Source organism: Natronobacterium haloterrestre, from assembly GCF_900112205.1.
Lineage (GTDB): Archaea > Halobacteriota > Halobacteria > Halobacteriales > Natrialbaceae > Natronobacterium > Natronobacterium haloterrestre.
Genome location: NZ_FOKW01000001.1, coordinates 731,673 through 787,547, shown reverse-complemented (window position 1 = coordinate 787,547; position 55,875 = coordinate 731,673). Strand labels below are relative to the sequence as shown.

56 protein-coding genes and 1 tRNA gene (2 of these 57 running past the window's edge) are annotated in these 55,875 nt (G+C 67.0%); 20 read left to right on the top strand and 37 right to left on the bottom strand.

Going from position 1 to position 55,875, the window contains the following annotated elements; all coding sequences use genetic code 11:
- Window positions 1–837, top strand: partial view of an acetyl-CoA carboxylase biotin carboxylase subunit gene (locus BM113_RS03750; protein WP_089785441.1) — the final stretch only. It extends 1,002 nt beyond the left edge of the window; the window shows 837 of its 1,839 coding nt (coding positions 1,003–1,839); its start codon lies beyond the left edge, outside the window; it ends in the stop codon at window positions 835–837.
- Between the two features lie 651 nt (window positions 838–1,488).
- On the opposite strand, the gene BM113_RS03745 is transcribed toward BM113_RS03750, so the two are convergent.
- From BM113_RS03745 to BM113_RS03735, 3 genes are all read right to left on the bottom strand, one after another.
- On the bottom strand, window positions 1,489–2,658 hold the full coding sequence (locus tag BM113_RS03745; RefSeq protein WP_089785439.1) for a TIGR04053 family radical SAM/SPASM domain-containing protein: 1,170 nt from the start codon (window positions 2,656–2,658) through the stop codon (window positions 1,489–1,491).
- A 104-nt stretch (window positions 2,659–2,762) separates the two neighbouring features.
- Window positions 2,763–3,104, bottom strand: coding sequence for a CGCGG family putative rSAM-modified RiPP protein (locus tag BM113_RS03740; protein WP_089785437.1), 342 nt, complete (start codon window positions 3,102–3,104; stop codon window positions 2,763–2,765).
- A gap of 52 nt (window positions 3,105–3,156) precedes the next feature.
- Window positions 3,157–3,582, bottom strand: coding sequence for a ubiquitin family protein (locus BM113_RS03735; RefSeq protein WP_089785435.1), 426 nt, complete (start codon window positions 3,580–3,582; stop codon window positions 3,157–3,159).
- Between the two features lie 88 nt (window positions 3,583–3,670).
- On the opposite strand from BM113_RS03735, the gene BM113_RS03730 reads away from it, so the two are divergent.
- Window positions 3,671–5,077, top strand: coding sequence for a hypothetical protein (locus BM113_RS03730; protein ID WP_089785433.1), 1,407 nt, complete (start codon window positions 3,671–3,673; stop codon window positions 5,075–5,077).
- Between the two features lie 2 nt (window positions 5,078–5,079).
- On the opposite strand, the gene BM113_RS03725 is transcribed toward BM113_RS03730, so the two are convergent.
- The 4 genes from BM113_RS03725 to BM113_RS03710 all read right to left on the bottom strand — a co-directional run bounded on the left by BM113_RS03725 (window position 5,080) and on the right by BM113_RS03710 (window position 8,153).
- The gene (locus tag BM113_RS03725) at window positions 5,080–6,318 is read right to left on the bottom strand and encodes a hypothetical protein (RefSeq protein WP_089785431.1); all 1,239 of its coding nucleotides are present in this window, start codon (window positions 6,316–6,318) and stop codon (window positions 5,080–5,082) included.
- A 1-nt stretch (window position 6,319) separates the two neighbouring features.
- On the bottom strand, window positions 6,320–6,922 hold the full coding sequence (locus BM113_RS03720; protein ID WP_089785429.1) for a DUF7998 family protein: 603 nt from the start codon (window positions 6,920–6,922) through the stop codon (window positions 6,320–6,322).
- A 61-nt stretch (window positions 6,923–6,983) separates the two neighbouring features.
- The gene (locus BM113_RS03715) at window positions 6,984–7,610 is read right to left on the bottom strand and encodes a universal stress protein (RefSeq protein ID WP_089785427.1); all 627 of its coding nucleotides are present in this window, start codon (window positions 7,608–7,610) and stop codon (window positions 6,984–6,986) included.
- Window positions 7,611–7,694: 84 nt separating this feature from the next.
- Window positions 7,695–8,153, bottom strand: coding sequence for a universal stress protein (locus BM113_RS03710; protein WP_089785425.1), 459 nt, complete (start codon window positions 8,151–8,153; stop codon window positions 7,695–7,697).
- Window positions 8,154–8,309: 156 nt separating this feature from the next.
- On the opposite strand from BM113_RS03710, the gene BM113_RS03705 reads away from it, so the two are divergent.
- On the top strand, window positions 8,310–9,056 hold the full coding sequence (locus BM113_RS03705) for an SDR family NAD(P)-dependent oxidoreductase (RefSeq protein WP_089785424.1): 747 nt from the start codon (window positions 8,310–8,312) through the stop codon (window positions 9,054–9,056).
- A gap of 52 nt (window positions 9,057–9,108) precedes the next feature.
- On the opposite strand, the gene BM113_RS03700 is transcribed toward BM113_RS03705, so the two are convergent.
- The 3 genes from BM113_RS03700 to BM113_RS03690 form a co-directional block, all read right to left on the bottom strand.
- Window positions 9,109–9,387 carry a DUF7123 family protein gene (locus BM113_RS03700; protein WP_089785422.1) on the bottom strand — a complete coding sequence of 93 codons (279 nt, stop codon included), beginning with the start codon at window positions 9,385–9,387 and terminating at the stop codon, window positions 9,109–9,111.
- 7 nt (window positions 9,388–9,394) lie between these two features.
- Window positions 9,395–9,577 carry a DUF8028 family protein gene (locus BM113_RS03695; RefSeq protein WP_238593324.1) on the bottom strand — a complete coding sequence of 61 codons (183 nt, stop codon included), beginning with the start codon at window positions 9,575–9,577 and terminating at the stop codon, window positions 9,395–9,397.
- A 440-nt stretch (window positions 9,578–10,017) separates the two neighbouring features.
- Window positions 10,018–11,262: a digeranylgeranylglycerophospholipid reductase gene (locus tag BM113_RS03690; RefSeq protein WP_089785420.1), complete on the bottom strand. Its 1,245-nt coding sequence runs from the start codon at window positions 11,260–11,262 to the stop codon at window positions 10,018–10,020.
- Window positions 11,263–11,468: 206 nt separating this feature from the next.
- Between BM113_RS03690 and BM113_RS03685 the strand changes: the two genes are divergently transcribed.
- On the top strand, window positions 11,469–12,248 hold the full coding sequence (locus BM113_RS03685; protein WP_089785418.1) for a DUF7839 domain-containing protein: 780 nt from the start codon (window positions 11,469–11,471) through the stop codon (window positions 12,246–12,248).
- A 78-nt stretch (window positions 12,249–12,326) separates the two neighbouring features.
- On the opposite strand, the gene BM113_RS03680 is transcribed toward BM113_RS03685, so the two are convergent.
- The 5 genes from BM113_RS03680 to BM113_RS03660 are packed head-to-tail and all read right to left on the bottom strand — an operon-like array spanning window position 12,327 to window position 14,557.
- Entirely contained in the window at window positions 12,327–13,094 is a 768-nt protein-coding gene (locus tag BM113_RS03680; protein ID WP_089785416.1) for a proteasome assembly chaperone family protein, read from the bottom strand.
- A 7-nt stretch (window positions 13,095–13,101) separates the two neighbouring features.
- On the bottom strand, window positions 13,102–13,281 hold the full coding sequence (locus BM113_RS03675) for an RNA-protein complex protein Nop10 (RefSeq protein WP_089785415.1): 180 nt from the start codon (window positions 13,279–13,281) through the stop codon (window positions 13,102–13,104).
- Between the two features lie 18 nt (window positions 13,282–13,299).
- Window positions 13,300–14,100, bottom strand: a complete 801-nt coding sequence (locus BM113_RS03670) for a translation initiation factor IF-2 subunit alpha (RefSeq protein WP_089785413.1) — start codon at window positions 14,098–14,100, stop codon at window positions 13,300–13,302.
- Window positions 14,097–14,270, bottom strand: coding sequence for a 30S ribosomal protein S27e (locus tag BM113_RS03665; protein WP_007140536.1), 174 nt, complete (start codon window positions 14,268–14,270; stop codon window positions 14,097–14,099). Before BM113_RS03665 ends, BM113_RS03670 begins: the two co-directional genes overlap by 4 nt.
- 5 nt (window positions 14,271–14,275) lie before the next feature.
- Entirely contained in the window at window positions 14,276–14,557 is a 282-nt protein-coding gene (locus BM113_RS03660; RefSeq protein WP_007140535.1) for a 50S ribosomal protein L44e, read from the bottom strand.
- A gap of 185 nt (window positions 14,558–14,742) precedes the next feature.
- On the opposite strand from BM113_RS03660, the gene BM113_RS03655 reads away from it, so the two are divergent.
- The 5 genes from BM113_RS03655 to BM113_RS03635 all read left to right on the top strand — a co-directional run bounded on the left by BM113_RS03655 (window position 14,743) and on the right by BM113_RS03635 (window position 17,891).
- Window positions 14,743–15,009, top strand: a complete 267-nt coding sequence (locus BM113_RS03655) for an HAH_0734 family protein (RefSeq protein WP_089785411.1) — start codon at window positions 14,743–14,745, stop codon at window positions 15,007–15,009.
- Between the two features lie 183 nt (window positions 15,010–15,192).
- The gene (locus BM113_RS03650) at window positions 15,193–16,059 is read left to right on the top strand and encodes a glycosyltransferase (RefSeq protein WP_089785409.1); all 867 of its coding nucleotides are present in this window, start codon (window positions 15,193–15,195) and stop codon (window positions 16,057–16,059) included.
- On the top strand, window positions 16,052–16,498 hold the full coding sequence (locus BM113_RS03645) for a GtrA family protein (protein WP_007140532.1): 447 nt from the start codon (window positions 16,052–16,054) through the stop codon (window positions 16,496–16,498). Before BM113_RS03650 ends, BM113_RS03645 begins: the two co-directional genes overlap by 8 nt.
- A gap of 66 nt (window positions 16,499–16,564) precedes the next feature.
- Window positions 16,565–16,639: transfer RNA gene (locus tag BM113_RS03640), tRNA-Met, on the top strand.
- A gap of 271 nt (window positions 16,640–16,910) precedes the next feature.
- Window positions 16,911–17,891: a DUF8054 domain-containing protein gene (locus tag BM113_RS03635; protein WP_089785408.1), complete on the top strand. Its 981-nt coding sequence runs from the start codon at window positions 16,911–16,913 to the stop codon at window positions 17,889–17,891.
- Between the two features lie 7 nt (window positions 17,892–17,898).
- Here the strand turns inward: BM113_RS03635 and BM113_RS03630 are convergent, their stop codons facing one another.
- Entirely contained in the window at window positions 17,899–18,888 is a 990-nt protein-coding gene (locus BM113_RS03630; RefSeq protein WP_089785406.1) for an ABC transporter permease, read from the bottom strand.
- 307 nt (window positions 18,889–19,195) lie between these two features.
- On the opposite strand from BM113_RS03630, the gene BM113_RS03625 reads away from it, so the two are divergent.
- Genes BM113_RS03625 through BM113_RS03615 form a run of 3 tightly spaced genes read left to right on the top strand, consistent with a single transcriptional unit; the run spans window position 19,196 to window position 22,798 of the window.
- A complete protein-coding gene (locus BM113_RS03625) occupies window positions 19,196–20,389 on the top strand; it encodes an ABC transporter permease (protein ID WP_089785404.1) in 1,194 nt (397 codons plus the stop codon).
- Window positions 20,386–21,480: an ABC transporter ATP-binding protein gene (locus tag BM113_RS03620; RefSeq protein WP_089785398.1), complete on the top strand. Its 1,095-nt coding sequence runs from the start codon at window positions 20,386–20,388 to the stop codon at window positions 21,478–21,480. Before BM113_RS03625 ends, BM113_RS03620 begins: the two co-directional genes overlap by 4 nt.
- Window positions 21,473–22,798 carry an ABC transporter ATP-binding protein gene (locus BM113_RS03615; protein WP_089785397.1) on the top strand — a complete coding sequence of 442 codons (1,326 nt, stop codon included), beginning with the start codon at window positions 21,473–21,475 and terminating at the stop codon, window positions 22,796–22,798. Before BM113_RS03620 ends, BM113_RS03615 begins: the two co-directional genes overlap by 8 nt.
- Before the next feature lie 115 nt (window positions 22,799–22,913).
- Here BM113_RS03615 and BM113_RS03610 read toward each other — a convergent pair whose 3' ends face one another.
- From BM113_RS03610 to BM113_RS03560, 11 genes are all read right to left on the bottom strand, one after another.
- A complete protein-coding gene (locus BM113_RS03610; RefSeq protein WP_089785395.1) occupies window positions 22,914–23,480 on the bottom strand; it encodes a DUF7974 family protein in 567 nt (188 codons plus the stop codon).
- A gap of 138 nt (window positions 23,481–23,618) precedes the next feature.
- Window positions 23,619–25,115, bottom strand: coding sequence for an ABC transporter ATP-binding protein (locus tag BM113_RS03605; protein ID WP_089785393.1), 1,497 nt, complete (start codon window positions 25,113–25,115; stop codon window positions 23,619–23,621).
- Window positions 25,108–26,247: an ABC transporter ATP-binding protein gene (locus BM113_RS03600; protein WP_089785391.1), complete on the bottom strand. Its 1,140-nt coding sequence runs from the start codon at window positions 26,245–26,247 to the stop codon at window positions 25,108–25,110. The genes BM113_RS03605 and BM113_RS03600 overlap by 8 nt, the downstream gene beginning before the upstream one ends.
- Window positions 26,247–27,293, bottom strand: a complete 1,047-nt coding sequence (locus BM113_RS03595; protein ID WP_089785390.1) for an ABC transporter permease — start codon at window positions 27,291–27,293, stop codon at window positions 26,247–26,249. Before BM113_RS03595 ends, BM113_RS03600 begins: the two co-directional genes overlap by 1 nt.
- Window positions 27,286–28,242, bottom strand: a complete 957-nt coding sequence (locus BM113_RS03590; protein WP_089785388.1) for an ABC transporter permease — start codon at window positions 28,240–28,242, stop codon at window positions 27,286–27,288. Before BM113_RS03590 ends, BM113_RS03595 begins: the two co-directional genes overlap by 8 nt.
- 47 nt (window positions 28,243–28,289) lie before the next feature.
- Window positions 28,290–30,230 (bottom strand): ABC transporter substrate-binding protein, encoded by a 1,941-nt coding sequence (locus BM113_RS03585; RefSeq protein ID WP_218149957.1) that lies wholly within the window; start codon window positions 30,228–30,230, stop codon window positions 28,290–28,292.
- Window positions 30,231–30,667: 437 nt separating this feature from the next.
- The gene (gene hpt / locus BM113_RS03580; RefSeq protein ID WP_089785385.1) at window positions 30,668–31,234 is read right to left on the bottom strand and encodes a hypoxanthine/guanine phosphoribosyltransferase; all 567 of its coding nucleotides are present in this window, start codon (window positions 31,232–31,234) and stop codon (window positions 30,668–30,670) included.
- A 150-nt stretch (window positions 31,235–31,384) separates the two neighbouring features.
- Window positions 31,385–31,933 (bottom strand): DUF7344 domain-containing protein, encoded by a 549-nt coding sequence (locus BM113_RS03575; protein WP_245757969.1) that lies wholly within the window; start codon window positions 31,931–31,933, stop codon window positions 31,385–31,387.
- A gap of 230 nt (window positions 31,934–32,163) precedes the next feature.
- The gene (gene coaBC / locus BM113_RS03570) at window positions 32,164–33,405 is read right to left on the bottom strand and encodes a bifunctional phosphopantothenoylcysteine decarboxylase/phosphopantothenate--cysteine ligase CoaBC (protein WP_089785382.1); all 1,242 of its coding nucleotides are present in this window, start codon (window positions 33,403–33,405) and stop codon (window positions 32,164–32,166) included.
- Window positions 33,406–33,465: 60 nt separating this feature from the next.
- A complete protein-coding gene (locus tag BM113_RS03565) occupies window positions 33,466–35,655 on the bottom strand; it encodes an IucA/IucC family protein (RefSeq protein WP_089785380.1) in 2,190 nt (729 codons plus the stop codon).
- A gap of 102 nt (window positions 35,656–35,757) precedes the next feature.
- Window positions 35,758–36,540, bottom strand: coding sequence for an NAD(P)/FAD-dependent oxidoreductase (locus tag BM113_RS03560; RefSeq protein ID WP_089785379.1), 783 nt, complete (start codon window positions 36,538–36,540; stop codon window positions 35,758–35,760).
- 183 nt (window positions 36,541–36,723) lie between these two features.
- Here BM113_RS03560 and BM113_RS03555 point away from each other — a divergent pair, with 183 nt between their 5' ends.
- Complete coding sequence (locus BM113_RS03555) at window positions 36,724–37,296, top strand: SRPBCC family protein (protein ID WP_089785378.1); 573 nt, start codon at window positions 36,724–36,726, stop codon at window positions 37,294–37,296.
- Window positions 37,297–37,416: 120 nt separating this feature from the next.
- Here BM113_RS03555 and BM113_RS03550 read toward each other — a convergent pair whose 3' ends face one another.
- A complete protein-coding gene (locus BM113_RS03550) occupies window positions 37,417–38,580 on the bottom strand; it encodes a cupredoxin domain-containing protein (protein WP_089785376.1) in 1,164 nt (387 codons plus the stop codon).
- A 69-nt stretch (window positions 38,581–38,649) separates the two neighbouring features.
- Window positions 38,650–39,729, bottom strand: coding sequence for a M42 family metallopeptidase (locus tag BM113_RS03545; RefSeq protein ID WP_089785374.1), 1,080 nt, complete (start codon window positions 39,727–39,729; stop codon window positions 38,650–38,652).
- Window positions 39,730–39,973: 244 nt separating this feature from the next.
- Between BM113_RS03545 and BM113_RS03540 the strand changes: the two genes are divergently transcribed.
- On the top strand, window positions 39,974–41,143 hold the full coding sequence (locus tag BM113_RS03540) for a thiolase domain-containing protein (protein WP_089785372.1): 1,170 nt from the start codon (window positions 39,974–39,976) through the stop codon (window positions 41,141–41,143).
- Window positions 41,140–41,538: a Zn-ribbon domain-containing OB-fold protein gene (locus tag BM113_RS03535; protein WP_089785370.1), complete on the top strand. Its 399-nt coding sequence runs from the start codon at window positions 41,140–41,142 to the stop codon at window positions 41,536–41,538. Before BM113_RS03540 ends, BM113_RS03535 begins: the two co-directional genes overlap by 4 nt.
- 23 nt (window positions 41,539–41,561) lie before the next feature.
- On the opposite strand, the gene BM113_RS03530 is transcribed toward BM113_RS03535, so the two are convergent.
- The 3 genes from BM113_RS03530 to BM113_RS03520 all read right to left on the bottom strand — a co-directional run bounded on the left by BM113_RS03530 (window position 41,562) and on the right by BM113_RS03520 (window position 44,116).
- Window positions 41,562–42,530 carry an alpha/beta fold hydrolase gene (locus BM113_RS03530; protein ID WP_089785368.1) on the bottom strand — a complete coding sequence of 323 codons (969 nt, stop codon included), beginning with the start codon at window positions 42,528–42,530 and terminating at the stop codon, window positions 41,562–41,564.
- A gap of 63 nt (window positions 42,531–42,593) precedes the next feature.
- Window positions 42,594–43,703: a methylmalonyl Co-A mutase-associated GTPase MeaB gene (gene meaB, locus BM113_RS03525; RefSeq protein WP_089785366.1), complete on the bottom strand. Its 1,110-nt coding sequence runs from the start codon at window positions 43,701–43,703 to the stop codon at window positions 42,594–42,596.
- Entirely contained in the window at window positions 43,700–44,116 is a 417-nt protein-coding gene (locus tag BM113_RS03520) for a cobalamin B12-binding domain-containing protein (protein WP_007140509.1), read from the bottom strand. Before BM113_RS03520 ends, meaB begins: the two co-directional genes overlap by 4 nt.
- 221 nt (window positions 44,117–44,337) lie before the next feature.
- On the opposite strand from BM113_RS03520, the gene BM113_RS03515 reads away from it, so the two are divergent.
- Both BM113_RS03515 and BM113_RS03510 read left to right on the top strand, forming a co-directional pair.
- Entirely contained in the window at window positions 44,338–45,012 is a 675-nt protein-coding gene (locus tag BM113_RS03515) for an HD domain-containing protein (protein WP_089785364.1), read from the top strand.
- A gap of 181 nt (window positions 45,013–45,193) precedes the next feature.
- Window positions 45,194–45,766, top strand: a complete 573-nt coding sequence (locus BM113_RS03510; protein ID WP_089785362.1) for a DUF7332 family protein — start codon at window positions 45,194–45,196, stop codon at window positions 45,764–45,766.
- 21 nt (window positions 45,767–45,787) lie between these two features.
- Here BM113_RS03510 and BM113_RS03505 read toward each other — a convergent pair whose 3' ends face one another.
- Window positions 45,788–46,462, bottom strand: coding sequence for a LysE family translocator (locus BM113_RS03505; RefSeq protein WP_089785360.1), 675 nt, complete (start codon window positions 46,460–46,462; stop codon window positions 45,788–45,790).
- 155 nt (window positions 46,463–46,617) lie between these two features.
- Here BM113_RS03505 and BM113_RS03500 point away from each other — a divergent pair, with 155 nt between their 5' ends.
- On the top strand, window positions 46,618–47,223 hold the full coding sequence (locus BM113_RS03500) for a TlpA family protein disulfide reductase (RefSeq protein ID WP_089785358.1): 606 nt from the start codon (window positions 46,618–46,620) through the stop codon (window positions 47,221–47,223).
- Window positions 47,224–47,351: 128 nt separating this feature from the next.
- Here the strand turns inward: BM113_RS03500 and BM113_RS03495 are convergent, their stop codons facing one another.
- A complete protein-coding gene (locus tag BM113_RS03495; RefSeq protein ID WP_177209084.1) occupies window positions 47,352–47,969 on the bottom strand; it encodes a class I SAM-dependent methyltransferase in 618 nt (205 codons plus the stop codon).
- Window positions 47,970–48,200: 231 nt separating this feature from the next.
- On the opposite strand from BM113_RS03495, the gene BM113_RS03490 reads away from it, so the two are divergent.
- Window positions 48,201–48,857 (top strand): TlpA family protein disulfide reductase, encoded by a 657-nt coding sequence (locus tag BM113_RS03490; RefSeq protein WP_089785354.1) that lies wholly within the window; start codon window positions 48,201–48,203, stop codon window positions 48,855–48,857.
- 279 nt (window positions 48,858–49,136) lie between these two features.
- Window positions 49,137–49,898: a TlpA family protein disulfide reductase gene (locus tag BM113_RS03485; protein WP_089785352.1), complete on the top strand. Its 762-nt coding sequence runs from the start codon at window positions 49,137–49,139 to the stop codon at window positions 49,896–49,898.
- A gap of 36 nt (window positions 49,899–49,934) precedes the next feature.
- On the opposite strand, the gene BM113_RS03480 is transcribed toward BM113_RS03485, so the two are convergent.
- The 3 genes from BM113_RS03480 to BM113_RS03470 form a co-directional block, all read right to left on the bottom strand.
- A complete protein-coding gene (locus tag BM113_RS03480) occupies window positions 49,935–52,421 on the bottom strand; it encodes a DNA topoisomerase I (RefSeq protein WP_089785350.1) in 2,487 nt (828 codons plus the stop codon).
- A 243-nt stretch (window positions 52,422–52,664) separates the two neighbouring features.
- Window positions 52,665–55,490: a PAS domain S-box protein gene (locus tag BM113_RS03475; RefSeq protein WP_245757963.1), complete on the bottom strand. Its 2,826-nt coding sequence runs from the start codon at window positions 55,488–55,490 to the stop codon at window positions 52,665–52,667.
- Between the two features lie 100 nt (window positions 55,491–55,590).
- Window positions 55,591–55,875, bottom strand: the end of a protein-coding gene (locus tag BM113_RS03470; protein ID WP_089785345.1) for a serine hydrolase. Its footprint extends 1,137 nt past the window's final position; 285 of the gene's 1,422 nt are visible here — the last part of the coding sequence; its start codon lies off the right edge, out of view; it ends in the stop codon at window positions 55,591–55,593.

The following is a 55,875-nucleotide window of genomic DNA, read 5'->3' as shown; positions in this document are numbered from 1 at the left end:
GACCAGGACGACGTCGAGTTCGACGGCCACGCGATCGAGTTCCGGATCAACGCCGAGAACGCGGCCAACGACTTCGCGCCCGCGACCGGCGGCACGCTCGAAACGTACGACCCGCCGGGCGGGATCGGCGTCCGCCTGGACGACGCCCTGCGCCAGGGCGACGACCTCGTCACCGACTACGACTCGATGATCGCCAAACTCGTAGTCTGGGGCGAGGACCGCGACGAGTGTATCGAGCGCTCGCTTCGCGCGTTGCGGGAGTACGACATCGAGGGCATCCCGACGATCATCCCGTTCCACCGGCTGATGCTCACCGACGAGGAGTTCGTCGCGAGCACGCACACGACGAAGTACCTCGACGAGGAGATGGACCAGAGCCGGATCGAGGAGGCCCAAAAGCAGTGGGGCGGCGACACCGGCGACGGGAGCGGCGGCGACGAGGACACCGTCGAACGCGAGTTCACCGTCGAGGTCAACGGCAAGCGCTTCGAGGTCGAACTCGAGGAACACGGCGCGCCGGCGATCCCGGCCGGAGAGGTCGAGACAAGCGGCGGTGGAGGAGCGAGCCCGCCCCAGCCGGCCGGCGGCGATAGCAGCGGCGGCGGCGCGGACCTCGCCGGCGAGGGCGAGACCGTCGACGCCGAAATGCAGGGGACGATCCTCGACATCGAGGTCGAGGAAGGCGACGAGGTCGCCGCGGGCGACGTGCTGGTCGTCCTCGAGGCCATGAAGATGGAAAACGACATCGTCGCCTCCCAGGGCGGCACCGTCACCGAGATCCCGGTCGAAGAGGACCAGAGCGTCGACATGGGCGACACGCTGGTCGTCCTCGAGTAACGGACGCGTTTTCGCTCGTTTTCAGGCGTTCGGCTGGCGAGCCGCATCGCGACCGCCAGACGGCGTCGACCGGTCGCCGAGAACGGCAGCTATCCGTATCTACCACCTCCCGTCCGCTCGAGCCGAACGTCTTCGCCCGAACGTCGAAACGGCTCCGGTCGAAAGGACCGGATGCACGCGGGGCCGGTCCACGCAACCAACCGGCAACAGTGAGCGTCTCAGTACACGGTAGCAGTCCCGGCTCCTGCGTGCAAGTGTCCGATCAAACGTCGGACCGAATCGGTCGACACCGGTCTCACCGAGCCATCGTCACCGGTGATCGGGTCGTGGGTCTCGTCTCGCCCACCTGCGGTGGTCGTTCGGTCAGTCAGTCGACCCGATCGCCGACCCTCTCTCTGCGAATCCGTCTTACGGCCGTTCGCTCCGCGGAGCCACACGTTCTCGGTAGCTCGAGCAGGAACCGCCGTTCGCTCGAGCGAGTAGTGAGTAGTGAGTAGTGAGTAGTGAATAGCGAATAGTGGGTAGTGAGTAGCGAGTAGAAGAAGATCGAACGGTCGGCGGAAACGGCTCATACGGTTTACTGTCCGTCAGTTCCGGCGCAACCGCGATCAGGGCGGCGGTTGCGTCGGTACATCGGGACAGGGATCCGTATCAGTCCCCGACCGACGGCATCACGTCGGGGTCGGGCGCGGCATCCTCGTCGTCCCACGGCAGCGGGCCGTCGTACCCCTCCGGGACGTGCGGGCAGAGCGGATCGCTCCCGAGCGGGTTCCCGGTGTGGGCGTACGCACGCGAACGGCTCCCGCCGCAGACGTGGCGGAACTCGCAGGCGCCGCACTTCCCCTCGAGTCGGTCGCGGTCCCGGAGCGACTCGAACAGCGGCGCGTTCCGGTAAATGTCGTGTACCGGGCGTTCGCGCACGTTGCCGGCCGACTCCGGGAGGAAGCCGGACGGGTAGACCTCGCCGGTGTGGCTCACGAACGCGAAGCCGTCGCCGGCGATGATCCCGGTGCGGCGCTGGATGCCGTCGTCGGCGTTGCTCTCGCGACTCGAGCGGCCGGGTTCCCGGTCACTCTCCGCATCGCGCCCTCGCTCCCGTTCCCGCTGGAGCGCCACGCGGCGGTAGTGGGGCGCTTCGGTCGTCTTGATTCCGAACGGCTCCTCGCGGTTGACCTCGTCGAGCCAGGCCATCACCGCGTCGGCCTCGTCGGGATCGATCGGCTCGAGGATCCGTCCGCGGCCGACGGGGACCAGGAAGAAGACGCTCCACAGCACCGCGCCGATCTCCGTGAGCAGGTCGCGGATCTCGGGAAGGTCGCCGACGGTCTGGCGACAGACGGTCGTGTTCACCTGGACGGGAAGTCCCGCCTCGCGGGCCTGTTCGACCGCCCGGATCGTTTCCTCGAAACTGCCGTCCTCGCCGCGGAAGTCGTCGTGGCTCTCGGGGGTCGCGCCGTCGAGGCTGACCGCCATCCGCCTGAGGCCGGCGTCGGCCAGCGCCTCGATGCGCTCGGCGGTCAGCGAGTGGGTCCCGCTCGGGGTAATCGTCATCCGGAGCCCGAGGTCGTCGCCGTAGGCGACGAGTTCCTCGACGTCGTCCCGGACGAGCGGGTCGCCGCCCGAGAGGACGACCAACTGCCCCTCGCCGAACTCGGCCGCGTCCTCGAGCAGCCGCTTGCCCTCCTCGGTCGTGAGTTCGTCGGGGTGGCGCTGGGACTGGGCGTCGGCCCGGCAGTGGTCACAGGCCAGCTCACAGGCCTGGCTGAGTTCCCAGATGAGCACGAACGGTCGGTCGGAAGTGTCGAGATTGCCGGGTCGCATTACTCGAGGGTTACGAGGACGCGAAGGAAAGGGGCTCTCTCGTTCCCAGGGGTCGGGAAGACCGTGACATGTTCGTCGGCGGGCTGAAGGGGTGACACGGTCGATTACTCCACCACGTGGACGCGGGTGACGTGGCCGCCGCAGCCACACTGGTCGACGTACTCGAGGCGGATTCGGGACTCGGAGCCGTCCTCGTCCGCGTCGCCGTCGACCACCGTGAACGCCGCCTCGAGTTCCGGCCAGAGGTACGACTCGGGGTGGCCGTGGTCGCCGTGGGTCACCAGGTTGACGTGGTAGCCGTCGGCGGTCGCCTCGACTGCGTCCTTGGCCTGTTCGACGACCAGGTCCGGGTCGTCGGCGTGGACGGGCTTCTCGAGGTTCGCCGACCACGAGCACTCGTGGACGCGACGCGTCACTGGTTCGGCGCCGCTTACGTCTTCGCTCATGCGGCTATCTGCGGCCTCGAGCGGGGTAAGGGCTGAGACGAACGCGTTCGCCCTAACAACAGAACATGAAGGGGTAGATGAGCGCGACGCGGTCGCCGTCCTCGAGTTCGGTTTCGAACCCCTCGTAGTGTTCGTTGAACCGGCCGTTGATACAGACTCGAGCGTAGGGGCGGGTCTGCTCGCCTTCGGGGTTCTTGCGCCACGTCCCCGGGAGTTCCTCCGGCGGCTCCGCCCAGCCGTGTGCGGTCGCCTCGTCCTCGGTTTCCGCGATGAGCATCTCCTCGACGTCGTACTCCGCGAAGAAGGCCTCGAGGAAGTCCCGGAGGCGGTCGCCCTCGAACGCGAACTCGAGGTCGTGGGTACCCACGGCCTCGCGGACGTGGCCGGTACAGCGGACCTCGACGGTGGTCGTGGCCTCGGTCGAACGCTCCCTATCGCTTTCGGATCCCGGCTCCTGGCTCGTTGCGTCGGCTGACATGCCAGTACGTACGCCGCCGAGTTGCGAAACGTCCGTCCCGAACACGTTCGGACACAACGGCACGGCGTTCCGACGCCAACGGACGAGTATGAATCAGATACCCGGCGGACTACGGACCGACCAGCAGCCGCCGATGGCGATCCCGCTTCGCCACTTCGTCCTCTCGCTTGCCTTTCTCGTCGTCGGGGTCGTCGGCGGCACCGCGATGACGGTCGAATCGCTCCCCGGGCTGGCCGACCTCGCCTACGTCCACGCGCTCCTGCTTGGTTGGGTCGGGGTGACGATCATGGGCGCGATGACGCAGTTCGTCCCCGTCTGGTCCGGCGTCACGATCCACTCGCGGCGGCTCGCCGTCGCACAGCTGTGGCTCGTCGTCGGCGGCCTGGTCGCGTTCGTCCCGATCCTGCTCGTCGGCGACCTCGCCTGGCTCCCCCTGGCTGCTGCGGCGCTGCTCGCTGGCATCTGGCTGTTCGTCTACAACGTCGGCCGCACGCTCCTCCGGGCCCGACCGCTCGAGTTCACGGAACGTCACTTCGCCGTCGCCCTCGCCTGCTTCGCCGCGGTCGCGCCGCTCGGGTTCCTGCTCGCCGTCGACTTCACGACGCCGCTGCTCGAGGGCGTCCCGTTCGCCAGGGGCGAGGTCGTGCTCGCCCACGCGACGCTCGCACTGTACGGAGCCGTAATCGGGACGATCATCGGCGCACTGGTCCAGCTCGGCCAGATGTTCGCCCAGTACGACCTCACGGCCCTCGACGACCGCCTGCTGGCCGTCGAACAGCCGCTCTTTCCGGCAGCGATCCTCGCGCTCGCGGCCGGGCGCGGGCTCGGCATCGAACCCCTCGCCCGTGTCGGCGGGGTCGCCCTTCTCGCCGCGCTGCTCACCGTCGCGGTCGTCGTCGCCCGGATCCTTGGCGGGTCGACCGCGGACCGCTCGCCGATGACAGACCGCTACTGGGTGGTCGTCGTCTCGCTGGTCGCCTGGAGCGTCCTCGCGCTTCCCGCGTGGTGGTCCGACCCGCTCGGCTACGCCGGCCTCTTCGGCCACCCCGACGCGACGAACCTGCTCGTGTTCGGCGTCTTCGCCTTCGTCGTCGTCGGCTCGCTGTACCACATCGTTCCGTTCATCATCTGGCTCGAGGAGTACAGCGATCGGCTCGGCTTCGAACAGGTCCCGATGATCGACGACCTCTACGACGACCGTCTCGAGCGGGCCGACCTCGCCCTGACGGTCGTCGGCGTCGCCGCGATGGTCGCGACCCCGCTGGCGGCCCTGCCCGGAATCGCCGTCACCGCCGGCGGGGCGGTGGCGACCGTCGGCTTCTGTCTGTTCGTCGCGAACATGCTGCTGACGATCCGCCGGCACGGGCCGGACGGGCTCGTCGGCGTGTTCACGACGCTCGAGGACGGGGAGTCAGGGGAGGAAAGCGAGCCGGGGCCGGACGTCGATATCGGGGTCGATGGTTCGGGCGGGTCCGAACCCGAAGCCGGCCCCTGACTCTAGGTCAATCCCCGCTCGAGGAAGACGGTCCCGACGACGGTCGCGTACAGGACCGCCCCGACCGTCGAGAGCGTGCGCCCGAGGGAGACCGCCAGTGCCGTTCCAGACCCGCCGGCACCCGAGAGTAACCCACCCGCCTCGAGGGTGAGGCCGACGGCGAGCGCGACCACGGCGGTCCCGGCGGTCCGATCGTCGACGAACCGGGTGGTGGCGATACCCGGCGGGTAGAAGTAGTAGGTGACGCCGACGACTGTCAGCCCGAGGAAGCCACCGACGGCGAGCCGGTAGTGGGCGTCGAACGCGGCCGCGCCCGCGCCGAGATCCGGCCCGAGGGCGAACGAGAGCCCGAGCAACGCCGCGAGGACCGCGAAGGCGGCCGCGACGAGAACGGTCCGACCGCCCACCCGGGGTCGATCGCTCCGACGATACATGTCGCCGTACGCGGCCGCGAAGCCGACGAGCGCGGTCGCTAGGAGCGTGGCCCCGGCGCGAAAGAGCCAGCCGCCGTGGAGGTCGGCCGCGAGCAGTGCCGGTCCCACCACTCCGGTCGCGAGCACCGTGACGACGAGCGGCCGCGAGGGCGAGACGACCAGCAGCCGCGGGAGGAGACGAAACCCGACCGCGAACACGAGCAGTGCCGCAGTTCCCGCCGCGAGCAAGTGCGTAACCCCCGGGCCGGCCGGGACGAACGCTGGGAACCCGCCCTCGAGGCCGAGGGCACCGACGAGCGCGAGCGACGAACCCGCAAGCAGGTACGCGAGCACGAACGGAACGGCGCCGTTCGCGATACGGTCGACGGGCCGCCGGTGGGCGTTCGCGCTGCCGGTGCCCGTCTCGCTCCCAGTGAGGTTATCACTGATCGTCCAGCCGAGCGCGCCGACGAAGACCAGACAGCCGCCGAGCCAGAGGGCGAGTCCGGTGACCTCGAGGATGGGTGGTCCGACGCCAGCGGCCCCGAGAAACGCCCCGACCGTTCCGAGTGCGGCAAGCGGCAGGTGGATCACGACCGCCGTCGGGACGGCGAGTTCGCGCGCGAAGTACGACGGGATCAGGGCGTAGGCTTTCCCGAAAACGACGTGGAGGACGAAGCCGTTGACGCCGAGCACGACCGTCGCCGACCGAGGATACCCGGCCAGCGCGGCCAGTTGCCAGGCAACGAAGAAGCCGACGCCGGTCGCGACGAAGAGACGCGACCAGCGGGTGACGGTCGCCGTCGCGGTGCCCGCTGGCGCACCCATCCTAGAACGGCGACCGCGTCCGCCGATCGTTCTCGTCGTCCCCGTCGGCAGACCGGTCCTTTCCGGGGATCTCGCCAGTCTCGAGGTACTCGGTCTCGAGTCGCTCGAGGGCCTCGTTGAGCCCCTCGGCCTGGTGGTGGGTCGGATCGACGCGCACCCGGACGAGGTCGTACTCGTGGCGGTCCGAGAGGCCGTTCCAGGCCCGGAACGATCCCTTCGTCAGCGCGTCGGCCTGCGGACAGAACTCCGTCGTCGGGGAGAACTCGGCCCGCAGCACCGACGGGTCGTCGGCGTCGACGGCGTAGCGGTAGCCCGCCTCGGGGTGGCGGTGATCGAGGTTGAGCCGGGCGAGGTTGTAGCCGAACGTCGCATCGTAGACGCCCCGCTCCTCGAACAGTTCCTCGGTCAGTTCGTGAAAGGCGACGTGGTCCTCCTCGACGAGCACGTCGTGGCCCGCGAGGAACGGACCGGGGTCCGGGAGGTGCTCGGGAACGAACTCGGACACGTCGTCGAAGCCGTCGCCGTCCGCGTCGGCCCCTCTCGAGAACGGATTCATCTCGGATCGAGATACGGTATCGATGGCCCAGTAACTCGTCCCGAACATGTACCCTAACTCTTGTGTCCTCGCTTCTGCGCCGACACGTCGACACGTGTCCCGTTCCCGGCTACGCGTCCGCGCCCGGCCGATCGAACGTCACGTCGCCGGTGACGCCGTCGACGTGTGCCTCGAGCGGTTCGTCGGCCGACGTTTCGAACGGCACCCGCCAGGTCCCGCTGATCCGGTAGATTTGACCAGAAAGCGGCGTTTCCGGATCGTCACCGCGGTCCTCGAGCGCGTCGCGGGCGAGTCGCTCGGCCTCGTCTTCCCCCTCGATCCGGAGGTCCTCGGCAAGTCGGACCGTGACGACGGGGATGTCGGCCATCCGAACGATGCGTTCCGTGACGCTCCCGACCAGCACGCGATCGAGCCCTGTCCGTCCCTGGGTCCCCATGACGATCGCGTCGATCCCCTCCTCGTCCGCGTAGTTCAGGATCTCCTCGTGGGGAACCCCCTGGCGGACCGCAGTCGCGGCGTCGATGCCGCGACGGTCGGCTTCGAAGGCCACGTGATCGACCGCCCGACGGGCCGCCGGCGCTGCGTCCTCGCTCTCGAACGTGCCCAGCGGTCCCTCCGGAACGATCGAGAGGGCGTGAACCGTCGCGTCGAACCGCTCGGCGATCGTCAATCCGTGTTCGATCGATCGCCGCGTGTCGTCGCTCCCGTCCGTCGGAATGAGGACGTCGTCATACATCGGTCGACAGTTGGGAAGGCGACCATAAATAGCCTCGACCCACGCTCGGCGGCTGACGGGTCGAGCGAGGAGGAGACTACTCGGCTACTCCGCCCCCCGAACGAACGTGACCGGGCACGGCGAGGACAGCAACACTTCCTGGGCCGTCGACCCGAAAACCGCCTTCCCTGCCGGCGAGCGCCGACGGCCGCCAACCAGCACGCGGTCCGCGTCGACGTCGAGCGCGAGGTCGACGATCGACGGGCCGTGATCCCCGACGGTACCCCGGACCTCGTATTCGACGCCGTGTTCTTCGAGCGCCGTCCTGAGTTCGCGGATCGTCGAGTGGCGGGCCGCGACCTCGTCGGGGTCGACGTCGGCGCCAGTCTCGAACTCGAGGCGCTCGAGTACCTCGTCGTACTCGTCGCTCGTGAAGACGTGTGCGAGCACGACGGTCGCGTCCGCGGGGGCCGCGACCTCGAGGAGCGCGTCGCTGAGTTCGTCGGTTCGATTCGCGTCGCCGGGTCCGACGGCGAGAAGTACCGTCTCGAGTGCTACGGTCATACCCCCAGTAAAACGTGCGGGTAACGTAAAACCACGCGTGTGATACGCGCCGTGGGACGATCGGATCGAACTCCGGCAGACCATGCAGGACTCCGATATACCGTCGCCGACTTCCGCTTCCGGGCGACTTTTCCACGCGCTCGCCAACCACCCGGCATGGACGGACCGGATCTCTCGGACCACACCGTACTCGTCACGGGAAGCGCGAAAGGCGTCGGCCGCGAACTCCTGCTTTCGACGGCCGACTGCGGGGCCAGGACGGCCGTTCACTACCACACGAGCGCCGACGCCGCCCGCGAGGTCGTCGACGAGGCGCTCGAGCGCGGGGCCGAAGACGCGACGACAGTTCAGGCCGACGTGACCGATCCCGGAAGCGTCGACGGGCTCTTCTCTACCGTCGAAGCCGAACTCGGGACCGTCGACGTCCTCGTGAACAACGTCGGCGACTTCGCCCCGACACACTGGGAGGACCTCGAGTTCGAGACGTGGAAACGAGTCTTCGCGACCAACGTAGACGGTACCTACCTCTGTTCGAAGCGGGCGCTACCGGCGATGCGCGAAAGCGAGGACGACTACGGACGGATCGTCAACGTCGGCTACGCCTCCTCGGAGAAGGGGCTCGTCAGCCCGCGAAACTTCCCGTACTTCGCCGCGAAGGCGAGCGTGTTGATGTTCACGCGCATGCTCGCGGCGGACACCCAGGACGACGGGATCACGGTCAACGCCATCTCGCCGTACGTCGTCGAGAACTCCGACGTGTTTCCGGACGAACTCCCGCGGGACCGCCCCGCGACCTACGAGGATCTGGTCCAGCCGCTTTACTTCTTCCTCGATCCCGAGACCGACTACGTCAGCGGCGAGAACGTCGAAGTCGACGGTGGCTGGTTGCCAGAATCCGTCTGATCGTGGTCGGTTCGAGTCAGAAGGGGGAGACGTGGAGGGTGCTCGACCCGTCTTACGATCCGTCGGAGACGCGCCAGGTCGTCGCGGACGTGTAGGACCACTTCTCGATTTCGATGTCCTCGACCGCATCCTGTAGCTGGACCATCAGCGCGCCGATTTCCTTCGGCGAGAGGTCCACGTCGTCCGCGATGAACTTGCCTTTGACGTAGAGGTCGCCGGACTGGCGCTCGAGTTCTTCCTTGAAGTAGTCGACGAGCCGCTGTGCCTTGGAGGAGTGCTGTGCGGACTGTGACTGTGACTGGGTCTGGGTCTGGGTTGCGCTCGTACTCATAGTTTTGTTAGTGGGGACTGTGATCGTGACCGATGATTGCACACGCGCTGTACGCCGCGAGGAACCCGACGACGGTCGGCGGGGAGACCGACGTGGCTCCCATCGAAAGCGCGACGAGAGCCACCGCCGGCAACAGGATCGTCAGCCAGAACGCGATCGCTCGCACCGGAGGGAGGACGGATTCGCTCACGGCAGACGCCACTCGCCGGGCGGCGGGGCGAGCGTGAGGATCCGTGTTCGGGGTCCGCAACATGGTTCGACTCACTCTCCCCTTTCCCCTCCGACCCCATATAAAGGACATATCATTAGCTGTGATTCACTTTGTTTCACGAATTACGGCACTCGTCGGCCGTTTCGAGTCGTTTTATAGGGCTCATAAACCGATTCAGAAGCCCGTAGACGTTTTAGAACCGTCGCTAATTCTTTCATTTCCGTTCGACGAATCCCGGTGAATTCACGACTCCGGTTCGGATTTACTCGCGACCTCGGGTCGAATTCGTCGGTAATCCCCGCTGGAATCGTCGGTCGGAACGGGCACGCGCGACATCGCGTCCACCGACGCCGCGGTCGACCTTCCCGTACTTCGCCGCGAAGGCGATCGATCCTGGAGGATGGCTTCGAGACGTGACCCTAGAAGGGGAGATCGAGATCCAATTCGCGTTTCGCGAACGTCGCGAGCATGGGCAGGTCGCCGGGCTCGAGCAGTCGCATGATCGCCCGGACGTTCCCCTTGTTGGCTTTCGCCAGCGTCTCGTCGTCCAGCCGGTTCAGGTCCGCCATCAGCTGATCGTACCGTTCGTTCCCCGCGAGATAGAGGAGCTTCGTCATCAGGAGGCGGCTGCGCATGTTCGGCGCGACCTCCCGGTGCCACAGCGTCTCGTAGACCTCGAGGTTCTCCGCGGACGGCTCGAGGTCGCCGTGTTTGAGACAGCTGTCAGCCGCGGCGGCGGCCATCCGCCCGGACTGCATGCACTTGTTGATGCCCTCGCCCCAGAGCGGGTCGACCGTCGGGACGGTGTCGCCGATCGCCATGAACCGGTCGGCGTGCATCTTCCCGGGCATCTGGATGTGGGCCGAACCGCGGTGTTGCTTGCCCTCGATGCGCTCGGCGTCCGCGAACCGCGGGTCCGTCTCGAGCCAGTGCTCGAGGTAGTCGTCGATGGTGTAGCTGTCCTTGGCGTAGCGCTGGTGGTAGCCGTTCTGGATGTAGCAGAGCCCGACCTTCGCCGTGTCCTCGCCCGTGTGGAAGATCCAGGAGTAGCCCCCCGGCGCGATGTCGTGGTCGAGTCGCAGCATCATCGCGTCGTGGAGGTCGGCGAATCCGGGGCGGTCGATGTCGATTCCCTCGAGTTCGTACTCGATCCCGATCGCGTGGTTCTCGCGCTGGAGGTCGCTGACGCCGAGTTCCTTCGCGATCGGTGCGCTCGGGCCGGTCGCGTCGATCACGATGTCGCCGTAGACCTCCTCGTCGCCGTTGTACCGGACGCCGACGATTTCCCCGTCGTCCATAATCGGACCCGTGACGCGCGCGCCGAACCGGTACTCCGCGCCGTCCTCGCGGCTGTCCTCGACGAGGAACCGCTTGAAATCGGCAAACTCGAGGACGGCACCGGGCTGTTCCCGAACGTAGTGGTCGGTCGGCGACTCGAGGACGACGCTGTCGGTGTACTGCATCACGACGTCGTCGGGGATCCCGAACGAGGCCATCATCGACGGGAACGTTCCGGCGGTCGATTTGTTGCTCTGGCGGGGGAACTCGTCTTCCGGCTCGGTTTCCAGGACGACGACGTCGTATCCTCTCGTCGCGAGATCGCGGGCGCACTGTCCGCCGGCGGGTCCGGCGCCGGCGATCACTACGTCGTAGCGCTCGTTCATGAACTCGGAACTGTCTCGGAGCCTAATTAGTCTGTCCGGTCTCTCCGCGGTATCAGTATCCGGACAGATATTTCACCTGATCATTGCGGGCAGATCACGTCCCCGGTGACGTCGCGCTGTTCGTTTTCCACGTACGATGGGCAACGCCTTGTGTCTGCCGTCGGCGACCGCGTACCTTTTTGCTCCGCTCTCGAAAACCAAGGGATATGGTCGACGTCCTCGACAACAAGCGGGCCGCGACGCGGTTCCGGATTCTCGTCCAGATCGCCGAGCGCCAGCCCGCCGTGAGCCAGGGGGAGATCGCCGAGGAAGTCGGCGTCACGAGCCAGGCGGTCAGCGAGTACATCCGTGAACTGGTCGACGACGGACTCGTCGAGAAGGAAGGACGATCGCGGTACCGCGTCACCAAGGAAGGCGTCGACTGGCTGTTCAGGGCCGCCGACGACGTCCGACGGTTCGCGGACCACGTCACGGGCGACGTCCTGGGTGCGATGAGCGAGGATGCCTACATCGCCCTCGAGGACATCGAGGAAGGCGAAACGGTTTCGCTGTTCATAGAGGACGGACTGCTCCACGCCGAACCGGGCAGCGAAGGCCCCGCGACCGGAATCGCGACCACCGACGCCGAGGCCGGCACCGAGGTCGGCGTCACGAGCTTCGAGGGCGTCATGGATCTCGAACCCGGCTCCGTCACGGTGTTGCAGGTCCCCAGCATTCGGACCGGCGGCAGTCGTGCGATCGACGACGACACCGTCCGCGACGCCTGTGCGGGCGCCGATCGAGTCGCCGCGACCGGCATCGAGGCCATCGTGGCCTGCCGGCAGACCGATGTCGAGCCGTCCGTCACGTTCGCCGTCGGCGAATTCGCCGCGGACGCCGCCGAACACGGCCTCGAGGTCACCGTCGTCGCTACCACGGACTCCGTCGGCCGCGTCACCGACGCGCTCCGGGACGCCGACGTCTCGTACGAAGTGCTCGAAGGGTAGATCCGAGAGACGACTCGAGTGAACTCTCGGACCGGAGATCGGAAACGGGGAGAAGGGACTCGAGGATTCGCGACCGGCTCAGCCGATGTACCGCAAGTCGTCGTCCGTCGGGACGTCCATCCCCTGTTGCTGTTCCATCTCCTGGATCTTGCCGACGACCTCCTCCATCTCCTCGGCCCGCTCGTCCAGGGACTCGTACTCCAGTTCGAAGCCGAGCAGTTCCTCGAGGGTCTCGAGGACCGCACGGGCGCTTTTGGGATCGACGATGTAGCCACTCGTCTCGCCCATCAGACAGGCTGCGTCGAAGCCGCGGCGGTCCCCCAGACCGAGGAGGAGCCCGGAGACGCCGACGATGCCGCCGGCCGGCTCGTCCTCACGGAACTCGACCCCGGCGTCCTCGAACTCGTCGCACATCGACTCGTCGCTGACGGCACCGACGACGGCGTACTCGTCGATGAGTTCGCCGGTCGGGACGCCACCCAGTGCGAACACCTCGTTCGCGCCGAACTCCTCGGCGACGTCGAGGAAGGCGTCGGTCAGCACGTAGTGGCCCTCGTTGGACTGGGCCTGGTGGTCACCGGTCAACAGGAGCAGGTCCCGCCCATCCTCGACCGAGACGGCGTGGATCTCCGTACAGGTCAGCTCGGAGACGCCGTCCTCGACGCTGACCTGTGGCGGGAACTCCCGGGAGTAGATCCGGCGAACGAGCGTGCTCTCTCCCGCGAGCTCCTCGAGCAAGTGATCGACGGCGAGCTTGCCGACGTGTCCGACGCCGGGCAACCCCTCGACGAGCACGGGGTCGTCCAGTTCCGCTTCGGCGACCGCGTCGACCTCGAGTTGGTCCATACCCGTATCAGCGATTGCGACGCTTAAGAGACCGTCGGTACTCGCCGTACGGGTCCTCGGGGTCGAACGGTGCCGGGGCGCTGTTCTCCGCGTCGGCCCCACACTCGGGACACTCGGCAGAAAGGGTATACACCGGGCGGTCGTGTCGCTCGCGCCACGCCGAACACACCCGGATGTCGGATTTCATTTTCGTCTTCGTCCTCGCCTATTCCTCGTCGGTGCGGCGCTCGCGGTGATACTCGCCCTCGCCGCCTTCCTCCTCGATCGCGGCGATCGCGCGTTCGGCGCTTTCCTCGAGTTGGGATTCGGCAGTCTTGTAGTTGGGCGCCTGCACTTCGATGCGGTACTCGGGTGCACCGACGTAGCTAACCTCGAGGTCGACTTCCTCGGGGACCTCGCCGTTGCCTTCGGCGGCCTCGAGCGCTTCGCGGATGCCGTCGACGCCGGACGGCGACGGGTTCTCGAGGTCGACGTAGCCGGTGACGTTGACGTACGGCACCGAGACGTTCTCCCGGGCCGTGTCGACGATCGAGTCGATCTCCTCGTCCGAGAGGTCAGTGTCCTCGAGAGCCTCGTCGCCGTGGATCGCAGCCTGCTTGAAGCCGTCGTAGAGGCTTCCGTGGGCCCCGATCAGTTCGTTGGCGATGGCCGTGTAGGTCTCGTCGTCGGCGTCTTCCCCCAGCGCGAGTTCCATCCAGTTGTCGGCCTTCTGCTCGTTTTTCCACTGCTGGATCTTCTCGGAGCGCTGGTGGTCGTTGACGTCCTTCAGCGACAGGTCGATCTGCTGGGAGTCTTTGTCGACGTCCAGCACCTTACAGACGACGATCTGGCCCTCGCGGACGTGGTCGCGGACGTTCTTGATCCATCCGCTGGCGACCTCGGAGATGTGGATGAGGCCACGCTTGTCCTCGTACTCCTCGAGATCGACGAAGACGCCGAAGTCTTCGATCTCGTCGATCTTGCCGACGACGAGTTCGCCGGAGTCGGGCCAGCCGCTGTATTTCATCGTGACTCGACTGTTTCGACGATCTCGTGTTCGATCTCGGCCTTTCCACCGGTCGGCCGGGCGAGCGTGGTTCCGCAGACTGCACAGGCGACCTCCGTGGAGGCCTTGCCGAAGACGACCTGTTCGTTCTCGCAGTCACCGCAACGGACGCTGTAGAAGTTTCCTGCCATCGTAATCACTCCTGGAACTCGAGTCGGCCGGCGCGCCATCCCTCGCGGAGGTGGGCCTTGCCACACTCGCTGCAGCGGTACTTGAGGTCGGTCTTCTTGGTCGGCTTCTCGCCGGCCGGCACCTTCGAGAAGCGACCGGAGTTACCGATGCTCGAGGTGTGTCGCTCGGTACGCCGAGCGTCCCACTTCATCCCCGACGAGCGGCCGGATCGGGCCTTCTCGACTTCGTGTTCGTGGTGTTCGTTGCAGTGCGGGCAGTACGTATTGAATCGGCGTGGCATCTGCATCGTTATCTCACTTGCCGTGGCCTAAGACGGGGCCGTTTAAAACCCGTTTGGTTCGTTGTCGTCGGCCGACGGAATGGGGGCGAAGGGCTGTCCGATCGAACCGACGACCACCGGGACGCCGGGAGAGCGACCGAGTGCGTCACGCGTTCGAAGCGTTTAATCGTCCCTCTTCCGAACTCCGACCTATGAAACAGCTCATCATCTACGGGGACCCGGGGATCCGAAAGGGCGCCATCGTCGAGTACGACGGCGAAGAGGTGGTCTGTTTCGGGATCAACCGCAACGGCGAGTGGCACGGCCCCGAGGACGTCCAGCTCTGGTGTACCGTCGGCGACCAGTCCGAGTACGAGGACTACGAGAAGCGAAACTACGTCCCCCACTTCCTCGACGTCGATCGCGTCGACGCCGACGACGTCGACGTGATCCGGGCGAACGGCGACCTCGCACTGTAACGCCGACCGCGCCTCGCGCGGATCGCCGCACCCGATCGCTCGCCGACCGTTTTTGCTCCGGGTACCTCGTCCCGTCGCACCCGACGTGTCACCTCCCGACAGTCGGTTCCCGCTCACCACAACTGACAGGCAAGCTATCATTTTCAGTACGTTTTTGAGGGATCGACGGGACCCTACGGACGAATGAGCCGGACGCTCGGTCTCGTCGTTCCGGCGTTTCGCCCGAACGTCGATGCCCTCCGCGCGTACGTGTCGGATCTCGACGAGCGCCTCGAGCCCGCTGCGATCCGGATCGAACTCGACGATCCCCGGCCAGAGACGGTCGAGTCTCTCGAGGCGCTTCCGGCGACGATCAACGCCGTCGACGACCGGCGTGGCAAGGGGGCCGCGGTGACGGCTGGGTTCTGTGCGCTCGAGACGGACGTCCTGGCCTTCGCCGACGCCGACGGGAGCACGGCGGTCGACTCCATCGAAACGATCGTCGACCGGGCCCGCGAAGGGGGTGCGGACCTCGTAGTCGGCACCCGCCGTCACCCCGAGGCCGACGTGCTCTCGAGCCAGTCGGCGCTCCGCGAGCGCCTCGGTGACGCGTTCGCGTGGCTTGCCCGCCGGTTGCTCGCCGTCTCGGTGTCGGATTACCAGTGCGGCGCGAAAGCCATCGACGCGGAGGCCTGGACGGCGGTCTGTCCGCACCTCCGGGAACACGGCTTCGCCTGGGACGTGGAACTGATCGCGCTCGCGGACGCCCTGGGCCATCGGGTCGAAGCGGTGCCAGTGACGTGGGCCGACGCACCCGATTCGACGGTCTCCTCGGTCGAAACCCCGCTCGAACTCGTCCGCGGCGCGGTCCGCGCTCGCCGGCGTGCGACGCGAGTGAGTACGAGCGAGAGGAGAGACGATCAGGGCGGCCACCGCTGGAGCCCCCTCTCGTCCGTCGCGAACCGCCCGTCGGAACCGACGCGAGTGATCGAACGGCTGGAACTCGAGCGGGGAGCGGACGCCGAGTTCCCGCCCGAAGCGGACCCCGACGGGAACGCCGACGATGATTGAGTCCCTGCTCGAGGCGGTCCGAATGCGCGCCCGTGCGCTGGTGTCGATCACGCGATTCGGCCAGTTCGCGGGCGTCGGCGTCGTCGGTGCGGCAGTCGACAACGGCGTCTTGCTGTCGCTCGTGGAACTCGTCGGGATCGGGTTCGTCCCCGCGAAGGTCGTCGCCTGGGTGCTCGCGATCGCGGTGATCTTCGCGATCAACGAGGCCTGGACCTTCTCGACGTACGGACGGATGGCCCCACGGGCGCTTGTCAAGCGCCTCCTGCGGTCGTACACGGTTCGATTCGGCGGCTTTCTGGTCACGCTGGGCGTCTACGCGGCGCTTATCGAACTGTTCGGTGTCTGGTACCTGCTCGCGAACGTGGTCGGTATCGCCGTCGGCTTCTTCGTCAACTACACGTTCGAGAGCCTCTTTACCTGGAAGGTCCACCGTGAGTAGCGACAGAAATCCCCACACGGCAGCGGAATCACAACCCTTAACTAGTGCACTCGGTTACGATGAGGTAGCGGGATGGGATAGCCAGGAGATTCCGGCGGGCTCATAACCCGCAGATCGGTAGTTCAAATCTACCTCCCGCTACTTTTCGCCGCGAACCTAACGAGACACGGAGACGAGTCCCCCGAGCGGCGAGAGTAGCTAGCGGCTCTCGTTACTATTTCGAATTCGTCGGGATAACGGCCCTCAGTACGCTTTCGAGCGGTGAGCGACCGGTATATCGTTCAAACCGTCTCGAGGCCGGAACCGAATCGCTCGGATGCCACGACGCCTCGGTCGGTCTGGCCACAAGTATTTCCCGGGAATGTCTCACGATCCCACACCTGTTTTCACCCCCGAGTTCCAACGCCGGGGTATGTCAGGCCAGCCCACGTCGCTCCTCGAGCGGTTTCGGAACCCAGAGTATACGGGCGACAATCGCTGTCTCCCGTGTACCGCGGTCAACATTGTCATCGCGGCCGTCGCGAGCGCGCTGCTCGCGGTCGTCTCCGCCGGCGTAGGGGCCGTCGCCTTCGTCGCCTCGCTGCTCGCTATCTACCTTCGCGGGTATCTCGTCCCCGGGACGCCGACGCTCACCAAGCGGTACTTCCCCGATCGCGTCCTCGCGCTGTTCGACAAGGGGCCGCATCCGGTCGAGGAGACGCGGGCGGCGAACGCCTCGACGGCTTCCGGCGGGACCGAGTCCGGAAACGGTTCGCCGGTCGAGAACGCCGCGGCCGAGAGCGACGCCGGCGATCCCGACGACGAGGAGTGGGAAACCCTCGAGGAACTCGAGCGCCACCGCGAGGAGGCGGTCGATCCCGAGACGTTCCTCCTCGAGGTCGACGTCGTCGAACCCTGCGAGGACGCGGACGACCTCTGTCTCACTGACGGGTTCGCCGACCGCCTCGAGGGAGCGATCGACCGCCACGCCGATCACGTCGGCGACCCGGACCCGGCCGCAGTCGCCGACCTGTTCGGCGCGGAGTCCGCGGCCGTCGAGGTCAAAGACCGCGAGTACCCCGCTATCGAGGTCGGTCGTCGAATCCACAAGTGGCCCGGGGACGCGGCGCTGATCGCCGACCTCGCGACCCACGAGGCCCTGGATGCCTGGACGGACCGCTGGGAGACGGTGCCGCGAGGACAGCGCGTCGAACTGCTCGAGGCGCTCCGGTCGTTCCACGACGCCTGCCCCCAGTGTGGCGGCGCGATCGAGTTGAACGACGAGACGGTCGAGTCCTGCTGTCGCGCCTACGAGGTGCTCGCGCTCGGCTGTCGCGACTGCGGGGAGCCCCTGCTCGAGTTCGACCCGACCGAAATCAGGGGACAGGACAGCGACGGCGGCGTCCAGCCCTGACGAAGGGTTACCGCCGCCCCGTATCGACCCGCGGATCGAGGCTGTTGTACGCGAGATCCTGGACGACGTTGCCCGCGATGCCGACGCCGATGATGACGAGGGTACACCCGAGGACGACCGGCAGGTCCCGCGCGTGGACGGCGTCGAAGAGGAGACGGCCGAAACCGCCGATTCCGAACAGCGACTCGATCACGAAGACGGCCAGGACGAGCAACGCGAGCGCCTCGGTAAACAGCATCGAGAAGAGAGGGATCGCCGCGTTGCGGACGATGTGCTTCGCCACCCGCAGGCTCCCCGCACCCTTGGCCTCGACCAGGGTCACGAAGTCGGCGGACGCGTACTCGAGCGAGTGGGCCCGCGAGTAACTCACGTAGCCGCCGAGCAGGGTCGTCGCGGTGAGCGCGATCGGCAGGGCGTGATCGAACAGAAGCGCCGAGTTCGGCACCGCCTCGGTGCCGCGCAGCGAGACCAACATCCCGCCGATCCAGAAGTTCGGAACGGCGAAACAGAGGTAGGCCGTGGACAGCCCTGCGTTGGCGAGTCGACTCTCGGGATGCAACGCGGCGTAGACGCCGACGACGAGACCGAGCGCGATCGCGAGGCCGATCGCCGGCAGGATGTACATCGCCGTCCGCACGGTCGCGTCCATCACCATCGAGAGCACCGGATCGCCCGATCCCAGGACCGCCGCGTGGGAGCCGGCTCCGCCATCGGAACTGAGGAAGAACGCTTCTCCCCACTCGAGGGTGAGCATGTTGCCCATCCAGTCCACGTACTGCTGCCAGAGCGGTCGATCCAGCCCGTGGGTCGCGAGGTACTCCTCCATCGCGCGTTCGATCTCGGCCTCATCGGCCCCCACGTACCGCATTCGCCCCTCGAGGCCTTCGGCGACCCAGTCGCGGCTCATCGTGAACGCGGCGAAGACGGCTGTCAGGACGGTCCACGCGGCGACGAACCCCATGGCGAACCGCTTCGCGACGACCCGGAGAAACCCCATCTCCACTCACCTCGCGGGGACGGGGCGGCCGGTCGCGACGGTCGGCCGCGCCGCAGTTCGATACTCACAGCGGCCCGAACGGGGGCGGGATCGGGGATTCGAACCCCGAGACCACCGTAGGGCGGACGGATCGACGGGTCCGATCGAGCGCGATTGCGGTCCGACGCGATCCGGTCGGAGCCGGGAGGGAATCATGGGACGTGGTACCAACGGACCTACAAAAAACGTATCGGTTCCCGGACTTCCGCACCGATACTGGGCGAACTTTTATTATATGGTGGTATCTGTTTACGATCATCCGCCCTCCATGAGTGATACTGACAATACACACCGTTTCGAGCGGGTCGACTGGGAGGAGATCGACCGCTCGGGCCGATCCCTCTCGTCGACGAGGGCCACGGTCGCGGTCAGTCTACTCGCATTTGCCGCACTGTATACCCTCGAGACGGCCGGCATCGTCTCGCTCGGGTGGCACCTCGAGCGCATCGACTGGGTGATCCTCCTGGGGCTCGTCGTGCTGGGATCGCTCGTGGGCGTCCCGGCCGTGCGACGGCCCGAGGTGACCCGTCGGATCATCTCGAGGCTCGTCTCTCGGCCGATTCACGCTGCTGCCGCCGGATTCCTCGCTGCGCTGTCGCTGGTCGGTATCTTCGGTTCCCTGATTCTGGGCTCGCCGGAACTGTCGTTCGCTCACCGGCTCCACGCCCCCTACGGCTTCGCGAGCCAGGCCGGGTGGCACGCCGAGTGTCTCGGCGAGATCCACCAGGGTGAAGGGATCACGCGCTACTGCGAGGGCTCGCTCTCGTATCCGCTAGGAACGAACCATCGGGGTCACCCGATGGGGTACCTGCTCGTCGAAGGCGCACGGATAACCCTCTACGTGCTCGTCTTTACCGCCGCGTTTATCGTCCCGCTGGCATCGACGGTCGGCGTCGTGGCTGGCTTCAGAGGGGGCCGAATCGACGACTTCCTGACGAGCTACATCGACGTCCAGTTGTGCGTGCCCGCGATCGTCGCGTTCTTCATCGGCTACATGTACTGGAACGCCTCCTTGCTCCTGTTGCTCGTGATGTTCGGCCTCCTCAGCTGGGGCGGGATCGCCCGCCTCGTCAGGAGCGAGACGTTACAGCGCCGCGAGGACGGCCACGTACTGGTCGCCCGCAGCCTGGGCGCATCGCCGGTGTACATCGCGAAACGCCACATCGTGCCGAACATCACGAACACGCTCGTCCCGGCGATCTTCCACCTGCTCGCGCTGCTCGTACTGGTCGAGGCCGGGGTTGCGTTCCTGGGCTTTCACGACATCGAACTCTACTCGTGGGGCTCGACGATCCAGGAGGGGCTCGACCCGCCGGTGACCGGCGTCGGGCTCAGGATGGCCGCCCACGAGATCTGGTGGGTCTCGACCCTGCCTGCAGTCGCGCTGACACTGACCCTCGCCTCGCTGAAGCTCGTCGGCGACGGGCTTCGCGACGCGCTCGATCCCCGACAGAACACATGACGCTTCACACCGACGATACGACGGACGGTACCGACGCGCTGGGACGCGGCGACCGCGAGCCCCTGCTGACCGTTCGGGACCTCCGAACACACATCACCACCGAGGGGGACCCCATCCGTGCCGTCGACGGCGTGAGCTTCCGGATCGACCGCGGCGAGACCGTCTGTCTCGTCGGCGAATCGGGCTCCGGGAAGAGCGTCACCTGCCAGTCGCTGACCGGACTCGTCCCCCAACCGCCGGCCGAGATCGTCGGCGGCACGGTCGATTTCGACGGCAACTCGCTGCTCGAACTCGAGGACTCGGATCTTCAGGCGATCCGCGGGAGCCACATCGCCCACGTCTTCCAGAACCCCCAGAGTGCGCTCGATCCGGTCTACACGGTCGGCGACCAGCTCGTCGAGGCGATCACGATCCACGAGACCGTCTCCGAACGCGAGGCCGTCGACCGGGGGATCGAACTCCTCGGGCGGGTCGGCATCCCGAACGCGGCCGCGCGCGTCGACGACTATCCCCACGAGTTCTCCGGCGGGATGCAACAGCGGGTGGCGATCGCCATCGCGCTCGCGGCCGACCCGGACCTATTGATCGCCGACGAGCCGACGACCGCCGTCGACGTGACCGTCCAGGCCCGGCTGATCGAACTCTTCCGGGAACTGATCGACGGCGGGATGTCCCTCCTGCTCGTGACCCACGATCTCCGGGTGGTCGCCGCGCTCGCGGACCGCGTCCTCGTCATGTTCGGCGGAACGATCGTCGAACGCGGCCCCGTCGAAGAGCTGTTCGATCGCCCCGCCCACCCCTACACCCGCGAACTGATGGCAAGCTACGACGGCGTCTCCCGCCGGGACGATCGCTCGGCTCGAGGGGCGATCCCGGGCGACGGCTGCCGGTTCCGTGGCGAGTGTCCCCACGCGGTCGACGACTGTGCCGGCGGCGATCAGCCCGCCTTCCACCCCGTCGAAAGCCGGGACGCCCACCGGGCCGCCTGCGTCTACTACGGCCCGGAACGGGACCCGGCGACGATCGGCGACCCGACGGTGGAAAACGAACGTCGACTGCTCGGCGGACCGGGAGGTGAGAGCCGTGAGTGAACGGATCGGCGGGGCCGACGAGCGCTCCGACCCCCTCCTCGAGGTCGAGGACCTCGAGACCCACTTCCCGATCACGCGGGGATTCCTCCGGCGCGAGGTCGGCCGCGTCCGCGCCGTCGACGGCGTGAGCTTCCGAATCGACCGCGGCGAAACGTTCGGCCTGGTCGGCGAGTCCGGCAGCGGCAAGACGACGACGGCGCTGTCCGCGTTGCGCCTCGAGGAGCCGACCGGCGGCGAGATCCGGTTCGACGGCGAGTCGGTCACGGACCTGTCCGGGGCCGACCTCCGGGCGTTCCGCCGGCGCGCGCAACTGATCGTCCAGGACCCGAACGACGCGTTCAACCCCCGGATGACGGTCGGCGAGGCCGTCGCCGAACCGCTTGCCCTCCACGGAATGAACGACGCCGAGCGGCGCCGGCGGATCGTCGCCGACCTCCTCGAGCGAGTTGGCCTCGCGGCGGACGATGCCGACCGCTACCCCCACGAGTTCTCCGGCGGCGAGAAACAGCGCATCGCCATCGCGCGGGCGCTGGTGCTCAACCCGGACCTGATCGTGGCCGACGAACCCACCAGCGCGCTCGACGGCCGCGTCCAGTCCGACGTGCTCGCCCTGCTCGACGACGTCCGTCGCGAGTTCGACGTCGCCGTCTTGTTCATCAGCCACGACATCGACGTCGTCCGGCAGTTCTGCGACCGGCTCGCGGTCATGTACCTCGGCGAGATCGTCGAACGCGGGCCGACCGCGGAGGTGCTGAACGATCCCGCCCACCCGTACACTCGCGTCCTGCTTGGCTCGGTTCCCAGCCTCGATCCCTCGGATCGGGAACTAGCCCGGCCGCTGACCGATTCCGTTCCCGAACCGAGCGATCCGCCCGCCGGCTGTCGGTTCCATCCGCGCTGTCCCGACGTGATCGCCCCCGCGGACGTCGACCTCGAGCCCGATCTCTGGCGAACGGTCGCAGCCTTCCGGTTTTCCGTCCGGACCGGCGAGCTACCCCCGGAAATCGACGCCGCCCGCGGGACCGAGGACCCGGAGCCAGGAATCGACGAGACGACGGTTCGGGAGGCCTTCGATCTCCCCGGGGAACTCCCGGACGACCGTGCCGAGGAAGGCGTCGCCGCCGCGGCCGAGGCGATCGCCCGCGGTGACCTCGATGCTGCGACCGATACCCTCGCGGAGGCGTTCCCGACGGTATGCGGGCGCGAATCGCCAGCCGACGGAGACCGACACGAGCGCCAGGTCCGGTGTCACCGGTACGATTCGGCCGTCGAGGCGACTCCGCGCTCGTCGTCGCGAACGCTCGAGACCGACGGTTGATGGGTGCAGCCGGCGATCGAGGATCGTATGTAGTAAAAGGCAGGTAGCAGCCTCGACCTCGAGGGTGGAACGACGAGAATGGAGCCTTTAGATGCGCCAAAGCGACGTTCGCGGATCACTCCGTTTCGGTTCGTTCGGCCTCCTCCTCCGGCACGATACGAACCGTCGTCTCCCCTGCGAGTCCCTTCCCGACCGGGTCCTCGACGTTGATCTCCGCGCTGATCGTGTGCTCCCCGGGCTCGGCCGGCTCCCACTCCGAATCCGAGACCCGAAACAGCTGATCCCAGCGTTTCGTTACTCGCTTTCGTTCGCCGCGATCGAGGACGAGTTCGCCCTCCTCGTCCGGCGGATCGTGGAGTTGGATCTCTGCGGCCTCCGCGAAGCCGTCGACCTTCCACGCCCAGAGAAGCGGCGAGCGCGTGGGGATGGCAACCGGGACCGGAAGCGGGTTTCGAAGCGTCACGCGGAACGGGATCGGCTCGCCGACGGCGTACTCCTCCTGGGGCGTCGATACCGTCACCGACACCGCACGGTGTCGCAGGCCCTGTGGGAGTACTCGCCGGCTCAACGCGGTCGAATCGACCGACCGCATCGCCTGTATCTTGTACGACGAGTCCTTCTCGCGGGGGGTAAACGGCTCGTCGTCCCTGTGGAGCGCATCCGATTCGTAGATCCGGCGCACTGGTGCAAGCAGGGGCGGCGAAAACTAAAACGTTCGGATCGTGTCGGCCGTCTCGAGCCCGTACTCGGGCATCTGGACGCTCTTCGAGAAATCGCGGGTCGGAGTTAGGGTTCGAGGAACCGCCCTGATCGATTCCGATCAGTCGTCGGCGATGGCGTCACCGGGTTCGTCGCTCGAGCCAGAGCCCCTAGAGCCTGTGCCCGTGCCCGTACCCGTGCCCGTTCCCAGCCGCCGATCCCGTCGTTCCCCGCGGTCGGCGAACTCCTCGTCGTACAGCAGACACGAGATCTCGTGGGTGTCGCCCATCGGGATCCGGTCCGGACTGAACTTCTCACACGGCGAGACGAACGCCGAGTTCATCCGCTGGCGCGCGTCCTCGATGTTGCCGGCGTGGAGTTCGTCGATCGTCTGGGAGAGGACCAACTCCGCCTCGCGGTCCGAGACGGTGTCGGGGAGGTCGAACTCCGAGCGGACCAGGTCGTCGAACTCCGAGCCGGAGATCGTCGTCGGATCGATCCGTTCGGCATCCTCGCCCTCCTCGAGCCCGGCTCCGTTCCCGGAGCCGTTCTCCTCGGCGATCGCGGTCACCGACTCGACGTTCTCGGTCTCTTGAAGCCGCAGCTTGAAGTCGACGATCGAACGCCAGACGTCCTGCTCGAGGTCGTACTCCTCTGGCTGGATGATCCGCGGACACCGGGTGTGGAACCGACAGCCGGAGGGCGGGTTCAGCGGGGACGGAACCGTCCCCGGCAGGAGGATCTGGTCGCCCTCCCAGAGCGGGTCGGGTTCCGGAATCGCCGAGAGCAGCGCCTCCGTGTACGGGTGGTACGGCGGCGAGAAGATCTCCTCCGTCGTCCCGACCTCCGCGAACTCACCCAGGTACATCACCGCGATCCGGTCGGAGATGTGTTCGACCACGCTCAGGTCGTGAGCGATGAAGATGTACGAGAGGCCGAACTCCTCCTGGAGGTCCTCGAGCAGGTTGAGGATCTGGGCCTGCACGCTGACGTCCAGCGCGCTGACCGGTTCGTCACAGATGATGATCTCGGGGTCGACCGCGAGCGCGCGGGCGATGCCGATACGCTGCCGCTGTCCCCCCGAGAACTCGTGGGGGTAGCGGTGTGCGTGACTGGCGTTCAGGCCGACGGTCTCGAGGAGGTCGTAGATGCGCTCGGTTCGCTCCTGACCGGAGGCAATGTCGTGGATGTCGAGGGGCTCCCCGATGATGTCGCCGACGGTCAGCCGCGGGTTCAGGCTCGAGAACGGGTCCTGGAAGATGTACTGGAGGTCGGTCCGGAGGTCCCGGAGCCGACTGCTCGAGATCTCGGTCAGATCGACCTCCTCGCGGTCGGGCTGGCCCGGTCCCTCGCGACGGTCGACGGCCTCCTGGTAGTACACCGAGCCGTCGGTCGGCTCGATCAGCCGGAGCAGGGTCTGGCCGAGGGTACTCTTCCCGCAGCCGCTCTCCCCGACCACGCCGAGGGTCTCGCCCTCGTAGAGCTCGAGGTCGACGCCGTCGACGGCCTTGACCCACTGGGTCCGGCCGAGGATGCTGTCGATGACTCCGCTACTGCTGTCGTAGTACTTCTCCAGGTTCTCGGCCCGCAACAGGGGCGTCTCGTTCGGTCTAGTCATCGCTTTCACTCTCCGGGTTCGCGTTGGATTCGGTCCGACGGTGCGACCTGGCGTTCGGGTTCGCGACTGCGGCTTCCGTATCGTCGTCGGCGTCCGGATCGCGAATCTCGACCGAGTAATCGACCCCCTCCTTCAGCGCTCCCGTGTACTCGAGACAGGCGGCGGTGTGTTCGGTCGGCGATTCGAGGCCGCGTTCGGGCTCGCCCGTCTCGGGGTCGAGCAGCGGCGGTTCCTTCCGGGTGCAGGCTTCTTCGGCGAAGGGACATCGCGGATGGAAGCTACAGCCGGAGGGGAGTTCGACGAGGTCCGGCATCGTGCCGGGGATCGTCTGCAACCGCTCGCGTTCGTCCCCGATCCGGGGAATCGAACTCATCAGGCCGACGGTGTAGGGGTGTTTGGGATCGTAGTAGAGATCCTCGACCGGTGCCTTCTCCACCGGCTTCCCTGCGTACATCACCATCACGCGGTCACAGACCTCGGCGACGACGCCGAGGTCGTGAGTGATCAGCTGGATCGCGGTGTCGAACTCGTCGGCGAGTTCCTCGATCTCCTCGAGGATCTGGGCCTCGATCGTGACGTCGAGGGCCGTCGTCGGCTCGTCACAGAGCAACAGGTCGGGATCACAGGACAGCGCCATCGCGATGACGGCACGCTGTTGCATCCCGCCGGAGAACTCGTGTGGGTAGTCGGAGTACCGGGCTTCGGCCTCCGGAATGCCGACGCGGTCGAGCAGCTGGATCGTCCGTTCTTTGGCCTCCTCGTCGTCGTAATCGAGGTGGTGTCTGATCGCTTCGGAGATCTGCTCTCCGACGGTGTAGACGGGGTTGAGTGCGGTCTGGGCGTCCTGGAAGATCATGGCGATCTCGTTGCCCCGGATCTCTCGGAGCTCCTCCTCGCTCATCTGGAGGAGGTCCTCGCCCTTGAACAGGATCTCGCCGCTCTCGATCCGTCCGGGACTCTCGATGAGCCGCATCAGCGAGAGCGCGGTGACGCTTTTGCCCGCCCCGCTCTCGCCGACGACGCCGAACTTCTCTCCGCGTTCGATCCGGTAGGAGAGGTCGTCGACGGCGGTGACGACGCCCTCCTTCGTGTAGAACTTGACCGTCAGGTCGTTGACTTCGATCAGCGACATCAGGCACCACCCTGTTGACCCGCGCCCGTCTCCTGGGCGTCGAGCGCGTCGTTGATTCCGTCACCGATCATGTTCATCGCCATCACGAACATGAAGATAGCCATGCCTGGGAACACCGTCGCCCACCAGGGGATCGTGCCGTCGGGACCCTGAATGAGGGTCTCGCGGGTCTGGTCGAGCATGGTCCCCCACTCCGCGCTGCCCGGGGGCATCCCGAAGCCGAGGAAGCCAAGCGCCGCGACGCCGATCACGACGGTCCCGACGTTCAGCGACGCGACGACCAGCAACGGCGGCATCGCGTTCGGAACGATGTGTCTGAAGATCACGGATTTGTCGCGTGCACCGAGGGCCTTGGCGGCCATCACGTACTCGTTTTCCTTGACCTTCAGCACCTCGCCGCGGATCAGACGGGCGTAGCTCGCCCAGCCGACAAGCGAGAACGCGAGCACGAGTTGCCAGTAGCCACCGCCGAGCATCGCGACGATGACCAGCGCCATGACCAGGAACGGGAACGCGAAGATCGTGTCGACGATACGCATCATGATCTCGTCGGTCCAGCCGCCGTAGTACCCCGACACGGCACCGTAGATCGTGCCGAACGATGCCGTGATCACGACGACGATGAACCCGATCGAGATGCTGTATCGGCCGCCATAGAGGAGCCGGGAGAACAGGTCCCGGCCGGACGCGTCCGTCCCCATCCAGTTCGTGGACGACGGCGGGTCGTACACGCCGATCGAGGGATCCTGAAGGTAGAGGATCGCCGCCGGATCGTACGGGGCGAGTGAGAACGGCTGGACGGTCGTCCCCATCACCGAGATCGGCCGCGCGAAGATCGCCACCAGTGAGAGGAAGGCGACGACAGCGAGGCCGATCAGCGCGGTTCGGTTCCGTTTGAACCGTTCCCAGCCCCGTTGCCACCGCGTCTGGGTCTCGTCGCCGGACTCTTCGGTCCAGTCCGAAAGCGGTTCGCGCTGTTCGACTTTCTCCGCGTCGAAACCGCTGATCTGGATCCGGCCACGCTCTGCGGAAATCTTCCTAGTCATATCTGATCCTCGGATCGAGTACCGCGTACATGATGTCTGCTACCAGATTCGCGATGATGATAGTAACCCCGAAAAACAGGGTGATCGCCATGATGAGATTGACCTCTCGACCGTTGATCGCCTCGACGAACTCCATGCCGAGACCCGGCCAGTTGAAGACGTACTCCACGACGACCGACCCGGAGACGATGCTTGCGGTCAGCGTCGCCGCGAGGGTAACGACCGAGATCAGGGAGTTACGGAGGACGTGCTTGAGCACGACCGACCGCTCGGGCAGTCCCTTCGCGCGGGCCGCCGTCACGTACTCCTTGTTCATCTCCTCGGCCATCGAGGTGCGCATGACGCGCATGATCGACGCCGCCGACGCAGTCCCGATCGTGATCCCCGGGAGCAGCAGGTACCACAGCATGTCCGGGTGGTACAGCGGCTGCCGCGAGGGGGGCAACACGTTCCACCAGCCGAGCCACAGCGACCCGATCAGGATCAGCATCAGCCCGAGCCAGAAGTTGGGGATCGAGATGCCGGACAGGGCGAGGAACCGGCTGATCGTGTCGCCGAGCTTGTCCTTGTTGACCGCCGCGTAGATCCCGGACGGGATGGCGATGATCAGTCCGAACGCCCAGCCGAACAGGCCGAGCACGATCGTTTCCGGCAGTCGCGTCATGATGATCTCGGTGACGTCCCGTCCGGTACTGATCTCCTCACCGAAATCGCCGACGACGACGTTCTCCATCCACGTCAGGTACTGCTGCCAGATCGGACCGTCGAGCCCGTAGCGAGCCCGGAGGCGTGCCTCGTCGGCGGCCGTCATATCGGGATTCAACCCGACCATCTGGCTGATCGGATCACCCGGTGTTAGATGAACGAGCGCGAACGTGATGACCGATACACCGAACAGTATCGGTATGATCGAGAGGAACCGTTTCAGTATGAAACGTCGTAAACTCATGATGGATACATACGTACGAAATTACGGGATAGCGGGCGGTTTCGACCTTAGAGGTCGTACTCTTCGACTACCTCATCGAGCAGCTCTTCCGCGCGCTCGGGATCGTACTCGTTGGTCGGCTTGATCTCCTGCTCGAGCGCCTCGGGGTCGGCCGTCCCTGCCTCCTCGGCGAGTTGCGGGATGTCGGTCCAGGCCGGTCGAGCCCAGCCGTTGAGGACGTTCTCGACGATCCGTTCTCGCGGGACGAGGTGGTTGACTGCCTTGCGGAGTCGCTCGTCGTCCCACGGCTCGACGTTGACCGGGTACTGGATGTACTCGTAGCCGCCGGTCTCGACGGAATCGATGAAGAAGCCGTCGGACTGCTCGAAGTCGTCAAGCGTCGCCGTCGCGAGTCCGTAGGTGACGTCGATCTCCTCGTTCTGGAGCGCACCCGAGCGGGTCGCGTCGTCGGGGACGATCTCGAACTCGATCTCCTCGATGACCGGACCGTCGGGGAACTCCGAGGGACCGTCGAACCAGTCGATCGAGTCCACGCCGAGTTCCTCGGTCCAGTAGTTGTCGAACTTGGAGTACTCGGCGTACTGCTCGTCGACGAACTCCTCGAACTCGTAGGGGCCGGTACCGATGGGTTCGTTACCCTGTCGCGGGTCCAGGTCGCCGCCCTCGAGGTCGACCTGTTCCAGCGAGTGGATGTAGACGGCGGGGAGTTCCCGCTCGGCCTCGGCGTCCGGAACCTGCGCGTAGATGTTGACGGTGTAGTCGTCGACTTCCTCGACGTAAAGCGCGGAGTCGAACGTCTGGGCCGAGAGGTCGGAGTTCTCGTAGCGCTCGTAGGAGCGGACGACGTGTTCGGCGGTGAGTTCCTCGCCGTTGTGGAACTCGACGCCCTCGCGGATGTCGTACTGGAACTGCATCCCGAAGGTGCCGTCCGCGACGGCCTCGCCGGCCTGTTCGGGCGTGAGGACGCGGACCTCGTCGTCCCCGAACGGATCGTCTTCGGGGTGCTGGACGATGATCTGCTCGTCCGTGTCGAGGACGCCTTCTTCGTCGGCACCGACCGAGATCATGTACTCCTCGTAGGCGGTCCGGTCGATGTCCTGGGTCTCGACGAGTTCGTAGTCCTCGGCGAGCCACGGATACACGTTCCCGTCGGCGTCGGAGGTAATGAGTTGCTCGAAGACGAAGTTCTGGGCCATCGTCGACGTCGTGTCGTTGCTGTACGGCGGGTCGTAGGAATCGACGTTCGCGCCGGCACCGATCCGGAGCGTTCCGCCTTCCTGCAGGTCGCCGAGACCCGTCTCCTCCGGCGTGGCGTCGCTGTCGCGGTCGAGCCAGGAGACCTGTTCGTCCTCGGGCGCGTAGAGTCCGTAACTGAACAGGCCCTCCGTGAACGGGTACGTGCTGTACCCGTGCAGGTCGTTGGACATCACGGGCGCGAGCAGGTCGAAGTGGGTGATCGAGCTGTATCGCTTCTCGGCGAGTCGCTCCCAGACCTCGTCGTAGCGCTCGGCACGGAGTTCGGGGTCGTCGACGACGTCCATGTCGTACCGGGCGCTGTCCATCATCTCGTCGAGCTCGGGATCGTTGATCCCCTGGAGGTTACAACACTGCCCGTGGTTGCTCGAGTGGTGGAGGGCGTTACAGAAACTTTCTGGGTTGAACGTCCCCGACAGGCCGATACACGCGATGTGGCCGCGGTCGGCGTACTCGGTGTCGAGGAGACGTCCGACGTACGTGTTCCACTCGTAGGTCTCGATCGTAGTATCGAAATAACCGGTCTGTTCCATCGACTCCGCGATCAGTTCCACCATCTGAACGCGGTCGTCGTTGTCAGCGTTGACTTCCAGTTGAATCTGGAACGGCGCGTCTCCTTCCTCTTCTTCATCACCGAGGCACCCGGCGACTGCGACGATGCCAGCACCGCCTACCCCCTGTAGGACTTGGCGTCGGTTGATACCGCGTCCCGACTGATTGTTATTCTGCACCATGAATCCCCAATCGGGAATACTACCTTATAGTTGTATTGTTTTTCTCCGGTTCGAGACTCCCTATGTTTTCTCCGTTCGCCGCCTGCGACAAACGGAACCATTGTTTTCTACCGTTTAGATGAGATACCGGACAGAAATCACGCTCGAAGTGTACAAATAGAACCCAGTATGCGAACGAAAACGGAGCGAACGGTGCCGAGCGAGTCGTCCGCGGGAAGGGTACCCACGCGGTAGTCCACTCTGGTTCCTTCGCCCGGCCGGTGCGGGGCTTCGACGTCGGTCGGACCCCGACCTTAACCTCGACCTCGGCCTCGACCTCGAGTTTGCGGGACGGAGCGACGTTCGACCCACTCCGGGTGCCTGGATCGGCGTCGGTCGCTAATTTCGGACGACGTCCGGGATGGACGGCCGAGAGGGGACGGAACGGGACGGGACGGTCAGTCGCCGGTCTCGTCGACGATGACGACCTCGCCGTCGACGACGTCGACGTTGATCAGCGTCTTGACGTCGTAGCCGGCGTCGTCGACCTTGTTTTCGCCGCCCTCCTTCTTGATGACGGCGACGGTGTCGACGACCTCCGCGCCGATCTCGTCCAGGGCGTCGAGGACGGACGCGAGCGTGCCGCCGGTCGAGAGCACGTCGTCGAGCACGAGCACGCGCTCGCCTTCGCGGACGTCGTTGATGTACATCTCGTTCTCGGAGTACCCTGTCTTCTGGGAGATCGCGACCTCGTGTTCGAGCCCGTACTCGCGCTTGCGGATGACCGTCAGCGGAATGTCCGTCATCAGCGAGACCGCCGTGGAGATGTGGATCCCCATCGCCGCCGGCGTGACGATCCGGTCGACGTCCTCGAGTTCGGCCTTTCGGATGATTCCGATGACGATCTCCCGGAGGAGGCCCGGATCGAGTTTCGGAAGCCCGTCGCTGATCGGATGGACGAAGTAGTGGTAGCCGTCTTTCTCGATGATCGGCGCGTCGAGGAGCGACTGCTTCAGTTGATCCATGTCGTCGGTCGGTCGGTATCGGAGTAAAAGTTGACGATACGTGGCGCTGTCGCCACGTGATACCCGTCGACACGCGACGCGGCGGCGCACTCGCCTCGAACGCCGTCCCTGAAGGGAACGCCTCGAGGGAAAACCAGCCCGGGGGAACGGTTACTCCCCGCCGTAGCTCAACTCCGGCGGCTGCTCGCCGTGACCGAGCCGCATGTGCCGTTCGTGGTAGATGTGAGCGATCGCAGTTGCGGTAACCGTCACGGCGATGATCGCCGTCCAGGTCAGCATCGACAGGACCGTCAGTGGATAGATCCCGACCCAGAGTGCCGCGACGAGCGCACAACTGATCGCGCCCAGCGACAGGTACAGTTCCCGCCACGCGAACTCCCGGCCGGGGACGATCTCGAGGTAGACGCTGATGTCGCGGGTGCGATCGGTCGCCTCGATGACGCCGCGATCCGAATCGAACGTGAGGATGCCGGCCTCGTCCATCTTCGGCAGGTGCGTCTGCTGGAGCGTCGTGTACACCCGTTTGCGCTGTTCGGGGGTGACGCCCTCGAGGGTCGTCTCGTACTCCCAGGCCGCGATCTGCTGTGCGAGGTCGCCGAGTTCGACGGGTCGCTCGTCCCGCTTCAGGAAGTGGAGGACGTACCGTCGGCGCTGGTTGCGCAGCACCTCGAAGACTTCGCCCTTGGAGAGATCGGGGATGCGATCGGTGGGGGACCCATCGGCCTCGGTTCCGCCGGCGGCAGCCGAACCGTTGTCTCCATCGGCCTCGCTCTCGCCGTCCTCGTGGCTACGGCTGTCGTTTCGCTGTGTCTGTGCCACCACGGATCACCTCGCGGTGTCGATCGGGGATAACCCCGATTCTACCCGTTCACCCATCAGTTCGTGGCAGGAACGCCTCCTATATAATACCACGCCACGGTGACGGTCGGTCAGTCCGGCCGGTCGTCCCCCAATACCACGACGAGCGAATCTGCGATTTCGCCTGCCAGGCCCGCCTTCGTCCCCTCGTACCGGGCGGCGTCCTCCTCGTGGACGAACAGCGCCTTCGTTCGGTCCGCGCCCATCACGCTCGCGTCGTTGGCGACGACGAACGCGAGGTCGGTCCGCTCGAGCGTTTCGCGTGCCCGGTCGATCATCGTGCTTTCGTCCCCGGCGGTCTCGGCTTTGAAGCCGACGATCGGGAGTTCCGGTCGGTCGGCGCGGATCTCGTCGATGAGCTTCGGCGTCGGCTCGAACTCGAGTTCCAGGTCCTGTCCGGACCGGATCTTCTCCTCGCTGGTCTCGACCGTGTAGTCGCCGATCGCGGCCGCGGAGACGAGCGCGTCGGCCCCGGTTTCGTGCGTGTCGTTTCCGGTCCCGTCGCCGAGACACGCCTCGCGAGTCGCCGCGAGCATCCCCGCGGCGGTTTCGACCTGCTGGACGTCGGCGTAGGGGACCGACGCGGGCGTCTCGGCCGACCGCTCGAGCGACTGCGGGCCGACGACCCCGTGGACGAGCGTTACGTCCGCGCCGCGAACGTAGCAGGCCCGCGCGACGGCCCGGCCCATTCGTCCGGACGACCGGTTCGTGAGCACGCGGACCGGGTCGATCGATTCGGCGGTCGCGCCGCTCGTAACGACCACGTGCTCGCCCTCGAGCGGCCGGTCGCCGGCGGCGCGGGCGACCTCACAGACGATCGCCTCCTCGCTCGCGATCTTCGCCTTTTCCTCCTCGACGCGCGGGTCGACGAAGGCGACGCCCCACTCGGCGACGGCGTCGATCGCCTCGAGGACGCCCGGGTGGTCGTACATCGGTTCGTGCATCGCGGGGGCGATCACGACCGGCGTATCCGCACCCAGGGCGGTCGTCGCGCAGGTCGTCACCGGCGTGTCGTCGACCGCGTTCGCGATCTTGCCGACGGTATTGGCCGTCGCCGGGGCGATCAGGAAGACGTCGGCCCAGCCATCCCGACCGCAGAGTTCGACGTGTTCGACCGCGCCCGTGATCTCGGTGACGACGTCGTTGTCGGTCGCGAACTCGACGGCCCACGGGTGGACGATACCGCGCGCGCTGTCGGTCATCACGGCCCGGACCTCGGCACCCCGGCGTCGCAACTCGTGGGCGAGTTCGACCGTCTTGACTGCCGCGATCGATCCGGTCACCCCGAGCGCGACGTTGACTCCCTCGAGCATTCGTCTGCTATTCTCTCTCGGGGTATGTTAAGCGTAGCGAGGTTCCGACGCGAACGGCCATCACTCCGACTCCGACTCCGACGCCCGTGGCGACCCCGACGGCTCGATCCGCTCTCTCCCCGCCCTCGAGAGCGGGTTCGAGACCTCGCTGGTGACGTACTCGTGGCGTTTGCCCTGCAGGCGCATCGCGGTCAGCGCCTTGTGGGTCGCAGGGGCCTCGAACAGCGCGCGTTCGTCCCGCGCGATTCGCTCGTCCGGGGCGACCCCCTCGGCCCGCACCCGCTCGAACGCCCGGTCGCACTGCGCCCGAATCCGTTCCCAGCAGGCCCGCTCGTCGACCCCGTAGGCGTGAGCCACCGTCGCGACGAGTTCGGCCAGGTGGTTCTGGAAGAGCGCGTAGTACAGCTTCCGGTGGAGGTCGGCCTCGCCGTCGGCGTCCAGATCCGAGTCCGGGTAGGGGTCGATCGAGAGTCCGTGACTCGCGAGCCGATTCCGGTGGACGCGGATTCCGCCGAGGTCCCGTACCAGCGTCGCCAGCGGGGTCGCTGTGGCGCGGTCGACGACGATCAGGCTGTTCTGGAGGTGACTCTCGAGGGCGATGCCGTACTCACACAGCAGGGAGAGCTGTTCGGGGACGACGACCGCGGCGTACCGCTCGATGAACTCGAGGGCGGCCTCGTCGGTGCGGTCCGCGGCCAGCGACGGTTTCGCGGCCCCGACGTCCGGCATCGTCACCTGGTCCGCCCGTCGGAACTGGTCGATCAACTCGCACACGAGCGGCCGTCCGGTCGCGGGATCGCTCGCGACGAGACTCGAGGCGACGACCGGCACTGCCCCGTCCGGGACGAGCCGATGAGCGGCCGGGTTCGTCCGCACGAGGCCGGAGAGGTGTCGCGCGTCGTCGAACCCCTCGCCGTCGGGATGGGGACCGCCCGGCGGATGGTAACACGTCGCTGCGGGTTCGGCCAGGAACCCCAGCGTCCCGAACGACTCCCGGCGATCGATCGCACGCAGGACGTCGGTCACCTGCGGCCCGTTCGTCACGGCGTGGGGCGACAGAGTCCGGACGACGTTGGTCGTCTGGACGGGGATCGCGAGTTTGAGATGTGGGAGCGGGCCGTCGGCGGTCCCGAACGGGACGACCGTCCGCAGGTTGAGTTGCGGAGTCACCCCGCGCGCGTAGTCCGGGAGCGGAACGACGCGACCGTCGTCGATCCGCCCCGCGTACCGGTCCGGGATCGTCCGGTGGAACTGGAGCGGGTGGACGGGAACGATCGCGTACTCGTCCGGGGTTCGTCCCGCGGGAATCGCACGCTCGAGCGCCCTCTCGAGCCCCTCGAACGTCGCGAGCAAGCGGTCGGTCAGTCGATCGCTCCCGTCCGCACGCGTCTCCTTGGCGTCCGCCCGCTCTATCGCGACGAACCGGAGGTCGATCCGATCGGTGAACTCCGGCGCGTAGGCGAGGCCCTCCGCGGGCGTCGTTCCGCGCCGGATCTTGCCGGCCGGGTGGAACGGGTGGCCGTCGGTGACGATCCGTTCGAACGCGGTCGCCCGATCCGCGGACCGGACGCCGCTCGCGATACGCTCGAGCGAGGAGGCGGTCGCGTCGGAGTCGTCGATCGCTCCCGCCTGGACCGCTCCGGCGAGCCGCGCCAGTGCGAGGTTGGCGACGCTCTCGGCCAACTCGCCGCGGATCCGGTCGGCCTGGTCGGCGTCGGCGAACGCGCCTTCGCGCTCGAGCAGGGGAACGAGGTCGATCGGGTGGGCGTGCTCGACAGCGGCGGGTTCGTCCGCGTCCGCCGACCACCGATACACCGGCCCGGCGAACCGGTAGCGGTCGTAGCCGTGCCTGACTGCGATCGGCGCGACGAGAACTGTCTCCGAGGCGGGAAACGGCAGGAGAGCGAGCAGCCGACGCCCGTCCGACGTGGGCGCGACGAGCGACCGCAGCCGGTCGGCCGTCAGCCGCGGGAGCGGCGACGGACAGTCGGGGATCGCCTCCGCGTCCGGATCGGGCCCGAGGACGCAGTGGTCCGGCAGGCCGGCCGGGCGACCGCGAAGGAGTCCCCGGACGAGTCGCCGACGGATCTCGCGTCTGGCTTCCGGCAGTGCCTCGAGGTACGCCGACTCGGGTGGCTCCGACAGGTCGTGAACCCGTGCGTAGTGGGTCGCGGCGCCGAACGCGTCGCGTTCCGCGCGGGTCCGGAGCCGTAGACAGCGATCCGGCGGAGCCGGACGGTCCCTCGTCATGGAATGTCAGTGCCGACACTCCCACGTACTTCCTCAAAACTCTCGGGTCGTGAATACGATCGTGGTGGGACGGTCGCGGTCTCGATCCGTAACCAGGGGCGATCAGTCCCGGTCGACGCTCGGGTGCATCGTCGGCTCCTCGTCTAATGGCTCCGCGAACGCCTCCAGGATCGTCTCCCGCGCCCGCTCGTCGCGGCGCTTTCGCTCCTCCTCGTCGATCTCCTCACAGCCCGGCGGGACGTCCCGGTCGCGGCCGGTGAAGTATCCCTCTGGGGTGACCCAGTCGTGATAGAAGGCGACGTCCGAGTCGTGGATCACCGCGAGGCCGACCTTCGCCCCGTGGCCCGCGGCGACGATCGCCTGGTGGGGTTCGCCGGCGATCCGCCCCGCGGCGTAGACCCCCTCGACCGCCGTCCGCCCGCCGTCTTCGACGGAGACGAAGTACTTGCTGCCACGTTGGATGCGCCCGACGTCCAGCGGCTCGAGGTAGTCGCTGTCGGGCCACGAGGCCGCGATCACCCGTCGCGCCTCGACGGGGTCGCCGCCCTCGGTCTCGAGGACGAACCCCTGCTCGAGGTCCGTCCCTTCGACCGGTTCGACGCCCGTCACGCGGCCGAGTTCGAACGTCGCACCCGCGTTTTGGGCCTGTTCGCGCACGAGTTGCAGGTACCGGCGGGCGTCGACGCCGTCAGGGAAGCCGGGGTAGTTCTCGAGGCTGGCGTTGCGCGCGAGGATGGACTCGCCGCCGTCGTCGCCGGACGCAGTCCGGCTGCTCGAGGGACGTGGTCCCTCGCTGACGACGAACGTGTCCAGCCCCGCGCGTGCGGTGAAGATCGACGCGGCGAGGCCGGCGACGCCGCCGCCGACGATGCAGACGTCTCGCATACCGCGTCGTTCACCGCCGTGCGTATAGAACTTGCCGCTTCGCGGGTTTCGGTCGCGTTTTCCGGGTCGCTTTCCGACTTCCCGACTTCCCGACTTCCCGACTTCCCGACCTCCCGACCGGCCGGGAAGCCACCCGTCCGTTGCGGGAGTAACCCTTACTTTCGAACCGCCCGTACCGCTGGTGTGGACAGAATTCTCCTCAGCACCGTCGCTTACCGTCCGCCGGAGGAGGTCTTTCCGTACGTGCGGTCGTTCACCGAGTATCCCCGCTACACCGAACACCTGAAGGACGTTACCGTCCACGGCGACGGCGACGCGGGTTCGGTCTATGACCTCCGACTGGCCTGGTGGAAGCTCAGCTACACCGCCCGCTCCCGGGTGACCGACGTCTCCCCGCCCGAGTCGCTCGAGTGGCAGTTGGTCAACGACATCGACGCCCGCGGGGAGTGGCGCGTCGAGCCCGAGCCGGACGCGGTCCCGGACGGAGGCGAGGGTCGGGCTGCTCTCGACGGCCTCGAGGCCGGAGTCGAAGCGGAGACGGCCAGCCGGATCTACTTCGAGGCGGTCTACGATCCCTACTCCGCCAACAAGGACGCGATTTCCCTGCCGCGGTTCGTCTCCCTGGACTGGGTCGTCGAGAAGGTCCAGCCGCGACTCCTGCGCGAGGCCGAAACGGTCGTCGAGCGTCTCGTGGCGGACATCGAGGGACGGGACGAACCCCGGGAAGTCGAGTTGACGGTCCACGAGATGCCGTAGCCGGGTCCCGTTCCGAGTGGACTCGAAACGCGGCGGTTTCAGACCGACTACTGTCTCCCAGTGCCGGCTCGACGGGAAGTCGTTCTACAGTCGGGTCGGGAATCCGGACCACGGACCGTCTCACTCGTCCTCGAACGACTCGAGGACGACCACGTCGCCGCGCATAGTCATCTGGTGTGGTTCACAGACGTATTCTGCTACCTCCTCCGTTGCCGTAACGGTGAGCTCCCGTGTTTCGTCGTCGTCTTCGATGAAATCGGTCGCGTACTCGTCGACGATGCCCTCGTTCTCGTCCCAGAGCTGGAAGTCGTGTACGGCACCGTCGCCGTTGACGACGGTAAACGTGTACTCCCGGCCCTCTTCGAGGACGAGCGTCGGGTTCTCGACGCCCTCGACGTGGCCGGGTGCGCTGCCGACCCACCCCGACACGTTCGCCTCGAGTTCGATCTCCGTCACGTCGGTCCAGGCACTCGGATCCACCAGGGAGACCGTCTCGAGGACCCGTGCCCCGGGCTCGGCCGGATCGTCGACCGCGGTGACGATCTCGTACGTTCCCGCGGGGACACCCTCGTTCTCGGCGGAAATAGTGATCGTCTCGCCGGGTTCCTCGAGCCGATAGTCGTCGGGATCGAACGCAGATTCGTCGTCCCCGTCGGTCACGAAGACGGTCGCCGCGTCGTTCCGGTCGAGAAGCGTAATTTCGGCCGTCCCGAGGCCCTCGGTCCAGACCTGGACCGCAGCGTTGGTCCGTGGACGGAACGGTTGCGAGATCCCCTGGTACCACGCGTACCACTCGTCTTCGATTTCGACCACGATCGCCCTAACCTGTCGGTCGTACCGCTGATCGGTCGCCTCGTGTTCGAGTTCGAGGGCGTACTCGAGTTGGTACTCCGCGTCGACCGTCCCGTCATCGAACAGGTCCAGCGTGTCGATGCGGTCCCTCGCTTCACCCCGGAAGGCGACCGAGCGGACGGCGTCGGGAGTCCAGAATTCGCCGTAGGCCCGCTCCCAGCTCTCTCGACCGCTGTCGACGACGTACTCGTGTGGGGCGTACGACGCCGCCTCCGTCGCGTTACCGGCGGCGAGCGCCTCGATCGTGGCCTCACCGACCGCCCGGGCTTCCTCGGGGACGCCGTCGTCGTCCACCCCGTCGGCTTCGTCGTCTTCCGTTCGGTCGTCGGATTCGTCCTGGGGACCGTCGGAGGGCTCTGCGGTGGTATCTTCGAGACAGCCGGCGAGTCCAGCGATAGAGAGCCCGCCGACCAGGAGGGATCGTCGTCCCATTCGGTTAGTTTTCCGTTACTTCTTCAAAAATATAAAACGAAAGGTCCGAGAGGAGTCGATCGGGGACGACTAGAACGTGTACTCGTGACTCCCGTCTTCGCTCTCGAGGAACGCCTCGAGCAGATCGATCGTCGCCGCGACGTCCTCGACGTGTGCCGTCTCGGTGACGGTGTGGAGGTACCGCGTCGGGATCGAGATCGCGCCGACCGGCTTCGCGCCGGCCGTATTCTGGAAGCCGGCCGTGTCGGTGCCGCCCGAGGGGAGAATCTCGAGCTGGTGGTCGATCCCCTCCGCCTCGGCGACCGACTGCATCCGCTTGTGGACCTTCGGGCTCGTGATCACGCTGCCGTCTTTGAGTTTGATCGCCGTCCCTTCGCCGAGTTCGGTGACGTGCTCGCCGTCGTCGAACCCGGGCACGTCGTTGGCGACGGTGACGTCCAACGCGATCGCGAGATCGGGATCGACGTCGACGCCCAGCGCCTTCGCACCGCGCAGGCCGACCTCCTCCTGGACGGTCGCACAGAAGTGGATCGTCGCGTCGGGGTCCTCGATCCGGCGGGCCGCCTCGAGCATGGCGAACAGGCAGACGCGGTCGTCCAGGGCCTTCCCGGTGACCGTCTCGCCGACGCGCTCGGTCGTCTGGTCCATCGTCACGAGGTCCCCCGGAGAGACGCGCTCTTCGAGTTCCTCGTAGGGAAGGCCGACGTCGACGAAGACGTCCTCGACCTCGGGGGATTTCTCGCGGTCCTCCTCGTCCAGCGTGTGTGGCGGCGGCGAGCCGATGACGCCCGGCAGGTCGCCGTCGTCGGTGTGGATCGTCACCCGCTGAGCCTTCAGCACGCGGGCGTCCCACCCGCCCAGCGCCTCGAGTTCGAGGAAGCCGTACTCGTCCTCCTCGCCCGCGACGTGGCGGACCATGAAGCCGATCTCGTCCATGTGGGCGGCGACGCCGACGGAGAAATCCGAATCGGCGTCGCCCTCGAGCGTCCCGACGACGTTACCCATCGCGTCGGTCCGGACTCGATCGACGGACTCTTCGAGTTCGGCCACGACGAGTTCGCGGACCCGGTCCTCGTAGCCCGGAACACCGCTCGTCTCGGTGAGGTCGCGAAGCAGATCGAAATCGAACGGGGTCGAAGCGGATGCCATACGCGGACGTGGGGATGGTTCTCATATAAACGCGTGGAAATCGCCCGCAGCGCCTCGGACGGTACGGATTAGTAATATCGAGTGGTTCGGACCCGGGGCCCGAACGGGGCCGGTTCAGCCCGCTCCACTCGAGGGTCCCGTTCGAGGAAATCGCGGACCGTACCGCCGACCGCATCGCGGACGGCGAGTCGGGTTTCCATACTAACCACGGAGTATTAACGGTTGCACTCATTAGAGTACGCGTATGAGTAACGTGCGTGTTGCTGGGACGGGGCTGACCCCGTTCGGGAACACCCCCGAGCGGACGAGTCGTGACCTGTTCGCCGAAGCCACCGTCGCGGCGTTCGAGGACAGCGGCGTTCCACGCGAGGACGTCGAGGCGCTGTTCTACGGGAACTTCATGGGTGAACTCTCCGAGCACCAGGGCCACCAGGGCCCCCTGATGGCCGAGGCCGCCGGCGTCCAGGCGCCGGCGACCAGATACGAGGCCGCCTGCGCCTCGAGCGGGACGGCCGTCCGGGACGCCGTCGTCCGGATCCGTAACGGCGAAGCCGACGTCGTCCTCGTCGGCGGCGCCGAGCGGATGACTAACCTCGGGACTGCGGGTGCGACCGAAGCCCTGGCGATCGCGGCCGACGACCTCTGGGAGGTCCGCGCCGGAATGACCTTTCCCGGGGCCTACGCCCTGATGGCGCAGGCGTACTTCGAGGAGTTCGGCGGCGAACACGAGGATCTCGCTCACATCGCGGTCAAGAACCACGAGAACGCGCTGAACAACGAGAAGGCCCAGTACCAGAGCGCGATCGACGTCGAGGACGTCCTCGAGGCCCCGCAGGTCTCCTCGCCGCTGGGGCTGTACGACTCCTGTCCGATCTCCGACGGCGCGGCCGCCCTCGTCCTGACCAGCGAGGAGTACGCCGAGGACCACGACCTCGACGCTCCCGTCGCGATCACCGGGACGGGCCAGGGCGGCGACCGCCTGGCGCTGCACGACCGCGACCACCTCGCCCGCTCGCCGGCCGCCCGCGAGGCCGGCGAGGAGGCCTACGCCGACGCCGGCGTCTCCGCCGCGGACGTCGACCTCGCGGAGGTCCACGACTGCTTTACGATCGCCGAGGTGCTGGCACTCGAGGCGCTGGACATCGAACAGGTCGGCGAGGGAATCTCGGCGGCCCGGGAGGGCCGTACGACCGCCGACGGCGAGACGCCGATCAACCTCTCGGGGGGCCTGAAGGCGAAGGGCCACCCAGTCGGCGCGACGGGCGCGTCCCAGATCGCCGAAGTGACGAAACTGCTCGCCGGCGACCATCCCAACAGCGAACACGTCCCCGACGCGACGACCGGCGTCGCCCACAACGCGGGTGGGACCGTCGCGAGCGCGACCGTCCACGTCCTCGAGGAGGTGGGACGATGAGCGACGACGAAGAGGTCCAGGACGCCGGCTTCGACGACTGGCTCGACGCCGCCGAGGACGGCGAGGCGTACTACCTCGAGTGTCCCGAGGGACACGGCTCCCTGCCGCCCCGACGCGTCTGTCCCGACTGCGGCGCGACCGACCTCGACGAGCGAGAGCTCCCTGACACGGGCGAGATCGAGACGTTCACCGTCACGCACGTGCCGACACCGGCCTTCGAGGACGACGCCCCATACGCGACCGCGATCGCGAACTTCGGCCCCGTCCGCGTCACGGGCCAGGTCGTCGGCATCGACCTCGAGACGATCGAGAACGGCCTCGAGGTGACGATCGACGTCGCGGTTTCGGAGACGACGGACGAGCGAGTCGTGGCGTTCGAACCGGCGGAGCAGTAAGACGACGGCTCGAAACCCGGGTCCTATTCTCCTGGGCCAGTATCGACGTCGACGTCAGCGTCGGCCCCGGCGTGTAACAGCTCCGCCAGCAGGTACTCGAGGAACTGCTCCGGGTGTTCGCTGTGTGGCAACTGCGTCGCGTAGTCGACGACGACCAGGTCCAGGTCCGCGGCCTCCGCGAGATCCCGGCCCTCCCGCAGCGGGACGAGTTCGGCGTCCCGGCCCCAGACAAGCGTCGTCGGCGTCTCCAGCGCCGCGAGTTCGGTCGCCAGATCGAAGTCGGGGTCGAGCGTTCCCGACGCGAACGAGGCCGGTGCGTACCGCGCGCCGGGCTGGTGAGCGCTGTCCCAGGCGTACTCGACCTCCGCCTCGTCGATTCGGTCGGAATCGTAGTAGCCATCTCGATCGTAAAAGTACCGGATCGCGGGCTTGCTCGCGATCAGGTTGAAGACCGTCGTCCCGACGATCGGCGACCGGATGAGGGTCCGCAGCCACGATCGCTCGGGCGCGGTCTCGTCGGTCGGACAGATCAACACGAGGTGGCTGAACTCCGTCTCGCCGGCGGCATCCGCGGCGAACGCGCCGGTCAGCGACGAGGCGACGACGATCGGGTTCTCGAGGCGCTCCTCCGCGAAGTCACGGAGGAACTCGGCGTACAGCGTCGACGAGTAGACCAGCGGCGGGCGCTCCGACCGCCCGAAGCCGGGCAGATCGACTGCGACGACGCGGTAGTCCTCCGCGAGGCGCTCGACGATCGGTTCGAACTCGTGGCTGCTCGCACCCGCGTAGATGCCGTGACACAGCAACAGGTCCGGATCGTTCGGGTCGCCGGCGACGGTGTAGGTCGTTTCGATCCCCCGCCAGCGGTACGTTCGTTCGATGCCGGGCAGCGGGTTCTCGAGGTCGCCAGCGCGCTTCGTGAGCAGCCGGTTCCCGAGGACGGCCGCGCCGACTGCGCCGACCGCCGTACCGAGGACTGTTCGGGCTTTCATACGGGGCCATAAGACGAGGACGCTCTTAGGAGTGCGGTTGGTATTCGGCGAGCGGGAACCGCGCTAGCCCTCCCGCTCGAGATCCTCGAGACACATCTCGACGGGTTCGAGCAACTCGTCCGCGATCGTGTACGGGTCGGTCTCGCCGGTCCGAACGGCCTCCGCGAGGTCGTCGATCCCGCCAGCGTCCTCGAGTTCGTCCTCGAGGAGGCCGTGGACGTCCTCGCGCAGGAGGGTTCGGATCTCTTCGGCGTACCGCTTTCGAGCCATCTCGGCGCGGGTGCCGGACGCGACGAGGTACTGCTGGTGGTTCTCGAGTTCCTCGATGAACTCCTCGACGCCGGTCCCGTGGGTGGCGATGGTTTCGACGATGGGTGGGATCCAGGTCTCGGGTTCGTCGCCGTGGGGATCGGGGTCCTGGTCGTGGGCCTGGCCGTGGCCCTGGTCGTGGCCGTGATCGTCCATCTGCATCGCGTCGGCCCCGTGATGACCCGCTCCCGACATGCCGAACCCGTCGCCCGCGTCCATCGCAACCATGTCCCTGAGCTCCTGAACGGTGCGGTCGGCTCCGTCGCGGTCGGCCTTGTTCACCACGAAGATGTCGCCGATCTCGAGGATACCGGCTTTCAGGGTCTGGACGTCGTCGCCGGACCCCGGCGGGACGAGCACGGCCACGGTGTCGGCGGTCCGGACGATGTCGATCTCGTTCTGTCCGGCACCGACCGTCTCGATGATGACTTTGTCCTTGCCGAAGGCGTCCATCGCCTTCACGGCGTCCGCCGTCGCCGTCGAGAGGCCGCCCAGCGTCCCGCGGGCGCTCATCGAGCGGACGAAGACGTCCATGTCGCCGATGGTCGATCCCATCCGGATACGATCGCCCAGAACGGCCCCACCGGAGAACGGCGACGAGGGGTCGATCGCGATGATGCCGACCGTCTCGCCGCGCTCGCGGTAGGCCTCGGCGAGTTTGTCGACCAGGGTCGACTTTCCGGCCCCCGGCGAGCCGGTGATCCCGATGACGTCGGCCTCGCCGGTGTGGGCGTAGAGTTCGGAGACGAGGTCGCGATACCCCGGCGCGCGGTTCTCGATCTTGGAGATGGTACGGGCCAGTGCCCGGTGTTTCCCGGCGAGCAGTTCCTCGAGCAGTCGTTCGTCGTCGCCGCCTTCGGTCATCGCTCGGGTGCGTTTTCGCGAACGAACTCGATGGTCTCCTCGATCGACGTCCCGGGACCGAAGATGGCGGCGACACCCTCTTCCTTGAGTCCCTCGCGGTCCTCCTCGGGGATGACGCCGCCGACCAGAACGAGCGTGTCGTCGGCCGCGTCGTACTCCTCGAGGCCGTCGATGATCTTCGGAACGAGCGTGTTGTGGGCACCCGAGAGGATGGAGATTCCGAGGACGTCGACGTCCTCCTGGACGGCTGCCTGTACGATGTCGTCCGGCGACTTGTGAAGCCCCGAGTAGATGACTTCGAATCCGGCGTCGCGGAACGCGCGCGAGATGACGTGTGCACCGCGATCGTGGCCGTCGAGGCCGACCTTGGCGACCAGACACCGGATCGACTCACCTTCCTGTTCGCTGCTCATACCCCCACGTTCCCGGGCCGTATGTTTGACTTTAACGGAAGTTGGTGGACGTTGTTCGGTCACATACCGGTGACTGAACCGCCGTCCGGGGACGAATCGCTGTCGTGATCGGAACCGTGACTGTCGTCGCGGCGTCCAGCACCCCGAACCAAAGGCTAAAGAGCGAAACTACCGAACATTCTGTCAATGACTATCGTTCGTCTACTGCGGAGGGATCTCTCGTGGGCGTCGAAATAAAAGAAACCAGGGTGTCCGACGCCGAGTTCGAGGAAATGAAGGCGTTCGTCTTCGAGTACCTCGCCGCTAGCGTCGAAAAGGAGGAGGAGGGCGGTCGCATGCGCTGGTATCCGTGGCACTCCGCGGAGTACCGGCACAACCACATCCTCAACGTGGTCGATCTCGCCGAGGAGATCGCGCGGGAGGAGGGCGCTGACGTCGACGTCACGCGCGTCGCCGCCCTGTTTCACGACGTGGCGAAACTCGAGACCGACCAGGAACTCCACGCCGAGGCGGGCGCTCGCGTCGCCCGCGAGTACCTCGAGTCGCGCGCGGACTACCCCGAGTCGTTCATCACGCAGGTATGTCGCGCCGTCGAACACCACTCCTACCAGGGGGACCTGAACGACGTCGCCCTTGAGACGCAGTGTCTCATCGAGGCCGACCTGCTGGACAAGATCGGTGCCAACGGGACCGCCCTCATGTTGTTGCGGATGGGGTACGAGGCCCGGACCCACATGGACGCCGACGAAATGGTCGAACGCGTCCTCGAACGTGGCTACGACGCGGCCGCCCGCGTCGAGAGCGACACCGCCGAGAGCATCGCCCACCAGCGGCTCAAACGGGTGAAGTGGTTCCGCGAGTGGCTCGAGGACGAGATCGCCGCGCTCGGGGACTGAAGCGGAACTCCCCGCGACCTCGGCGGTTGGGCCCGAGGAGAGGTCGGTAGCGGTACTGATCGACGCAGATCGTTCCCCGAGTCGGTCACGCTTCGAACACCGAACGAGTGTGATCTCCATGTCTCCACGGCGTGAGAAGCGGCCGTTGTCTTCTTGCTTCCGAGCGAACGACGTACCTGTAATGTGTCACAGCCGCCGAACGGTCCCGCTGCTCACCGTCGGTTTCTTCTGTCTGATGGCGCTGCTGGCGGGTCCCGCAATCGCTGCCGGCGGCGCCGTCGATGCCGGCTCGAGCGATCGGGTCGCGGAGAACGTCGGACAGGTCGACGAGGCACAAGCGGAGGCAAACGCCAACACCACTGCCCGCGAGACCCAGGGCTGTTTCACAGGCGGCAGTTCGTTCACGATCGGCTCGAGCGACGATACCCACATCTGGGTCCGGCTTCACCTGGGGCCGCTTACGGACTCCGGCACCGCGTTCGGCGGCGAACTCGTCGGCTCGGCGGAGGGTGCGGCGACGATCGAGGTCGCCGCGGGTGCCGAGTACGTCGCCGACGGTGTCGATACGCTCCTCCGTGACCCGCTCGAGGCGTTCGCGGTCGTTACGGGGTTCGAGTTCCGGCTCCCGGTCTTCGACGACCTCGGGTCGGGGGGACTCGAGGAAGAGCGGACGCCGACGGTGGATACGACCGCCGAGAACGGGAGTTCGGACGACATCGTTCTCGAGGGGCCGTTCGATACGCTCGAGTGTTAACCGACCGCCGACCGGAACCGATCACAGCAGACCCATCGTGCCCATCGCCAGGAAGAGCGCGCCGAACCCGGCCAGCACGGCCGCGCTCAGCGCCGCGATCACGGGCGCGAGCGAATCGACCCGCCGCCCCGCCGACGACAGCGCCGCGGGATAGGCGACGATCCAGACCCCGATGCCGGCGAAAAAGCCGACCAGCAGCGCCGGCGATCCCGTCTCGACGATCAACGTGCCTGCGAGCGCGTCGCCGACCGCGGGCACGTGAGCGAAGACGTCGAGCGTTCCGGACTCGAGCAGGCCGACGCCGACGGTGAGCCAGAAGCCGATCTGGTAGGGGTTCGTCAGCGAGAGCGCGAACGTCTTCCGGAACCCCTTGGACTCGACGCGCCCGCCGTCCGTGAACGACGCGGCCGATCGGGCCTCCGAGATCGCGCCGACGGCGAAGTACAGCATGAGCACGCCGCCCGCGAGGTAGAGGACCGGTCGTATCGTCGGGTACTGATCGATCACGGCGACGACGCCGAGCAGCGTCAGGACGAAAAAGAGCACGTCCGCGAGCATCGCGCCGAGGCCGGCCCAGAAGCCGGCGGCCCAGCCGCGGACGACGCTCTCCTCCGCGATGATCGCGTTCATCGGGCCGGGCGGTGCGGCGAGCGCGATTCCGAAAACCGCGCCCGCGAGGGTCGTTACCAGTGCCACGTCTGTCTCGAGTCGGCCTGGGAGCGTAAAAAGGATAGTGGTCGCGGTGAGTCCCGCTCTCTCCGTACCCTCCCGATTCTTTACCGTCCGGTCGCTTGACCACGTATGGGTGTGGTAACGGACCCCGCGACGATCGATCGGGAACGGGGCGACGAATGAACCGGCGCGAACTCCTGGTAGCGGCCGGCGGCCTCGGCTCCGTTCCGTTCGCGGGATGTATCGACGACGGTTCGGGGGCCGAAGAGGAGGCGACGACCGGGCCGGGCGAGGACGACGAAGCGGACGCCGAACCGCCGTTCGAGATCCCCACCATCGACGCGCCAGGGAGCCGAGAGGGGACGATCACGGTGCCGACGGAGGGACGCGTCACGCTCGTCAACTTCACCAGAACGGAATGCCCGACGAGCGAGGGGGTCCTCGGGACGATCGGGGAGGCGAGGGACCGACTCGAGGACGACTACGAGTTCGGCCCGGACGGTACCGTCGTGTTCCTCTCGGTGACCGACGAGACGAGGGGACTCGATCCGACCCCGGCGGAACTCGCCGACTGGTGGCGGGAACACGACGGCGACTGGCCGGTGGGGATCGACGAGAACGGCCGGCTCAACGAGTACTACGGCGTGGCCGGCTTTCCGGCGGTCGCCGTGCTCGACGGCGACGGGGAGGTCCGGTGGCGTGATCGAGGCAGTATGCGGGCGGGAACGATCGCGTTCACCGTCGAGGAGGCGATCGAGGCCGAATCGAGCGCGAACTCGGACTGAACTCGACGGGTGCCGACCCCCGAGGACGGCTCACGACTGCTCCTCGATACGGTTTACTGTCCGTCAGTTCCGGCACAATCGCCCCGGGTCGCGGTTGCACCGGGACATCGGGACAGCAATCCGTAGAGTCACTCCTCCAGCAGCGGATACGACTGCGCGCCGCCGCGGGAGTTTCGCGCCACGAGCGTCACGACGGCTGCAGTGCCCCCGATGACCTCGCGGCGGCGTTCCTCGTAGTGCAGGATCGTCAGGTCGAGACACGCCCGAAGCAGGTCGTTCGACCGGTACCGGTGACCGTCGCTCGAGGGACCGACCTCGATCGGGTCGCTCGAGCGGAGGTGGTGTTCGTAGACGAGGACGCCGCCGGGCGCGAGCGCCTCCTTGAGCGCGGGCAGGTGCTCGAGGGCGGCGAAGAAACTCACCGAGATGACGTCGTACTCGGCGGCTCGTTCCCCTTCGAGGTCGAACTCGGCGAGATCGGTCCGGATCCAGTCGACCTCGACCCCGCGTTCGGCGGCCCGGTCGCGCGCCCGCTCGAGGGCCGCGTCGGAGACGTCGATAGCGTCGACGTCGTACCCGTGTTCGGCGAGAAAGAGCGCGTTTCGGCCCGTCCCCGTCGCGACGTCGAGGGCGCGACCGTCCGGGACGGTGTCGATCCGACGCTCGAGTTCCGGGATCGGGTCGTCGGGCAGGTCGAAGTCCGGGTCGTCGTACTTCTCGTTCCACCGCGCTCGGTCGTCGGTCACGGTCGCGACCAGGACCCGAGCGGCCTTGTAGGTTGGCACGCCGCTCCCGTCGCCCCACCGGTGATTATTTTCCCCTCCGGACCCTGTGTCACGTATGCACATTCGTCAGCCGGGACCGGCACGCGGGCGGCCGTGCTCGGCTCGGTCCGCTCGAGGGCGCGGGCGGGATAGCGTCGACGGTCGCGGACGCCGGCAGTCCGTCCGGGCCGCGTTCACGGGGGGTGATGCCGTGTGAAACGGCGCGAACTCGTCGCAGGGGTCGCGAGCGCGGGCGTCCTCGGCGGCGGTGCCGCGGTCGTGTGGCGCGGCCTTCGCTCCCCGATAGGCGGCAGTTCCGACCGGCCGGAGGCCGACGCCGAGACCGACTCGAGCGAGGACGCCGAGGACGGGGCGATCGAACTCGAGACGATCGAAGCCCCAGGGAGCGATGCCGGGACGATATCGATCCCGACCGACGGCGTTGCCCTCGTCGTGTTCTTCTCGCCGGTCTGTCACCGCTGTCGATCGCTGATGCCGAACCTCGTCGACGCGCAGGCCCAACTGGCAGAGACGTACGGGAACGACGAAGACGACGCCCTCACCGTCGTCTCGGTCGCAGCCCACCAGACCGAGGAACAGCTCCGGGACTGGTGGATCGAACACGACGGGAACTGGACCCTCGCGTACGACGGCGACCGCAGACTGGCGAATGAGTACGGCGTCGCCAGCCACCCCGTTCTCCTGGCGCTTGACGACTCCGGAACGGTTCGCTGGGAGGACGAGGGCGTCCTCGAGACCGAGAGGATCGTCCGCAACGTCGAACGAGTTCTCGAGGCGGTCGGCGAGGAGTCGGGAGACGGGACGGAGCAAGAGGAGAAAGCGGCCAACGAAACGGACGGCGACGACTGACCTATAGCAGTCTACACTCGAGACGCGATGGTCCGGACCGAAACTCGACGATCGAACCGGTATCCTATTTTCGTTGGCGCGAGTATACAGGGATATGACCGGCCGCCCGCCCGGCCTTTCGTCAGGTCCCGTTACGGTGCCCGTCGAGATCCCTGGGTGCGTCGAGCGTGTGCGCGTCGAAAAAACCGAACCGGCCCGCGTCCTCGGTAGCCCCCTCCACCGTTCCCTCTCGCGTCCGGAGCCGGCGACTCGAACGCCAAACTACGGGGTGAGCCGCCCGTGAAGCGGCGCGAACTCCTCGCCGGTGTCACGAGCGCGGGCGTCCTCGGCGGTGCCGCGGCGACGTTCCGGTTCGGCCTGCCGTCGTTCGCGACCCCTGCCGGAGCGGGATCGACCGCGGACTCGAGCGGGGGCGACGGGGGCAGTGACGGAGACGGAAACGAAAACGACAGCGGTGGCCCCATCGAACTCGAGACGATCGACGCCCGCGGGAGCGAAGCCGGAACGCTGCCCGTCCCGAACGACGGCGTGACGGTCGTCATGTTCTTCTCGCCGGCCTGTGGCACGTGCCGGAAACTGATGCCACACCTCGCCGCCGCGCGGGAACGGCTCGTCGACGCGGGGTACGGCGACGCGCTGACCGTCGTCTCGGTCACCGCCAGACAGTCCGAATCCAGCCTCCGCGAGTGGTGGCTCGAGTACGAGGGGAACTGGTACCTCGGCTTCGATCCGGGCCGGTCGCTCGCGGCGCAGTACCAGGTCGTCGGCTATCCCGTGCTCGTCGCGGTCGACGAGGATGGAAACAGCCGGTGGACGGACACGGGAGTCGTCAGTGCCGATCGGATCGTCAGGAACGTCGAGCCCCTGCTCGAGGACGCCCTCTCGTCGGACGACTCGGGAAGCGAGTCCGGCGAGTTGGACGGGAACGAAACGGCCGACGATGGGGAATCCGAAGCGGAAGGCGAAACGGAAGCCGAGACGGAACCCGCGGATGGCAACGGTAACGCTGGCGACGACGGTGACGACAGCGACGAATCCTGATCCGACCCCTCGAGTTAGCCCCGAATCCCAGCGCCGTCAGGCCTCGGCCTGCCAGCTCCTGATTCGGTCGGCCGACACACCGTCGACGGCCTCCGCGACCGCGTCCGGGTCGGCGTCCGTCAGATCGTCGATGCTCTCGATCCCCGCGTCGGCCAGTTTTTCGACGGTCTTCGCGCCGAGACCGTCGAGCGCCTCGAGGTCCGACCCCGACTCGCTCTCGCGGGCCTGGAACTCCTGGTAGTTGCAGATCGGACAACCGAGTTCCCATGGCTCGTCGCCGCTGTGGATCACGAGTTCGGGGAGGTCGTGTTCCTCGCAGTGCTCGTCGGTGACCTCGATCTCGCCGCGGCGCGGAAGCGGCAGCGAGTACTCGCAGTCGGGATAGCGGGTACAGCCGACGAGCCGCGAGCCGCTCTGGAGGGTCTTGACGGCGAGTTCGCCGCCGTGTTCGTCGCCACACTCGGGACAGTCGCCGAGCACCGGCCCTTCGCCGGCCTCCTCGGCCTTGCACAGCGGGCAGCCGTGGACGAACGTCTGTCGGCCGGCGAGCATCTTCACCTCGTTCAGCCCGTGTTCCTCACACTCCTCGTCGAGGATGAGCGGCTTGCCAGTCGAGGGCAGCGGCAGCGTGTACTCGCAGTCGGGGTAGCCGTCGCAGCCGACGAAGTACGAGCCGTGGCGACTGCTGCGCACGAGCAGGTCCTCGCCGCACTCGGGACACGGCCCCAGGCGCTTGTCGTCCTTGAGCGACTTCCGGAGGTGGTCGCCGATCTCGTCGCGGGACTCCGCGAGGTTCGCGAAGATCTCTTCTAACATCTCGCGGGACTCGTCGGTGACCTCGGAGAGGTCGGCCTCGCCCGAGGCGATGGCGTCCATGTCAGCCTCGAGCTGGGCAGTCATCTCCTCGCTGACGACGCGGTCGGCGTAGTTCTCGGCGGCGTCGACGACCGCCATCGCGAGCTTCGTCGGCCGCGGCGGATCGCCCTCGATGTAGCCCCGGTCGTACAGCTTCTCGAGGGTGTTGTGGCGGGTACTCTTCGTTCCGATCCCCATGTCCTCCATGGTCTCGATGAGCCGGGACTGGCCGTAACGGCGGGGCGGCTGGGTCTGTTTCTCCTCGAGTTCGACGTCGGTGAGGCGAAGCTCCTCGCCCTCGTCGACGTCCGGCACGTAGTTCTCGGCCGTGCTGAAGTACGGGTAGACGTCGTGGTAGCCCGGCTCGACCAGTCGCTTGCCGTTGGACTTGAGCCGGTACTCGTCGACCTCGGTGACGACCTTGAGGTGCTCCCAGACCGCGGCGTCGGCGACCGTGGCGTAGAACCGCCGAACGACGAGTTCGAAGATCTCCCACTCGTCCTCGGAGACGTCGCCCCGCGAGGGGATCTCGCCGGTCGGGTGGATCGGCGGGTGGTCGGTCGTCTCCTCGTCGCCCCGGGTGGGTTCGATCTCGTCGTCGGCGTCCTCGAGCAGCGACTCGGCCGAGTCACCCAGCGCCGAGTGGCCGACGAACTCGTCGAGCAGGTCCGCGGGCTCGAGGTCGTCGGGGTAGACGGTGTTGTCCGTACGCGGGTAGGTGATGTAGCCGGCGGTGTAGAGGTCTTCGGCGATCGACATCGCCCGCTGGGCGGAGTAGCCCAGCGCGCCCGCGGCGCGGATGAACTGGGTCGTGTTGAACGGCGTCGGCGGCGCGTCGGTCCGCGTGCGGCGGTTGACGTCGACGACGGTCGCCGCCTCGCGTTCGGCGAGGGTCTCGTGGACCTCGTCGGCGGTCGCCTCCTCCCGGACGCGCTCGGCTTCGTTGCCGTCCTCGTCGCGGTAGAAGTACTGGGCCTCGAACGCCGTGTCGTCTTTGTGTAGGTCGGCGAACAGCTCCCAGTAGTCCTCCGGGTCGAACGCCTGGATCTCCCGTTCGCGGTCGACGATCAGCTTCAGCGTCGGCGACTGGACCCGGCCGACGGAGATGAAGTCGTCGCCGAGCTGGCCCGCCGACAGCGAGAGGAAGCGAGTCAGGGCAGCGCCCCAGATCAAGTCGATGATCTGGCGGGCCTCCCCCGCGGCCGCGAGGTCGAAGTCCAGTTCGTCGGGGTTCTCGAAGGCGTCTTGTACCTCGTTCTCGGTGATCGATGAGAACCGTACCCGACGGATCGGCACCTCCTCGTTGACGTCCCGGACGATCTCGTAGGCCTCCTTGCCGATGAGTTCGCCCTCGCGGTCGTAGTCCGTCGCGATCGTCACGCGGTTTGCCTTGCGCGCGAGGATCCGCAGCGTGGCGACGATGTTCTCCTTCGTCGCCGTCTTCTCGACGTCGGCGTCGATCAACTCGACCGGCTCGACGTCCCGCCAGTCGGAGTACTCCGAGGGGAAGTCGACGCCGACGACGTGGCCCGACAGCCCGACGCAGCGCTTGCCGCCCCACTCGTAGACGTTGACGCCGTTCTCGCGGCTCGAGTCGTAGGTCCCGCCGCTCAGGATGTCGGCGATCCGTCTCGCGGCGTTGTCCTTCTCGGTGATGATCAGTTCCACGGCGGATCACCTCCGTGGCGGGCGGTCGGCTCGCGCGGGCGAGGCGTGTCGTTCATCGTCGGCCGCTACGATGGAGGATCTGATAACCCTTTCGGGGCCAAACCGGCAGACAGCGCGGGTGTGCGTGCGGCGCGCGCCCGCTTGGGCAGCGCGGGCACGCGCCGATCTCGGCCTGAAGCTGTCAGCCCGAATTCCTCAGAGAGAGTCACACTCGAGACCGAAAGCTCTCGTGCCGACGGCGAACTATCCGTCGCGGGGCGGTCGGGCGGGGCCCGGCTCGATGCCTGCGTTCGCGTTCGTGTTCCCGGTCGAGTTCGTGGTCGGTTTCGATCCCGAACCGAATTCGTGGTCCGGATCCGAGGGCGAACCGCCGGCCGATCGGCGCTCCGTTCGGGGGAGTCGGATACGGACGACGGTGCCGCGTTGCTCTCCCTCCCTCTCCGCGAGTTCGAGTTCCCCGTCGAGACTCGAGACGACCCAGGTGGCGATCCAGAGGCCGAGCCCGCTCGTGTGCTCGAGTTGCGATCGTTCCCTTCGCCCGGTGAGGAGTTCGCGCTCGCGTTTCGGGATCCCCGGTCCGTTGTCGGCGATCGTCACCTCGATCGCATCGTCGCGGTCCGTGTCGCGTTCCCCGTTCCCGTCGGCGTCCGCGTTCGGGTCGACGTCCACGTCGATCTCGACCCGCGGCCGAGCCGCGTCGTTGTGTTCGATCGCGTTCTCGAGGACGTTCTCGAGCGCGACTTCGATCCCATCCGCACCGCGGACCCACGCCGACTCCGGCGCGGTCATCGTACACCCGAACTCCTCGTACCGCTCCCGGAGCGAGTCGAGCGCGTTCTCGAGGGCGGCACGGAGGTCGACGGGACGGCGGTCGTGCCCCGGATCGGTGACGAGTCGGTTCGCTCTGTGGATCTCCTCGCCGACCGAGAGCAGTTCCTCGGCCGCGACGCGGATTCGGCTGGCGAAGGGGTTCTCGTCATCGACGCGGTCCTCGAGCATCGAGGCGTACCCTTCGATCACGTTCATCCGGTTGCGGAGGTCGTGACGGATGACGCGGTTGAACACCTCGAGCCGTTCGTTCTGGGACTCGAGGCGGCGCTCGTACTCCTTGCGGTCGGTCACGTCCTGGACGACGCCGACGGCGCTGACCGGCTGGCCGTCGTCGAAAGTCAGTTCGGCCTTCTGTCTGACCCACTTCGTTCCGCCGTCGGCGGTAACGATCCGGTGTTCGACGTCGTAGGTGTCGCCCCGTTTCGCCGCTTCCCACTTCCGATCGACGAACGTCCTGTCGTCGGGGTGGATGTGAGCCATGAAGCGGTCGTGGTCGATCGGTCCGTCCTCCCTCTCGAGGCCGAAGATTTCGTAGACCTCGTCGGACCAGTAGATCTGGTCCGAGGGGACGTCTTTGTGCCAACTGCCGATGTTCGCGACCGCCTGGGCCTGTTCGAGGTGGGCCTCCCGCTGGCGGAGTTCCGCCGCGGTCTCCTTGCGCTCGGTCACGTCGCGGGCGACCAGCACGACCGCCCGCGAGCCGCCGATACGGTCGCCGACCGGCGCGATCCGCCCTTCGAACCACCGGTTTCCGGCCGGCACCTCGAGCCGGTACTCGACCGTCTGGGTCGCGCCCGTCTCGACCGCGCGCTCGACGCCCTCCCGGATCGTCTCGGCCTGTCGCCGCGGAAGGATGTCTTCGACCGGTTCGCCGACCATCGCCTCGGGAGCGTCGATCAGCCGCGCTTCGGACTCCTCGCTCGCGTACACCTCGAGGTAGCGCCCCTCCTCGTCGAGGACGAGCGCGACGTCCGGGAACGCCGTCGCGAGCGCCTCGAGTTTCGCGTTGCTGGCGCGGATCTCCTGGCGCTGTCGGTGTCGTTCGGTGACGTCCCAGATCGCGCCCCGGAGCCGGACCGTTCTCCCGTCCTCACAGTAGGCCTCGCCCCGCAAGCGGATCCGTTTGGTCGTCCCGTCGGCGGTGAGGATCCGGGCGGTGTCGTCGAACGATGTCCCCTCCGTGATCGCGGCCCGGATCGTCGCGTCGATCCGGTCGCGGTCGTCCGGGTGGTAGAACTCGATCGCCCGCTCCAGGGTCGGCTCGAACTCGTCGTCGACCGCGTGGATCCGCCGTGTCCCGTTCGTCCACCGGAGGTCGTCGGTCCGGAGATCGAGTTCCCAGCCGCCGGCGTCGGCCAGTTCCTCCGTCTTCTCGAGGAGATCGAGGCTCCGCTCGAGTTCCCGCTCCCTGTCCCGCAGTTCCGTCACGTCGCGGACGACCGCGATGTACCGGTCGTCGTCGGCCCCGTCCCGTCGAACGCTCACCCGGACCGGCATCTCGGTCCCGTCGGCGCGTCTGTTCCGCCCCTCGAGGGTCAGCGTGTCCCCGGGATCGATCCCCCGAAGTTCCGACTCGAGGTCGTCCGGCCCGAGTTTGCTTTCGACGTCCGCGACGGTCGTCTCCTCGAGGAGCCGTTCCCGATCGTACCCCAGCAGTTCGGTCGCGCGCCGGTTCACGTGGGAGTAGTTGCCGGCGGCGTCGTGAACGACGACGGCGTCCGGCAGGGCCTCGAAGATGGACCGGTACTCCGTCGCCGCCCGTTCGGCCCGGTGGCGCTCCCCGGCGTTCCGGAGCCGGCGCGCGAGGAGGGCGTTTCGATCCGTCCCGGGCGTCTCCGGGTCGCCGCCGGACGGTTCCAGCACGTAGTCGGTCAGCCCCGCATCGAGCGCGGCCCGCGGCGAGACGGTGCTCCCGTCGCCGAGACACAGGATCGGCGGCGTCACGCGGTCCGCGTCGCGGTCGAGGACGTGCTCGAGATCACCCCGCACTCCGTTGTCGCCGTTGTCGGCAGCGGCCACCCACCGCTCCGTACAGAGAACGCAGTCGACCCCTCTGGAATCGATCCCCGCGAGCGCGCCCTCGCCGGTTTCGACGGTCGCCGTCAGGGACTCCGCGGCCCGCTCGAGTCGGCCCTTCACCGACCGCCCCCGACCTGGGTCGGCCGCTGCGACGAGTACTGTCACCGGGTCCATCGCTCCGTCCCGCCGAGCGGCCGTCTCCACGGATCCCCCTCCCATCGGTATATGTCGACACGCTGTGTGATAGATAATTCAACTTTTTGGCCGCTTTTCACGGACGTCGTGCACGTATCGGGTCGGTACTTCACTGATTCAGCCACTACTGGCGGTGTAGCCGCCAGCGATCGACGAACAAGTTCAGGTTGCCGTCCGCGTCGCGCTCGAACGTGACCGGCCGTCGCTCGCCGGCAGTCGTGAGCGCGGCGAACTCGCCGGCCTCGAGGTTCTCGGGCACGAGCGGCGTCCACGCCCCCTCCTCGATCGGACCGCCGATCCGCATCCGGAGCGTCCCGCCCTCGACGCGGACCTCCCCGCGTTTGATCCCGCGGTACGTTTCGTACTCGCCGGCGAACTCCTCGAGGCGGCGCTTTCGGGCGAAGAAGGG

Coding starts and splice junctions, on each gene's coding strand:
- BM113_RS03745 (WP_089785439.1), bottom strand. CDS start 2,658: ATGCGACCCGGCAATCTCGACACTTCCGACCGACCGTTCGTGCTCATC.
- BM113_RS03740 (WP_089785437.1), bottom strand. CDS start 3,104: ATGAGCGAAGACGTAAGCGGCGCCGAACCAGTGACGCGTCGCGTCCAC.
- BM113_RS03735 (WP_089785435.1), bottom strand. CDS start 3,582: ATGTCAGCCGACGCAACGAGCCAGGAGCCGGGATCCGAAAGCGATAGG.
- BM113_RS03730 (WP_089785433.1), top strand. CDS start 3,671: ATGAATCAGATACCCGGCGGACTACGGACCGACCAGCAGCCGCCGATG.
- BM113_RS03725 (WP_089785431.1), bottom strand. CDS start 6,318: ATGGGTGCGCCAGCGGGCACCGCGACGGCGACCGTCACCCGCTGGTCG.
- BM113_RS03720 (WP_089785429.1), bottom strand. CDS start 6,922: ATGTTCGGGACGAGTTACTGGGCCATCGATACCGTATCTCGATCCGAG.
- BM113_RS03715 (WP_089785427.1), bottom strand. CDS start 7,610: ATGTATGACGACGTCCTCATTCCGACGGACGGGAGCGACGACACGCGG.
- BM113_RS03710 (WP_089785425.1), bottom strand. CDS start 8,153: ATGACCGTAGCACTCGAGACGGTACTTCTCGCCGTCGGACCCGGCGAC.
- BM113_RS03705 (WP_089785424.1), top strand. CDS start 8,310: ATGGACGGACCGGATCTCTCGGACCACACCGTACTCGTCACGGGAAGC.
- BM113_RS03700 (WP_089785422.1), bottom strand. CDS start 9,387: ATGAGTACGAGCGCAACCCAGACCCAGACCCAGTCACAGTCACAGTCC.
- BM113_RS03690 (WP_089785420.1), bottom strand. CDS start 11,262: ATGAACGAGCGCTACGACGTAGTGATCGCCGGCGCCGGACCCGCCGGC.
- BM113_RS03685 (WP_089785418.1), top strand. CDS start 11,469: ATGGTCGACGTCCTCGACAACAAGCGGGCCGCGACGCGGTTCCGGATT.
- BM113_RS03680 (WP_089785416.1), bottom strand. CDS start 13,094: ATGGACCAACTCGAGGTCGACGCGGTCGCCGAAGCGGAACTGGACGAC.
- BM113_RS03675 (WP_089785415.1), bottom strand. CDS start 13,281: ATGAAATCCGACATCCGGGTGTGTTCGGCGTGGCGCGAGCGACACGAC.
- BM113_RS03670 (WP_089785413.1), bottom strand. CDS start 14,100: ATGAAATACAGCGGCTGGCCCGACTCCGGCGAACTCGTCGTCGGCAAG.
- BM113_RS03665 (WP_007140536.1), bottom strand. CDS start 14,270: ATGGCAGGAAACTTCTACAGCGTCCGTTGCGGTGACTGCGAGAACGAA.
- BM113_RS03660 (WP_007140535.1), bottom strand. CDS start 14,557: ATGCAGATGCCACGCCGATTCAATACGTACTGCCCGCACTGCAACGAA.
- BM113_RS03655 (WP_089785411.1), top strand. CDS start 14,743: ATGAAACAGCTCATCATCTACGGGGACCCGGGGATCCGAAAGGGCGCC.
- BM113_RS03650 (WP_089785409.1), top strand. CDS start 15,193: ATGAGCCGGACGCTCGGTCTCGTCGTTCCGGCGTTTCGCCCGAACGTC.
- BM113_RS03645 (WP_007140532.1), top strand. CDS start 16,052: ATGATTGAGTCCCTGCTCGAGGCGGTCCGAATGCGCGCCCGTGCGCTG.
- BM113_RS03635 (WP_089785408.1), top strand. CDS start 16,911: ATGTCAGGCCAGCCCACGTCGCTCCTCGAGCGGTTTCGGAACCCAGAG.
- BM113_RS03630 (WP_089785406.1), bottom strand. CDS start 18,888: ATGGGGTTTCTCCGGGTCGTCGCGAAGCGGTTCGCCATGGGGTTCGTC.
- BM113_RS03625 (WP_089785404.1), top strand. CDS start 19,196: ATGAGTGATACTGACAATACACACCGTTTCGAGCGGGTCGACTGGGAG.
- BM113_RS03620 (WP_089785398.1), top strand. CDS start 20,386: ATGACGCTTCACACCGACGATACGACGGACGGTACCGACGCGCTGGGA.
- BM113_RS03605 (WP_089785393.1), bottom strand. CDS start 25,115: ATGACTAGACCGAACGAGACGCCCCTGTTGCGGGCCGAGAACCTGGAG.
- BM113_RS03600 (WP_089785391.1), bottom strand. CDS start 26,247: ATGTCGCTGATCGAAGTCAACGACCTGACGGTCAAGTTCTACACGAAG.
- BM113_RS03595 (WP_089785390.1), bottom strand. CDS start 27,293: ATGACTAGGAAGATTTCCGCAGAGCGTGGCCGGATCCAGATCAGCGGT.
- BM113_RS03590 (WP_089785388.1), bottom strand. CDS start 28,242: ATGAGTTTACGACGTTTCATACTGAAACGGTTCCTCTCGATCATACCG.
- BM113_RS03585 (WP_218149957.1), bottom strand. CDS start 30,230: ATGGTGCAGAATAACAATCAGTCGGGACGCGGTATCAACCGACGCCAA.
- hpt (WP_089785385.1), bottom strand. CDS start 31,234: ATGGATCAACTGAAGCAGTCGCTCCTCGACGCGCCGATCATCGAGAAA.
- coaBC (WP_089785382.1), bottom strand. CDS start 33,405: ATGCTCGAGGGAGTCAACGTCGCGCTCGGGGTGACCGGATCGATCGCG.
- BM113_RS03565 (WP_089785380.1), bottom strand. CDS start 35,655: ATGACGAGGGACCGTCCGGCTCCGCCGGATCGCTGTCTACGGCTCCGG.
- BM113_RS03560 (WP_089785379.1), bottom strand. CDS start 36,540: ATGCGAGACGTCTGCATCGTCGGCGGCGGCGTCGCCGGCCTCGCCGCG.
- BM113_RS03550 (WP_089785376.1), bottom strand. CDS start 38,580: ATGGGACGACGATCCCTCCTGGTCGGCGGGCTCTCTATCGCTGGACTC.
- BM113_RS03545 (WP_089785374.1), bottom strand. CDS start 39,729: ATGGCATCCGCTTCGACCCCGTTCGATTTCGATCTGCTTCGCGACCTC.
- BM113_RS03540 (WP_089785372.1), top strand. CDS start 39,974: ATGAGTAACGTGCGTGTTGCTGGGACGGGGCTGACCCCGTTCGGGAAC.
- BM113_RS03535 (WP_089785370.1), top strand. CDS start 41,140: ATGAGCGACGACGAAGAGGTCCAGGACGCCGGCTTCGACGACTGGCTC.
- BM113_RS03530 (WP_089785368.1), bottom strand. CDS start 42,530: ATGAAAGCCCGAACAGTCCTCGGTACGGCGGTCGGCGCAGTCGGCGCG.
- meaB (WP_089785366.1), bottom strand. CDS start 43,703: ATGACCGAAGGCGGCGACGACGAACGACTGCTCGAGGAACTGCTCGCC.
- BM113_RS03520 (WP_007140509.1), bottom strand. CDS start 44,116: ATGAGCAGCGAACAGGAAGGTGAGTCGATCCGGTGTCTGGTCGCCAAG.
- BM113_RS03510 (WP_089785362.1), top strand. CDS start 45,194: ATGTGTCACAGCCGCCGAACGGTCCCGCTGCTCACCGTCGGTTTCTTC.
- BM113_RS03500 (WP_089785358.1), top strand. CDS start 46,618: ATGAACCGGCGCGAACTCCTGGTAGCGGCCGGCGGCCTCGGCTCCGTT.
- BM113_RS03475 (WP_245757963.1), bottom strand. CDS start 55,490: ATGGGAGGGGGATCCGTGGAGACGGCCGCTCGGCGGGACGGAGCGATG.